Source organism: Roseovarius sp. (genome assembly GCF_965228755.1).
In the GTDB taxonomy this organism is placed as follows: domain Bacteria; phylum Pseudomonadota; class Alphaproteobacteria; order Rhodobacterales; family Rhodobacteraceae; genus Roseovarius.
Window position 1 is genome coordinate 1,894,218 of sequence record NZ_CBDDIG010000005.1, and the last position, 55,519, is coordinate 1,949,736.

The 55,519-nt window shown below is 67.1% G+C and carries 54 protein-coding genes and 1 riboswitch (1 of these 55 running past the window's edge); of the genes, 22 read left to right on the forward strand and 32 right to left on the reverse strand.

Features of this window, described 5'->3' with window-relative positions:
* Nucleotides 1-173 precede the first annotated feature (173 nt).
* The gene (locus ACO07J_RS12975) at nt 174-1,133 is read left to right on the forward strand and encodes an IS5 family transposase (protein ID WP_422029498.1); all 960 of its coding nucleotides are present in this window, start codon (nt 174-176) and stop codon (nt 1,131-1,133) included.
* Between the two features lie 179 nt (nt 1,134-1,312).
* Here the strand turns inward: ACO07J_RS12975 and ACO07J_RS12980 are convergent, their stop codons facing one another.
* On the reverse strand, nt 1,313-2,398 hold the full coding sequence (locus tag ACO07J_RS12980) for a DUF1036 domain-containing protein (RefSeq protein WP_422029500.1): 1,086 nt from the start codon (nt 2,396-2,398) through the stop codon (nt 1,313-1,315).
* 58 nt (nt 2,399-2,456) lie between these two features.
* Nucleotides 2,457-3,383 (reverse strand): DMT family transporter, encoded by a 927-nt coding sequence (locus ACO07J_RS12985; protein ID WP_422029502.1) that lies wholly within the window; start codon nt 3,381-3,383, stop codon nt 2,457-2,459.
* 152 nt (nt 3,384-3,535) lie between these two features.
* Between ACO07J_RS12985 and ACO07J_RS12990 the strand changes: the two genes are divergently transcribed.
* Entirely contained in the window at nt 3,536-4,342 is an 807-nt protein-coding gene (locus ACO07J_RS12990; RefSeq protein ID WP_422029504.1) for a GNAT family N-acetyltransferase, read from the forward strand.
* 28 nt (nt 4,343-4,370) lie between these two features.
* On the opposite strand, the gene ACO07J_RS12995 is transcribed toward ACO07J_RS12990, so the two are convergent.
* The 3 genes from ACO07J_RS12995 to ACO07J_RS13005 form a co-directional block, all read right to left on the reverse strand.
* Entirely contained in the window at nt 4,371-5,306 is a 936-nt protein-coding gene (locus tag ACO07J_RS12995; protein WP_422029506.1) for a pirin family protein, read from the reverse strand.
* Nucleotides 5,303-5,611 (reverse strand): GNAT family N-acetyltransferase, encoded by a 309-nt coding sequence (locus ACO07J_RS13000; RefSeq protein ID WP_422029508.1) that lies wholly within the window; start codon nt 5,609-5,611, stop codon nt 5,303-5,305. Before ACO07J_RS13000 ends, ACO07J_RS12995 begins: the two co-directional genes overlap by 4 nt.
* 109 nt (nt 5,612-5,720) lie before the next feature.
* Complete coding sequence (locus ACO07J_RS13005; protein WP_422029510.1) at nt 5,721-6,314, reverse strand: LysE/ArgO family amino acid transporter; 594 nt, start codon at nt 6,312-6,314, stop codon at nt 5,721-5,723.
* Nucleotides 6,315-6,404: 90 nt separating this feature from the next.
* Here ACO07J_RS13005 and ACO07J_RS13010 point away from each other — a divergent pair, with 90 nt between their 5' ends.
* Nucleotides 6,405-7,292: a LysR family transcriptional regulator ArgP gene (locus tag ACO07J_RS13010; protein ID WP_422029512.1), complete on the forward strand. Its 888-nt coding sequence runs from the start codon at nt 6,405-6,407 to the stop codon at nt 7,290-7,292.
* 432 nt (nt 7,293-7,724) lie between these two features.
* Nucleotides 7,725-8,612, forward strand: a complete 888-nt coding sequence (locus ACO07J_RS13015; RefSeq protein ID WP_422029514.1) for a BRCT domain-containing protein — start codon at nt 7,725-7,727, stop codon at nt 8,610-8,612.
* A 227-nt stretch (nt 8,613-8,839) separates the two neighbouring features.
* Here ACO07J_RS13015 and ACO07J_RS13020 read toward each other — a convergent pair whose 3' ends face one another.
* Nucleotides 8,840-9,589, reverse strand: coding sequence for a YebC/PmpR family DNA-binding transcriptional regulator (locus tag ACO07J_RS13020; protein ID WP_422029516.1), 750 nt, complete (start codon nt 9,587-9,589; stop codon nt 8,840-8,842).
* Nucleotides 9,590-9,723: 134 nt separating this feature from the next.
* On the opposite strand from ACO07J_RS13020, the gene ACO07J_RS13025 reads away from it, so the two are divergent.
* From ACO07J_RS13025 to ACO07J_RS13040, 4 genes are all read left to right on the forward strand, one after another.
* A complete protein-coding gene (locus ACO07J_RS13025; RefSeq protein ID WP_422029518.1) occupies nt 9,724-11,496 on the forward strand; it encodes an SLC13 family permease in 1,773 nt (590 codons plus the stop codon).
* A 194-nt stretch (nt 11,497-11,690) separates the two neighbouring features.
* Nucleotides 11,691-12,503, forward strand: coding sequence for a TIGR00282 family metallophosphoesterase (locus ACO07J_RS13030; protein WP_422029520.1), 813 nt, complete (start codon nt 11,691-11,693; stop codon nt 12,501-12,503).
* Nucleotides 12,500-13,444: a DMT family transporter gene (locus tag ACO07J_RS13035; RefSeq protein WP_422029522.1), complete on the forward strand. Its 945-nt coding sequence runs from the start codon at nt 12,500-12,502 to the stop codon at nt 13,442-13,444. Before ACO07J_RS13030 ends, ACO07J_RS13035 begins: the two co-directional genes overlap by 4 nt.
* Nucleotides 13,445-13,535: 91 nt before the next feature.
* A complete protein-coding gene (locus ACO07J_RS13040; protein WP_422029524.1) occupies nt 13,536-15,311 on the forward strand; it encodes an SLC13 family permease in 1,776 nt (591 codons plus the stop codon).
* A 1-nt stretch (nt 15,312) separates the two neighbouring features.
* Here ACO07J_RS13040 and ACO07J_RS13045 read toward each other — a convergent pair whose 3' ends face one another.
* Nucleotides 15,313-15,780: an OsmC family protein gene (locus ACO07J_RS13045; protein ID WP_422029526.1), complete on the reverse strand. Its 468-nt coding sequence runs from the start codon at nt 15,778-15,780 to the stop codon at nt 15,313-15,315.
* 70 nt (nt 15,781-15,850) lie between these two features.
* Between ACO07J_RS13045 and ACO07J_RS13050 the strand changes: the two genes are divergently transcribed.
* Nucleotides 15,851-16,468, forward strand: a complete 618-nt coding sequence (locus ACO07J_RS13050) for a GntR family transcriptional regulator (RefSeq protein ID WP_422029528.1) — start codon at nt 15,851-15,853, stop codon at nt 16,466-16,468.
* Here ACO07J_RS13050 and ACO07J_RS13055 read toward each other — a convergent pair whose 3' ends face one another.
* Both ACO07J_RS13055 and mgtE read right to left on the reverse strand, forming a co-directional pair.
* Nucleotides 16,469-17,026, reverse strand: coding sequence for a 5-formyltetrahydrofolate cyclo-ligase (locus ACO07J_RS13055; protein ID WP_422029530.1), 558 nt, complete (start codon nt 17,024-17,026; stop codon nt 16,469-16,471).
* Nucleotides 17,023-18,414, reverse strand: a complete 1,392-nt coding sequence (mgtE, locus tag ACO07J_RS13060; RefSeq protein ID WP_422029532.1) for a magnesium transporter — start codon at nt 18,412-18,414, stop codon at nt 17,023-17,025. Before mgtE ends, ACO07J_RS13055 begins: the two co-directional genes overlap by 4 nt.
* Nucleotides 18,415-18,644: 230 nt before the next feature.
* Here mgtE and guaD point away from each other — a divergent pair, with 230 nt between their 5' ends.
* Nucleotides 18,645-19,934 (forward strand): guanine deaminase, encoded by a 1,290-nt coding sequence (gene guaD, locus ACO07J_RS13065; protein WP_422029534.1) that lies wholly within the window; start codon nt 18,645-18,647, stop codon nt 19,932-19,934.
* Between the two features lie 343 nt (nt 19,935-20,277).
* Here guaD and ACO07J_RS13070 read toward each other — a convergent pair whose 3' ends face one another.
* The 3 genes from ACO07J_RS13070 to ACO07J_RS13080 all read right to left on the reverse strand — a co-directional run bounded on the left by ACO07J_RS13070 (nt 20,278) and on the right by ACO07J_RS13080 (nt 23,043).
* The gene (locus ACO07J_RS13070; protein ID WP_422029536.1) at nt 20,278-21,612 is read right to left on the reverse strand and encodes an 8-oxoguanine deaminase; all 1,335 of its coding nucleotides are present in this window, start codon (nt 21,610-21,612) and stop codon (nt 20,278-20,280) included.
* A gap of 205 nt (nt 21,613-21,817) precedes the next feature.
* On the reverse strand, nt 21,818-22,609 hold the full coding sequence (hisN, locus tag ACO07J_RS13075; RefSeq protein WP_422029538.1) for a histidinol-phosphatase: 792 nt from the start codon (nt 22,607-22,609) through the stop codon (nt 21,818-21,820).
* 59 nt (nt 22,610-22,668) lie between these two features.
* On the reverse strand, nt 22,669-23,043 hold the full coding sequence (locus ACO07J_RS13080; RefSeq protein ID WP_422029540.1) for a helix-turn-helix domain-containing protein: 375 nt from the start codon (nt 23,041-23,043) through the stop codon (nt 22,669-22,671).
* 305 nt (nt 23,044-23,348) lie between these two features.
* Between ACO07J_RS13080 and ACO07J_RS13085 the strand changes: the two genes are divergently transcribed.
* A complete protein-coding gene (locus ACO07J_RS13085; RefSeq protein WP_422029542.1) occupies nt 23,349-24,308 on the forward strand; it encodes an NADPH:quinone oxidoreductase family protein in 960 nt (319 codons plus the stop codon).
* Here ACO07J_RS13085 and ACO07J_RS13090 read toward each other — a convergent pair.
* The gene (locus tag ACO07J_RS13090) at nt 24,298-25,182 is read right to left on the reverse strand and encodes a LysR family transcriptional regulator (protein WP_422029544.1); all 885 of its coding nucleotides are present in this window, start codon (nt 25,180-25,182) and stop codon (nt 24,298-24,300) included. The two genes, ACO07J_RS13085 and ACO07J_RS13090, sit on opposite strands and share 11 nt — an antisense overlap.
* A gap of 125 nt (nt 25,183-25,307) precedes the next feature.
* Here ACO07J_RS13090 and ACO07J_RS13095 point away from each other — a divergent pair, with 125 nt between their 5' ends.
* Nucleotides 25,308-25,517: a DUF1127 domain-containing protein gene (locus tag ACO07J_RS13095; protein WP_422029546.1), complete on the forward strand. Its 210-nt coding sequence runs from the start codon at nt 25,308-25,310 to the stop codon at nt 25,515-25,517.
* 113 nt (nt 25,518-25,630) lie between these two features.
* On the forward strand, nt 25,631-26,353 hold the full coding sequence (locus tag ACO07J_RS13100) for a Bax inhibitor-1/YccA family protein (RefSeq protein ID WP_422029548.1): 723 nt from the start codon (nt 25,631-25,633) through the stop codon (nt 26,351-26,353).
* Between the two features lie 482 nt (nt 26,354-26,835).
* Here ACO07J_RS13100 and rpmG read toward each other — a convergent pair whose 3' ends face one another.
* The 8 genes from rpmG to ACO07J_RS13140 all read right to left on the reverse strand — a co-directional run bounded on the left by rpmG (nt 26,836) and on the right by ACO07J_RS13140 (nt 35,988).
* The gene (gene rpmG / locus ACO07J_RS13105; RefSeq protein WP_057816833.1) at nt 26,836-27,003 is read right to left on the reverse strand and encodes a 50S ribosomal protein L33; all 168 of its coding nucleotides are present in this window, start codon (nt 27,001-27,003) and stop codon (nt 26,836-26,838) included.
* Nucleotides 27,004-27,122: 119 nt separating this feature from the next.
* Nucleotides 27,123-27,731 carry a cell wall hydrolase gene (locus ACO07J_RS13110; protein WP_422029551.1) on the reverse strand — a complete coding sequence of 203 codons (609 nt, stop codon included), beginning with the start codon at nt 27,729-27,731 and terminating at the stop codon, nt 27,123-27,125.
* Between the two features lie 169 nt (nt 27,732-27,900).
* Nucleotides 27,901-30,441 (reverse strand): putative PEP-binding protein, encoded by a 2,541-nt coding sequence (locus tag ACO07J_RS13115; protein ID WP_422029553.1) that lies wholly within the window; start codon nt 30,439-30,441, stop codon nt 27,901-27,903.
* A 273-nt stretch (nt 30,442-30,714) separates the two neighbouring features.
* Nucleotides 30,715-32,985, reverse strand: a complete 2,271-nt coding sequence (glyS, locus tag ACO07J_RS13120) for a glycine--tRNA ligase subunit beta (protein ID WP_422029555.1) — start codon at nt 32,983-32,985, stop codon at nt 30,715-30,717.
* A gap of 91 nt (nt 32,986-33,076) precedes the next feature.
* Nucleotides 33,077-33,919, reverse strand: a complete 843-nt coding sequence (locus ACO07J_RS13125) for a DUF1206 domain-containing protein (protein WP_422029557.1) — start codon at nt 33,917-33,919, stop codon at nt 33,077-33,079.
* A 56-nt stretch (nt 33,920-33,975) separates the two neighbouring features.
* Nucleotides 33,976-34,500 (reverse strand): DUF6446 family protein, encoded by a 525-nt coding sequence (locus tag ACO07J_RS13130; RefSeq protein WP_422029559.1) that lies wholly within the window; start codon nt 34,498-34,500, stop codon nt 33,976-33,978.
* A gap of 1 nt (nt 34,501) precedes the next feature.
* A complete protein-coding gene (locus ACO07J_RS13135; RefSeq protein WP_422029561.1) occupies nt 34,502-35,065 on the reverse strand; it encodes a hypothetical protein in 564 nt (187 codons plus the stop codon).
* Entirely contained in the window at nt 35,053-35,988 is a 936-nt protein-coding gene (locus tag ACO07J_RS13140) for a glycine--tRNA ligase subunit alpha (RefSeq protein ID WP_422029563.1), read from the reverse strand. Before ACO07J_RS13140 ends, ACO07J_RS13135 begins: the two co-directional genes overlap by 13 nt.
* 160 nt (nt 35,989-36,148) lie before the next feature.
* Between ACO07J_RS13140 and ACO07J_RS13145 the strand changes: the two genes are divergently transcribed.
* Together ACO07J_RS13145 and ACO07J_RS13150 are read left to right on the forward strand one after the other, a co-directional pair.
* Complete coding sequence (locus tag ACO07J_RS13145) at nt 36,149-38,110, forward strand: serine protease (RefSeq protein ID WP_422029565.1); 1,962 nt, start codon at nt 36,149-36,151, stop codon at nt 38,108-38,110.
* 160 nt (nt 38,111-38,270) lie between these two features.
* The gene (locus tag ACO07J_RS13150) at nt 38,271-38,666 is read left to right on the forward strand and encodes a RidA family protein (protein ID WP_422029567.1); all 396 of its coding nucleotides are present in this window, start codon (nt 38,271-38,273) and stop codon (nt 38,664-38,666) included.
* A 93-nt stretch (nt 38,667-38,759) separates the two neighbouring features.
* On the opposite strand, the gene ACO07J_RS13155 is transcribed toward ACO07J_RS13150, so the two are convergent.
* The 5 genes from ACO07J_RS13155 to folE2 all read right to left on the reverse strand — a co-directional run bounded on the left by ACO07J_RS13155 (nt 38,760) and on the right by folE2 (nt 44,104).
* The gene (locus tag ACO07J_RS13155; protein WP_422029569.1) at nt 38,760-40,340 is read right to left on the reverse strand and encodes a thiamine pyrophosphate-binding protein; all 1,581 of its coding nucleotides are present in this window, start codon (nt 40,338-40,340) and stop codon (nt 38,760-38,762) included.
* Nucleotides 40,340-41,785 carry a TrkH family potassium uptake protein gene (locus tag ACO07J_RS13160; protein WP_422029571.1) on the reverse strand — a complete coding sequence of 482 codons (1,446 nt, stop codon included), beginning with the start codon at nt 41,783-41,785 and terminating at the stop codon, nt 40,340-40,342. The genes ACO07J_RS13155 and ACO07J_RS13160 overlap by 1 nt, the downstream gene beginning before the upstream one ends.
* 124 nt (nt 41,786-41,909) lie before the next feature.
* On the reverse strand, nt 41,910-42,134 hold the full coding sequence (locus ACO07J_RS13165; RefSeq protein ID WP_422029572.1) for a hypothetical protein: 225 nt from the start codon (nt 42,132-42,134) through the stop codon (nt 41,910-41,912).
* Between the two features lie 129 nt (nt 42,135-42,263).
* On the reverse strand, nt 42,264-42,800 hold the full coding sequence (locus tag ACO07J_RS13170) for a hypothetical protein (RefSeq protein WP_422029574.1): 537 nt from the start codon (nt 42,798-42,800) through the stop codon (nt 42,264-42,266).
* 197 nt (nt 42,801-42,997) lie between these two features.
* Nucleotides 42,998-44,104 (reverse strand): GTP cyclohydrolase FolE2, encoded by a 1,107-nt coding sequence (gene folE2, locus ACO07J_RS13175; protein WP_422029575.1) that lies wholly within the window; start codon nt 44,102-44,104, stop codon nt 42,998-43,000.
* Between the two features lie 181 nt (nt 44,105-44,285).
* Between folE2 and ACO07J_RS13180 the strand changes: the two genes are divergently transcribed.
* On the forward strand, nt 44,286-44,624 hold the full coding sequence (locus ACO07J_RS13180; RefSeq protein ID WP_422029577.1) for an ArsR/SmtB family transcription factor: 339 nt from the start codon (nt 44,286-44,288) through the stop codon (nt 44,622-44,624).
* A complete protein-coding gene (locus ACO07J_RS13185; RefSeq protein ID WP_422029579.1) occupies nt 44,617-45,129 on the forward strand; it encodes an SRPBCC family protein in 513 nt (170 codons plus the stop codon). The genes ACO07J_RS13180 and ACO07J_RS13185 overlap by 8 nt, the downstream gene beginning before the upstream one ends.
* Before the next feature lie 127 nt (nt 45,130-45,256).
* Here the strand turns inward: ACO07J_RS13185 and metZ are convergent, their stop codons facing one another.
* Nucleotides 45,257-46,435, reverse strand: coding sequence for an O-succinylhomoserine sulfhydrylase (metZ, locus tag ACO07J_RS13190; protein ID WP_422029581.1), 1,179 nt, complete (start codon nt 46,433-46,435; stop codon nt 45,257-45,259).
* Between the two features lie 62 nt (nt 46,436-46,497).
* Nucleotides 46,498-46,576, reverse strand: a riboswitch (SAM riboswitch).
* Between the two features lie 128 nt (nt 46,577-46,704).
* Here metZ and ACO07J_RS13195 point away from each other — a divergent pair.
* Nucleotides 46,705-47,646: an alpha/beta hydrolase gene (locus ACO07J_RS13195; RefSeq protein WP_422029583.1), complete on the forward strand. Its 942-nt coding sequence runs from the start codon at nt 46,705-46,707 to the stop codon at nt 47,644-47,646.
* 71 nt (nt 47,647-47,717) lie between these two features.
* On the opposite strand, the gene ACO07J_RS13200 is transcribed toward ACO07J_RS13195, so the two are convergent.
* Both ACO07J_RS13200 and ACO07J_RS13205 read right to left on the reverse strand, forming a co-directional pair.
* Nucleotides 47,718-48,329, reverse strand: a complete 612-nt coding sequence (locus tag ACO07J_RS13200) for an inner membrane-spanning protein YciB (protein ID WP_422029585.1) — start codon at nt 48,327-48,329, stop codon at nt 47,718-47,720.
* A gap of 10 nt (nt 48,330-48,339) precedes the next feature.
* Nucleotides 48,340-49,242 (reverse strand): EamA family transporter, encoded by a 903-nt coding sequence (locus ACO07J_RS13205; RefSeq protein WP_422029587.1) that lies wholly within the window; start codon nt 49,240-49,242, stop codon nt 48,340-48,342.
* Between the two features lie 71 nt (nt 49,243-49,313).
* Here ACO07J_RS13205 and ACO07J_RS13210 point away from each other — a divergent pair, with 71 nt between their 5' ends.
* On the forward strand, nt 49,314-49,796 hold the full coding sequence (locus ACO07J_RS13210; RefSeq protein ID WP_422029589.1) for an MgtC/SapB family protein: 483 nt from the start codon (nt 49,314-49,316) through the stop codon (nt 49,794-49,796).
* A 5-nt stretch (nt 49,797-49,801) separates the two neighbouring features.
* Here ACO07J_RS13210 and ftsY read toward each other — a convergent pair whose 3' ends face one another.
* Both ftsY and ACO07J_RS13220 read right to left on the reverse strand, forming a co-directional pair.
* A complete protein-coding gene (gene ftsY / locus ACO07J_RS13215) occupies nt 49,802-51,199 on the reverse strand; it encodes a signal recognition particle-docking protein FtsY (protein ID WP_422029591.1) in 1,398 nt (465 codons plus the stop codon).
* A gap of 58 nt (nt 51,200-51,257) precedes the next feature.
* Nucleotides 51,258-51,878, reverse strand: coding sequence for a lysoplasmalogenase family protein (locus ACO07J_RS13220; RefSeq protein ID WP_422029593.1), 621 nt, complete (start codon nt 51,876-51,878; stop codon nt 51,258-51,260).
* A gap of 96 nt (nt 51,879-51,974) precedes the next feature.
* Between ACO07J_RS13220 and ACO07J_RS13225 the strand changes: the two genes are divergently transcribed.
* On the forward strand, nt 51,975-52,220 hold the full coding sequence (locus ACO07J_RS13225; protein WP_422029595.1) for a hypothetical protein: 246 nt from the start codon (nt 51,975-51,977) through the stop codon (nt 52,218-52,220).
* Between the two features lie 12 nt (nt 52,221-52,232).
* On the opposite strand, the gene ACO07J_RS13230 is transcribed toward ACO07J_RS13225, so the two are convergent.
* Nucleotides 52,233-53,918, reverse strand: coding sequence for an NAD(P)H-dependent oxidoreductase subunit E (locus ACO07J_RS13230; protein ID WP_422029597.1), 1,686 nt, complete (start codon nt 53,916-53,918; stop codon nt 52,233-52,235).
* Nucleotides 53,919-54,103: 185 nt separating this feature from the next.
* On the opposite strand from ACO07J_RS13230, the gene ACO07J_RS13235 reads away from it, so the two are divergent.
* Both ACO07J_RS13235 and ACO07J_RS13240 read left to right on the forward strand, forming a co-directional pair.
* On the forward strand, nt 54,104-55,168 hold the full coding sequence (locus ACO07J_RS13235) for an alkane 1-monooxygenase (protein WP_422029599.1): 1,065 nt from the start codon (nt 54,104-54,106) through the stop codon (nt 55,166-55,168).
* A gap of 33 nt (nt 55,169-55,201) precedes the next feature.
* Nucleotides 55,202-55,519, forward strand: partial view of a hypothetical protein gene (locus ACO07J_RS13240; protein ID WP_422029601.1) — the 5' portion only. 81 nt of this gene lie beyond the right edge of the window; the window shows 318 of its 399 coding nt (coding positions 1-318); its start codon is at nt 55,202-55,204; the stop codon falls past the right edge of the window.

Here is a 55,519-nt window from a genome sequence, read left to right on the forward strand (position 1 = left end):
GGCCGAAAATATCCCCGCCGGAGGCATGAAAACTCTTTACCGACACGCCCGGCAAAGCTCTCCCCGCCCGACGACCTCCCCCACCGCCCGACCGGCCACCGCCGTTTTCTTGAAAGAGACCTCAGCGAAACTTTGAGGATTCTTCTGTTTCCGTCGAAGTGGTATGATTGGCCATGAGACAGAGCTTCACCACCCAGCCCGCCCTTTTCGCCTCCCATGAGCTTTTCGAGCATCCCGCGCTTGGGGCGCTGGACGCGGTGGAGGAGGTGATCGACTGGTCCCGGATCGAGGCGCTGTTGCCGCGGGGCGAGGAGCGGCGGCAGACGGGGCGGCCGGGCTATCCGGCGCAGACGCTCTTTCGGGCGCTGCTGCTGGGGCTGTGGTACGACCTGAGCGACGTGAAGCTTTCCGCGCAGCTGGCGCGGGACCTCCTGTTCCGCAAGTTCTGCCGGCTGGAGCTGGACCAGGGCGTGCCCGAGGCCTCGACGCTGGGGCGGTTCCGGGCGCGTCTGGGCGACCGGCTGGAGGCGGTTCTGGCCGAGGTCGTGGCGATGCTGGAGGAGGCCCGCGTGGTGCTGGCGGAGGGGCGGATCGCGATCATCGACGCGACCGTGGTGGAGGCGGCGCAGAGCGGCTACGACCGCCGCGACCCGGAGGCGGGCTCGGCGGTGAAGCTGACGGTGAAGGGCCGCCGGCGGGCGGTCTGGGGCTGGCAGGCCTTCGTCAATGCCGACGAGGACGGGTTCGTGCGGCGGGTGGCGGTGAGCCCCGGCAACCGGGCGGAGGTGGACAGCCTCGAGGATCTGGTGGTGGGCGACGAGGCGGCGCTCTACGCTGACGGCGCCTATTCCAGCCCGCGCAGCCGGGCGCTGGTGGCGCGGACGGGCATGGCCGACCGGGTGCAGCGGCGCGGCGCGAAGCACAAACGGCTGGGCCCGCAGGACAAGGCCCGCAACGTCGAGATCGGTGTCACCCGTGCCCGGCTCGAGGCGATCTTCGGGCACTGGAAACGGCACTGGGGCCTGCGCCGGACACGGCTCCTGGGGCTTGCGAAGATGCGCATCCTGACCGGGCTGGCCGCCGTCGGCTGGAACCTGTGGAAAGGCGCGCGGTTCCGAACCCTTTACGGCTGAGCGAAGACGAATACCCTCGAAGCCGCACAGGCCGGGTCGACCGAAAACCCCGGCAGAGCTCAGGCCAAAGCGGTAGCCGCTTCAGAACCACCTCGGACATCCACCTGCGAGAGAGACGTGCGTTTCGCTGAGGTCTCTTAAAAGAAAACGGACCGAGATCTTTTCAAGAATTCGCCCCCTCACTCCACCTTCCGGTAGCTGATCATCGCCTCGTGCCCCATCAGGATCAGGTCCATCCACCCGCCTGCCAGATTGTCGATCAGGTAGCAATGACTGTCCCGGTGCTGGGCGCTGGTCTGGATCAGCACCGGCCCCGCCCCGGCGCTGTCGGGGCAGTCCGCCTTCACGTCGAGATACATCGTGTCCAGGTACCCCGCCTTGTAATAGCTGTGCAGTTCCGCCCCCTGGATATAGAGCGTCTCGTTCGGATCGTCCGCCGAGACCCAGTTCCCCTGCATGGCCGCCCGCAGTCCGGAATGGGCATCCGGCGCCAGCACCTCGATCTCGCTCACCGCAAGCTGCGCGGTGCTGTCGCCAAACCCGGTCAGGTCGCCCGTCACCTGCATCGGCGTGTTGATCGGCAGCGCCTCGAGCCGGGCAAGCAAGGCCCGCGGCGTCGGGTCGTCGTAACCTGCGAAATACTTCCACCCGTTGGCGATGAAGCTGCAGGCCTCGAACCCGTCGTGGACATCGCAGCCCTGAAAGATCAGCCGGTCGGTGAAGGGCTCGCCATGCACCCCCCGGCCCAGCCCGCTTTGCAGCACCTGCCCCGGGCCCGCCTGCGCCGCCGTCTGCGCGCTCGCCTGCGCTGTCCCCTGCGCCGACCCTTGCGCTGATTTCCCCTTCGCCACGCTCTCCTTGGCCCGCACCGGCGCCTCCATCCGGAAGGAAAAGCGTTCCGCCGTCTCGCCCGTGTCGATCACCGCGAAATCCGCGCTCTCGTAGCCCCGCGCCGCGCACTCCGTGTCGCCGACGATGGTAAAGGCCTCCCCTTGCGTGCAGAACCTGTACCCGCCGCCCTGGAACTGCTGCCCCGCCGCCGTCGCCCGGTAATAGTAGTAACGGTTGGTGAGCTTTCCTCCCACCGGCTCGGCACAGGCGCCGGGCGCGATATTCCACCACCCCTCGGACACCCAGTCATCGCCCTGCCGGTAGCCCACCAACACCGACTGTTGCACGCCCGTATCGTTGCAGATCTCCAGCCCGGCCGACGCCGGGACCGGGCACAGGGACAGCGCGACCGCGCCGGCCAGGTACCGTTGCATGAATAAATCCCCCCGAAAACTGTCGCCTTGCAGGCCCGCGCAGGGGGCCCGGAATGCCCTACAGTTTCGTCGCCGCACTCGCCGGCGTCAATGCCCGCCGCTTGAGCATCGCCTCGCGCCAGCTGATGAAGCTGACGGCCGAGACGATCACCAGCCCGCCGACGATCACCCAGGGGTCCAGCGGCTCGCCGAAGACGAAGGCGCCCAGGCTCACCGCCCAGACAAGCTGCAGGAAGGTCACCGGCTGCGTCACCGCCAGCGGTGCGGCCTGGAAGGCCCGCGTCATCGCGTAATGCCCCGCCGTCGCCAGCCCCGCCACCACCAGCAGGATGCCCAGCTCGGTCCAGGTCGGCGTGACCCAGTTCAACGCCGCCAGCGGCGCCAGGAAGATCGTCACCGAGATCGACAGCATCGCCACCACCACCGCGGGGCTGCACCGTTCCGACAACAGCTTCACGATGATGTAGGAGGCTCCGAAGATCATGGCGGTGAACACCATCGCCAGGTGCCCCGGCCCGACCTCGCGGAATCCCGGCCGCAGGATGATCAGCGCCCCCACCAGGCCTGCCGCGACCGCAAGGATGCGCCGGGCCGCCAGCCGCTCGCCCAGGAACAGCGCCGCGCCGATCGTGACATAGATGGGCGACATGTAATTCATCGCGGTGACATCGGCGATCGGGATGCGCGCCATGGCATAGAACCACAGCACCACCGCCGTCATATGGGCCAGCCCCCGCAGGCCGAACAGGCCCCAGGTGCCGCGGCTGAACCGGAACTCCCCGGCCCTGAGCAGCATCGGCACCGCGAAGATCAGACCCAGCAGGAACCGCAGGAACGCCGCCTCGACCGCCGGGATGCGCGTGCCGAGGATCTTCACCATCGCGGTCACCCCCACCAGCAGCAGCCCGGTCACGATCATCCAGCAGACGCCCGCGACGGGGTTGTTGGCGCCTTGGGCGGCGGCGGGGGGCGGATCGTCACTCATGCGCCGCATTAACCGTGCCGGGCAGGGAAATGTCGAGCGGGTTTTCCCACCCCGCCGCCGGCGCCATTTTCCGCCCCGCCCCCCGCAACGAGAAAGACCTGCATTCCGCGCCCACCATGCTACACTGTCCCGACACCCAAGGCGGACATGCCATGACCGAACCCGCAAGCGGCCTCTACGGAAGCGCCGCCCAACGCAAGCTTCAGGCGGCCTCCCTGGCGGCCGCCGACAGCGTCCGCGACACGCCGGGCGCCGTCTTCGCCGCCCGCATGGCCGGCACCGACGATCCCGACCGGCTGGGCTGGGACCGGATCGCCGCCACCCTACGCGACGAGGGCGCCATCACCTTCCGCATGATCCCCGTCGACGCCTGCCCGGACATCGAGCAGCGCCTCGCCGACATCGGCTGCGAGATCACCTGGTGGGACGTGTTCGACAGCCCGCGCGACACCATCGGGGCCACCTGCGACGACCTTCTCGCCACCGCCCGCGACGATCTCGTCCCGCTCTTCCCGCCCGCATCCGCGCAGGACGCCTTCCACGAACGGGTCCAGGCCTTCATGGCCGGGCGCGGCGTCGCCCCCTACCCGGCCCAGGTGCTCTCGGGCGAGGCCGGCCCGGCCGCGCTCGCCGTGCTGGCCGATCCCGCCGACGGCTCGATCGCCGCCACCGCCTTCACCTATTTCCCCTACAACTGCCACAGCCCGCACCACGCCACCGCCTGGGCGGGGCTGGTCGCCGTGCGCGAGGACATGCGCGGGCGGGGCGTCGGCATCCGGGTCAACGCGCTCGTCCTCGGGGCGGCGGTTAAGGATCTCGGCGCCGAGCGGGTGCAGGAATACGCCCGCACCACCAACCTCGCCTCCTGCCGGATGATCGAACGCTGCGGCCTCCGCCTGCGCAGCGATGTCCGCTCCGGCATCGCCCAGCCCGCCGGCGCCCGGAGCTTCACGCGCTGACCGGCGCCGGGGCCACCGGGCCCCGGTCCTACCCCGGCAGCGGTATGAATTCCGCGTCATCCCCCGGCGGCAGGCTGAACCGCCCGTGCGCCCAGTCGCCCTGCGCCCAGGCCTCCTTCGCCGCCGCGATCTTCTCCTCGCTCGAGGCCACGAAGTTCCACCAGATGTACCGTGGCCCGTTCAACGTCTCGCCGCCCAGCGCCATCAGCCGTGCGCCCTCCGGCCCGGCGGTCAGCGTGATCGCGTCGCCGGGGCGGAACACCATCATCCGGCCCGCCTCGAATCGCTCGCCCGCCACCTCGACCGCACCTTGCGTGACATACACCCCGCGATCCTCGTGATCCTCCGGCAGGGGCAGCTTCGCGCCCGCCTCCAGCACCACGTCGGCATAGAACATGTCGGAAAACGTCCCCACCGGGGCGCGCTCGCCCCAGCCGCGCCCCATGATCAGCCGCAGCCGCTTGCCCTCGCCCTCCAGCAGCGGCAGCGCGGCCTCGCCGTGATGCTCGAAACTGGCGGCACGCTCCTCGTCCCGCTCGGGCAGCGCCACCCAGGTCTGGATCCCGAAAAGCCGGCTCCGCCCTTCCCGCGTCGCGGCGCTGGTGCGCTCCGAATGGGTCACGCCCTGGCCCGCCACCATCCAGTTCACCTCGCCCGGATAGATCATCTGGTGCGTGCCCAGGCTGTCGCGATGCTCGAACTCGCCCTCGTAGAGATACGTCACCGTGCCCAGCCCGATATGCGGATGCGGGCGCACGTCGATCCCCTGCCCGGTCAGGAACTCGGCCGGGCCCATCTGGTCGAAGAAGATGAACGGGCCCACCATCTGCCGCTTGGGCGCCGGCAGGGCGCGGCGCACCTCGAACCCGCCGATATCCCGCGCGCGCGGCACGATCAGCGTCTCGATATCGTCAAGCTTTCCGGCTTCGGGGCACCCCGGCTCGAGGCCCGGCGCCCAGCTCACCCCGCCTGCCCCCTGGGAACGGCCCGGTTCAGCACGTCGCTCCATTCCGGATGACGGCGGAACTGCGCGGCGGCAAACGGGCACAGCGGCAGGATCTGCTTGTCCTGCTCCCGCGCCAACTCGACCGCCCGCTCGACCAGCGCCAGCCCGACGCCCTGTCCGCGATAGACATCCGGCACTTCCGTGTGGTCGATGATGATCAGCGCCTTGCCGGCGGCGGAATAGGTCATCACCGCCTCCGGCCCGATGCCGATCCTCGCGGTGAACCGGCCCTTGCCGTCGTCCGTGTGATGTTCGATATCCATGATGCCGCGCCCTTTCCAGCCGATCCCCCCATAATCAGGTAGCACAGCAGGGCAAAACCGCAATCGCCCTTGTCTCACACCGGCTGTGCATTGCCGATGAGACGCCGCCTCACAGGTAGATCAGCTTCGCCGCGATCGCCCACATGGTCAGCCCGACGACCAGGTCCAGCACCCGCCAGCTCCCCGGCCGCCGGAACACCGGCGCCAGCACCCGCGCGCCATAGCCCAGGCCGAAGAAGAAGACGAAACTGGCACTCACCGCCCCCGCGCCGAAACCAAGCTTGTCGCCGTACTGCGCACTCACCGACCCCAGCAGCACCACCGTATCGAGATAGACATGCGGGTTCAGCCAGGTGAGCGCGAGACAGGTCAGAAGCGCCGCCCTCAACCCGGCCTTGCCCTCGCCCGCCTCCAGAACCTCGCCCCCTTTCCACGCGGCCCAAAGCGTCCGCGCCCCGTACCACGACAGGAACGCCGCGCCGCCAAAGCGCATCACCTCCTCCAGCCCCGGAACCGCCCGCGCCAGCGCCCCGAACCCGGCCACGCCCGCCGCGATCAGCACCGCATCCGACAGCGCACAGGTCAGGACCACGGCGAAGACATGCGCATTCCGCAAGCCCTGCCTCAGGACAAACGCATTCTGCGCTCCGATCGCCAGGATCAGCGAAAACCCCAGCGCGAACCCCGCGATATATGCCTGCATGTCCTGCCCTCCGGTCAAAAGCTTGACCGGCCTAGCCCGACGGGTCACATTACGCAAACGAATGATCTTTATCCAGCATCAGAATCACTTATGCAATTCGACCCCGCCCAGCTCGCCGCCCTCTCCGCCGTCCTCCGCCATGGCGGGTTCGAAGCGGCGGCCAGCGATCTCGGCCTCACCCAGTCCGCCGTCTCGCAACGCATCAAGGCGCTCGAGACCCGCGCCGGGGCCCAGCTCGTGACCCGCGCCAAGCCCTGCACCGGCACCGAGGCCGGCCGTCGCCTCGCCGCCCATGCCGACCAGGTCGCCCTGCTCGAGGCACAGCTCGCGGGCGACCTCTCGGCCCTCGCACCGCCTCCGCAAACCCGCATCCGCCTTGCGCTCCCCGCCGACAGCCTTGCGACGTGGTTCCTCGACGCGCTCGCCGACCTGCCCGATCACCTCTTCGAGCTTTCCATCGACGACCAGGACCATTCCGCCGACTGGCTCCGCCGCGGCGAAGTCCTCGGCGCCGTCACCGCCCAGCCCGACCCGGCCCCGGGATGCGATGCGCTGGCCCTCGGCGCCCTGCCCTACGTCGCCACCGCCAGCCCCGCCTTCCTCGCCCGCCACTTCGCCGCCGGCGTCACGGCAAAGGCGCTCGCCCGCGCGCCGATGCTGCGCTTCAACCCCAAGGACCGGCTCCAGCATCTCTGGATCGAACGCGTCACCGGCACCCGCCTCTCCCCGCCGACCCACGGCCTGCCCTCGTCGGAAGGCTTCGTGCAGGCCTGCCGCCTCGGCATCGGCTGGGGCATGAACCCGCTGCCGCTCGTGGCAGACGACCTCGCCACGGGCCGCCTCGTGGCGCTGGCCGATGCCACCCGCATCGACACACCGCTCTACTGGCAAACCCCGCGCCTGATGGCCCCCGCCCTGGCCACCCTGACGCGGGCGGTCAGACGCGCGGCCCGGACCCACCTGGCGGCCCCTGTCTAGCTCTCCCGCCCCGGGGCTGGGCCGGGGCATCAGCCCCCTGCGCGACCCATCCCCGCCGCGCGAGCGCCGGCCCGTGGGGAGGCGCTGCGACGGATCTGGATGGCATTTTATGGCGCCAAGCACTTCCCAGACCGAAACGTCACGCAACCCCGCCAAAGCGCCTGCCCGCCGGGACGGCGTCGTCCATTGGGCTCGAACCAATGGCGCCTCATGAACGACCGCTCGCCCGGCGCCTCGGCAAGGCGCGGCTCTGTTCCGGGCGTGTACCAAACCGCACCCCCCCATACCACGTCCCGGCCCCCGAGCCGGGACCTCCACCGCCTTCCGGATACCCCTCTTGCAAACCCCGGCCCTTTTCCCGTCTGTAAACCCGTTAACCCTTTGTTAACTCGCGTCCTCCCACCCTCTCCGCAGGAAAAAGGAGGCACAAGAGTGACAAACAAACTGAGCTACGAATCCGAGGCATTGGACGCCATCCATGCCAGGGCCAACACCGCCAAGAACGAGTGCTTCTTCATCGGGTTCCTCGATGGAATAGTCGCGAATGGCCGGGTCGAGGATACCGAATTCGAACCGCTCCTCGCCGAATGCAGGGCTGTCTGCAAACAGGTGGGCGACGAGGACGCGGCCGAGATCCTGAGCGAGGCCGCCGCAGGCCATCACGACACCCTCGGGGAACTGCTCGATGTGCTCACCCAGATCGCCGAGGTCCGGAGCAGGAAGATAGACCCCGCCTGCCCCCGATCCGCGGCCAATCGCCTGCTGGGCTTCTGCGCCGGTATCAACTGCGACGGCATCGTCACCACGCGCGAGGCGCAGGTTCTGCATGGCCGGATCAACGCCGCCCACGACCTCGACGCCGATCCGCGCATCGCCGCCCTCCGGCACGTGGTGTGCGACGCGCTCTGCGACGAGGTCATCGACCCGCCCGAAGCCGCCGAAATCAGCCACCTGATCACCAGCCTCGTCGGCGACAGCTATGCCGACACCGGCGTCCCCAGCTGCGAGGCGATCCCGGTCATAAGCGACACCGACCAGGTGGATACCATCCTGTTCGAAGGTCGGCGCGTCGTCCCGACCGGCGTGTTCGACTTCGGCACGCGGCGCCAGGTCACTGCCCGGCTGGAGGAGCTTGGCGCCACCGTGCAGAAGTCCCCCACCCGCGAAACCGATTTCCTGATCATCGGCGCCGAGGGCAGTCCGCATTACACGCACAAGTCCCACGGCGGGAAGATCGGCAAGGCTCTCGCCCTCCGCGGCGACGGGCATAGCCCGCGGATCTATCTCGAAGCGCAGCTCCGCGCACACCTGTCGCCGTAGAGGGGGGCCAACCTACCCCCAACCACCTCAAATTCTTGAAAAGAATTCGACCCGATATCTTTCCAAGATATCGCCCCACCACTCGACCGAACAACGCCCCCGTCCATTCGCACCGACGCAATACCGACAAAATACCGACGTTATACCGACGTTGCATTTTGCCCCATCCCCAACAAAAAACGGCGCCCCGCGGGGCGCCGTCCGGATCGGTCCGATCTGTCGCGAATTTACTCCGCCGCAAGCTGGCTCATCACCTCGTTCGAGGCCTCGAAATTCGTGGTCACGCGCTGGACGTCGTCATCGTCCTCCAGCGCGTCGATCAGCTTCATCAGCTTCTCCATCCCCTCGAAATCCATCTCGGTCGTGGTGGTGGGTTTCCACACCAGTTTGGTGGATTCGCTTTCCCCAAGCTCGGCCTCCAAGGCATTCGACACCTCGTTCAGATCGGTATCCGCACACCAGATGATGTGGCCATCCTCACTCGATTCCACATCTTCTGCCCCGGCCTCGATCGCGGCCATCATCACCGTGTCGGCATCACCCACATCCGCCGGATAGGTCACCTCGCCCTTCCGCTCGAACATGAACCCGACCGAGCCGGTCTCGCCCAGGTTGCCGCCGTTCTTGGTGAAGGTCGAGCGCACGTTGGAGGCGGTCCGGTTCCGGTTGTCGGTCATCGCCTCGACGATCACCGCCACGCCATTGGGGCCGTAGCCCTCGTAGCGGACCTCCTCGTAATCCTCGCCCTCACCGCCGATCGCCTTCTTGATCGCCCGGTCGATATTGTCGTTCGGCATCGACTGCGACTTCGCCTGCTTCACCACCAGCCGAAGGCGCGGGTTCTTCTCCGGATCCGGGTCGCCCATCTTGGCGGCCACGGTGATCTCCTTGGAAAGCTTGGAGAAAAGCTTGGCCCGCACGGCGTCCTGCCGCCCCTTGCGGTGCTGGATGTTTGCCCATTTGGAATGGCCGGCCATGTCGTGCGCTCCGTCAGATACCAGTCAGATGTCAGTTGCTCGGACCGTCTATAAATCACGCCCCGCCTGCCCCGCAAGCCGGTTGCGTTCCCGGCCCGAATAGGCTTGGCTGCACCTAATCCCGGAGGGCCGCCGTGACAACCGACCAGATCATCCTTTTCTCGCTCTTCGGCGCGGTCTTCGCCCTGCTGCTCTGGGGGCGCTACCGCTATGATATCGTGGCGTTTTCAGCGCTGCTGATCGGCGTGCTCCTGGGCGTGGTGCCGACAGAGGAAGCCTTCTCGGGCTTCGGCCACCCGGCCACGATCATCGTGGCGCTGGTGCTCGTCGTCTCGGCCGGCCTCGTCCGCTCGGGCGCGGTCCACCTCATCACCCGCACCATGGTCGACAGCTCCCGCAGCCTCGGCTCCCACATCGCGCTGATGGGCGGCATCGGCGGCGTGCTCTCGGCCTTCATGAACAACGTCGCGGCCCTTGCCTTGCTGATGCCCGTTGACATCCAGACCGCCCGCAAGGCCAAGCGCGCGGCGGGGCTCAGCCTGATGCCGCTGTCCTTCGCCACCATCCTCGGTGGCATGGCCACGCTGATCGGCACGCCGCCCAACATCATCATCGCCTCGATCCGCGAGGATGCCCTGGGCGCGCCCTTCGCCATGTTCGATTTCGCCCCGGTCGGCGCCGTCACCGCCGTGGCGGGGCTCCTCTTCGTGGCGCTCGTCGGCTGGCGGCTCATCCCGCAGCGCGAGGATACCGTGCTCGAAGCCTCCGAGATCGCCGACTACATCGCCGAGCTCACCGTGCCCGAAGGCTCCGACCTGATCGGCAAGCGCCTGATCGAGCTGGAGGAAACCGCCAACAAGACCGACGTGGCGCTCATCGGCGTCATCCGCGACGGCCGCCGCCGCTACGGCGCGGCGATCAACACCATCCTCCGGGAAGGCGACGCGCTGGTGATCGAGGCCAAGCCCGACGCGCTCGACGAATTCCGCTCCTCCCTTTCGCTCGCCTTCTCCGACAAGCAGCGCGAGGAGCGCCTGCAGGCCGAGGGCGACGGGCTCGACATTCTCGAGGTCGTGGTGCCGCAAACCTCGCGCCTCGTCGGACGTACGGCCCAGAGCGTGGGCCTGCACTGGCGCCAGCAATCGGTGCTGATGGGCATTTCCCGGCAAGGCCGCAAGATCACCAGCCAGGTGCGCAACACCACCATCCGGGCGGGCGACATCCTGCTGCTGCTGGTGCCCAAGGCCACCGGCCGCGACGTGACCGACTGGCTGGGCGCGCTGCCGCTGGCAGACCGCGGCCTCGCAGTGACCCAGGACAACAAGACCTGGCTCGCCATCGGTCTCTTCGGCGCGGCGGTGGCGGCGGCCTCGGTGGGGCTCGTCTACCTGCCCATCGCGCTGGGGCTGGTGGTGATGGCCTACGTGCTGACCCGCATCGTGCCGCTGAACGAGCTCTATACCCATATCGAATGGCCCGTGGTGGTGCTGCTGGGCTCGATGATTCCGCTGGGGGCCGCGCTCGAGGACGTGGGCGGCACCGAACTGATCGCCGGCAGCCTCGTGGCATTGACCGAGGGGATGCCCGCCTGGGTCATCCTCACCGTGCTGATGATCGTGACCATGAGCCTGTCGGACGTGCTCAACAACACCGCCACCACCATCGTCGCGGCGCCGGTGGGCATCCAGATGGCGCAAGGCCTGGGCGTCTCGCCCGACCCGTTCCTGATGGCGGTGGCGGTCGCCGCCTCCTCGGCCTTCCTCACCCCCATCGGGCACAAGAACAACACGCTCATCCTCGGGCCCGGCGGCTACAAGTTCTCGGATTACTGGCGCATGGGCCTGCCGCTGGAGATCCTCGTCGTGGCGGTGTCGATCCCGGCGATCCTCCTCTTCTGGCCGCTCTGACCCGCACCGGCCGAAGTGGGGGCCAGCCCCCACGCCCCCGGGATATTTTGGCCAAGAAGAAATACGGGGGCCGCCATTTTCCCGGTTTCAACAGCTTCGCCGGAGGCGTCCGAACCGCGCCACGCCTCCTTGCTGCGAAGGGGCGCACAGCATCGCCCCTTGCCCTCGCCCCGCCGCCGCCCTAACACCGCATAATGAGACTTCTGTATCTGGGCGATGTGATGGGCCGCGCCGGGCGGCGGGCCGTGACCGAGAACCTGCCGCGCCTCAAGGCCGAGTGGCGGGTCGATTTCACCGTGGTGAACGGCGAGAACGCCACCGGCGGCATGGGGCTTTCGGGCGAGCATGCCAAGCTCCTGCTCGAGGCCGGGGCCGATTGCGTCACGCTGGGCGACCACGCCTTCGACCAGAAGGACATGCTGCAATTCATCGAGTCCGAGCCGCGCATCGTTCGCCCCATCAACTTCGCCAAGGAGGCACCGGGCCGCGGTCACCGGGTGTTTACCGACGGGCGCGGGCGCAAGGTGCTGGTGGCGCAGGTGCTGGGCCAGGTCTTCATGAAACGCGCCTTCGACGACCCGTTCAGCGCCATCGAGCCGGTGCTGAAGGCGCATGTGCCGGGTGGCGGCGTGCAGGCCACGCTGGTCGACATGCATTGCGAGGCGACGTCGGAGAAGATGGCCATGGGACATTTCTGCGACGGGCGCGCCAGCGTCGTCGTCGGCAGCCACACCCACGTGCCCACGGCCGATGCCCAGATCCTGCCCGGCGGCACGGCGTTCCAGTCCGACGCCGGCATGTGCGGCGATTACCTCAGCATCATCGGCATGGACAAGGCCGAGCCGATGCGCCGCTTCATCACCGGCATGGGAAAAGGCCGCTTCACCCCCGCCATGGGCGAGGCCACGCTCTGCGGGCTGTTCATCGAGACCGACGACCGGACCGGCAAGGCGGTCAACGTGACCATGATCCGCGACGGCGGGCGGCTGCAGCAGGCCGCCCCGTGACGGGAAACCCGCTCTATGTGCTGGTGCTGTTCTTCATGGGGGCGGGCTGGGGCCTGACCGTGCCGCTGGCCAAGGTCGCCACAAGCACGGGCCACCAGCCCTATGGCCTGATCTTCTGGCAGTTGGTCATCGTCGTCGCGGTGCTGGCGCCCATGGCGCGGCTCTCGGGAAAGCCCGTGGCGCTCAAACCCCACCATCTCCGGCTGTTCATCGTCGTGGCCCTGACCGGCGCGGTGCTGCCCGACGTTTTCTTCTACCTCACCGCCTCGAAACTGCCCGCCGGGATCCTGTCGATCCTGATGTCGACGGCGCCGCTCTTTTCCCTGCCCATCGCGCTCGCCATGGGCAATGACCGGTTCTCCTGGGTGCGCCTGACCGGGCTGCTCTTCGGCATGGCGGGGGTGATCGTGATGATCGGCCCGAAGGCCAGCCTGCCCGACCCGGGGATGACCGTCTTCGTCTTCCTCGCGCTCCTCGCGCCGCTGCTCTACGCCACCGAGGGCAATATCGTCGCCCGCTGGGGCACCTACGGGCTCGACCCGTTCCGCACCATCGTCGGCGCCTCGGCGGCGGGCGCGGTCATCACCCTGCCCATCGCCCTCCTGTCGGGCCAGTGGATCAACCCGCTCCACGGCTTCGGCATTCCAGAGGCGGCGCTGGCGCTGGGGGCCGTCACCCACGGGCTGGTCTACGCGGCCTATGTCTGGCTGGTCGGGCGGGCGGGCTCGGTCTTCACCTCGCAATCGGCCTATATCGTCACTGCCTTCGGCGTGGTCTGGTCGATGGTGCTTCTGGGCGAGCGCTACTCGGTCTTCGTCTGGGTCGCGCTGGCGCTGATGCTGGGCGGCATCTTCCTCGTCCGGCCCCGGCCCTCGTTCCGACTGGGTGTGCCGAAAGAGGCCGCGCGCCTGCACGCCTGCGACGAGGCCGGGCCCACATGACAGGCCATCCGCCGCGACCCCGGATCGCACTTGCCCCGCTGCCGCCCATCGGGAAAAATGGCAGCCAACAGGAACGGGACAGTCAGACCTGATGCAGATACTGGAATTTTCGCAGACCGGGCAGGCCCTGGTCACCCTTGGCGTGGTCGCCGTCATGTTCGCGCTGTTCATCCGCGAGGTCTATCCGACCGAGGTGGTCGCCATATCCGGCGCCGCCGTGCTGCTGGCGCTGGGGCTGCTGCCTTACGAAGAGGCGCTGCATGTCCTGTCGAACCCCGCGCCGTGGACGATCGTGGCCATGTTCATCGTCATGGGGGCGCTGGTGCGCACCGGCGCGCTCGACTGGTTCACGCAACTGGCCGAGGCCCAGGCCGATGCCCGGCCGGCGCTGGCCATCGGCGCGCTGATGGCCTTCGTCATGGCCGCGTCGGCCTTCGTCAACAACACGCCCGTCGTGGTGGTGATGATCCCGGTCTTCGTGCAGCTGGCGCGCAAGCTCGACGTCTCGGCCAGCAAGTTCCTGATCCCGCTCAGCTATGCCGCCATCCTCGGCGGCTGCCTGACGCTGATCGGCACCTCGACCAACCTGCTGGTCGACGGCGTCGCCCGTGCCGGCGGCCTCGAGGCATTCACCATCTTCGAGGTCACCCCGCTGGCCGCAATCCTTGCCGTCTGGGGCGCGCTCTACCTGCGGTTCGTCGCGCCCCGCCTGCTGCCCGACCGGGCCAACATGTCAACCCTGCTGAGCGACCGAAAGGCCCGCAAGTTCTTCACCGAGGCGGTGATCCCGCCGGAATCGAACCTCATCGGGCGCGAAGTGAACGGCGTGCAGCTGTTCCGGCGCGAAGGCGTGCGCCTCGTCGACGTGATCCGCGGCGACCAGTCGCTGCGCCGCAACCTCGAGGGGGTGATGCTCGAGGTGGGCGACCGCGTCGTCCTGCGCACCCAGGTGACCGAGCTCCTGAGCCTCCAGCGCAACAAGAGCCTCAAGCGCGTCGACCAAGTTTCGGCGGTGGAGACCACCACGGTCGAGGCGCTGATCACCCCCGACTGCAAGATGGTCGGCCGGCGGCTGGGGGCACTGCGCCTGCGGCGGCGTTTCGGGGTCTACCCGCTGGCGGTGCACCGCAAGGACAAGAATATCGGCCGCCAGCTCGACGATATCGTCGTGCAGGTGGGCGACACCCTGCTGCTCGAGGGCGCGCCCGAGGACATCAATCGCCTCGCCACCGAGATGAACCTGGTCGACGTCTCGAAACCCACCGAACGCGCCTATCGCCGCAGCCACGCCCCCATCGCCATCGGCGCACTTGCCGGCATCGTGGTGCTGGCGGCGCTCGGCGTGGCGCCGATCCTGCTGCTGGCGGTGCTTGCCATGGCGGTGGTGTTCCTGACCCGCTGCATCGACGCTGACGAGGCGTTCTCCTTCGTCGACGGGCGGCTCCTGGCGCTGATCTTCGCCATGCTGGCCGTCGCCACGGCGCTGGAAACCTCCGGCGCCATCGACCTCATCGTCGAGAATTTCGCGCCTTTCATCGCCGGGCTGCCGCCCTTCTTCATCGTCTGGTCGGTCTACCTGCTGACCTCGTTCCTGGCCGAACTGATCAACCACGCGGTCGCCGTGGTGCTGACGCCGGTGGCGATCGGGCTGGCGCTGTCGCTCGGTGTCGATCCGCGGCCGCTGGTCGTGGCGGTGATGATCGCGGCCTCGGCCACCTTCGCCACCCCGATCAGCTACCAGACGCACATGATGGTCTACGGGCCGGGCGGCTACAAGTTCACCGACTTCATCAAGGTGGGCATCCCGCTCAACCTGTCGATCGGGCTGCTGGCCTCGGCGCTGATCCCGTTCTTCTGGCCGCTCTGAGTCATGCCGTCACGTATCGCGCCTCGTAGCTGACAGGGAAGTTCACCGACCGCGCGATGAAACACACCTTGCCGATTTCGTGGTGTACGGCATCGGCCTTGTCGAGGTCGGTGCCCGCCGGCACCACGATCTCGGGCCGTAGCACCGCCCGCAGGAACCGGCTCGCCCCCGATTTCTCTGTCTCGCCCACGGCCAGCGGATCGTCGGAATACCCCTGCACCGCGATCCCCGCATCCGAGGCCAGGTGCAGGTACCACAGCATGTGACAGGCCGAGAGCGCCGCGATCAGCATATCCTCGGGGTTATGCAGCGTCGGGTCGCCCCCCAGCAGCGGGTCGTTCGAGCAATGGATCACCGGCTTGCCCGGCGTCTCGACATTCCATGTCCGGTCATAGCCGCGATAGCTGGCCGTCCCTTCGCCCCGGTTGCCGGTCCAGACCACCCGGGCGGTGTAATCGTGCTGTGCCATTCATTGCTCCATTGAGTTTGATTCTGTATAAATGTATACACTTTTACGAAAACCGGAGACCAGCCCGAAAATGACCCCCGACGCCATATCCGACGCCCTTGAAAGGGACATCCTCGGCGGTGTGCTCGCTCCCGGCAGCGTGCTGCCGCAGGGGGCGCTGGCCGCGCGGTTCGGGGTCAGCCGGATTCCCGTGCGCGATGCGCTGGCACGGCTGGCCCTTGCCGGGTTGGTCGAGCTCACGCCGAACCGCCGCGCCCGGGTTGTCGAGATGACCCTTGAAGAGGTGATCGAGGCCTTTGACCTGCGCCTGATGCTGGAAACCGACCTCTTCGCCCGAGCGCTGGAGCGCATGACGCCACAGGATCTCGACCGGATCGACTATGCCCTCGCCCGCTCGGATCTCGAGGCCCGCAATGCCAACTGGGCCGAAGGTGACGCCCTGTTTCACGCAGCGCTCTACGCCCCCGCGCAACGCCCAAGGCAACAGACCATGATCGACGGGCTGCGCCGGGCCTGCCGCGTGCAAATCGCGTCTTACGAAAGCCTGCCCGAAGACACCGACCGCTGGCTCGCCGATCACGCCGCCCTGCGCGACCTGTGCCGTGCGGGCGAGAAGGCGGCGGCGACAGAACGCCTGCGCACGCACCTCACCAACGCGCGCGACACGCTTCTGTCGCATCTCGCGTGATCAGAAGCTGATGACTTCGCGCTCCGTCACCACCATGTCGAGTGGCTGGTCGGTGGGCTCGAGCGGCAAGCCCTCGGCCTCCTGCGCGGCGTAGGCAAAACCGATCGCCAGCGTCGCGCGCTTGCCGCGCAACATCTCCAGCGTCCGGTCATAGAACCCGCCGCCATAGCCCAGCCGCCCGCCCTGCCGGTCGAACGCCACCAGCGGCACGATCAGGATCTCCGGCTCGAGGAAATCGTCCACCTCCGGGATCATCGCCCCGAACGGCCCTTCCTTCAGCGCGCAGCCCGGCTCCCACCGGGAGAATTTCAGCGGCAGGCCCGCGCCTTGGATCACCGGCACGCCCACCGGGCCGCGCGCCGCCGCCTCGGCCATCACCGGCAGCGGGTCGATCTCGGTCCGGATCGCCATGTAGCCCGACAGCGACACGCCACGATAGCCCGCCAGCACTTCCGCCAGATGCCCCGCCTCTCCCGGAGGTGCCGCCTCGTGTGCCACCTTGCGCCGGGCGAACGCAGCCTTGCGCGCCTCCGCCTTCACCGCCGTCAGATCGATCATAACAGTACCACCACCGCCAGTCCGAGGAAGGCGAAGAACCCGACCACATCCGTCACCGTCGTCACGAAGGCACCGGAGGCCAGCGCCGGGTCGACGCCGATACGGTCAAGGATCACGGGGATCACCGTGCCGGCAAGCCCGGCCACGACAAGATTGATCACCATTGCGGCAGCGATCACGTAGCCAAGCTCCGGCCCGCCGAACCACGCCACCCCGATCACGCCCATTACCACGGCAAAGATCAGCCCGTTGATCAGCCCCACCAGCACCTCGCGCCGGATCACCCGCCAGACGTTGCGGCCGGTAAGGTCTTTCGTGGCAATCGCCCGCACCGCCACGGTCAGGCTCTGCGTCCCCGCGTTGCCCCCCATCGACGCCACGATCGGCATCAGCACCGCCAGCGCCACCACCGTTGCGATGGCTTCCTCGAACTGGGCGATCACCAGCGAGGCGAGGATGGCCGTGACAAGGTTCACCGCCAGCCACGGAAACCGCTGCTTGGTCGTGTCGATCACCCGGTCGGCAATGCTGCCCTCGCCCACACCGGCGAGGCGCATGATGTCTTCCTCGTGCTCCTCGTCCAGCACGATCATCGCGTCGTCGATGGTGATCACCCCCACCAGCCGCTCGTTCTCGTCCACCACCGGCGCGGAAATCAGGTGATACTGGTTGAACGCATAGGCCACGTCCTCCTCGTCCTGGGTGACGGGGATGACATGGAACGTCTCCTCGACCAGCGACGACAGCAGCACCTCACGCCGCGACGCCATCAGCTTGCCCAGCGTCACGTTGCCCACCGGCTTCAGCCGCGGGTCGACCAGGATGATGTGATAGAACTGGTCCGGCAGGTCGTCCTGGTTGCGCAGGAAATCGATGGCCTCGCCCACGTTCCAGTGCTCGGGCGCCATCACCACTTCGCGCTGCATCAGGCGGCCGGCGGAATACTCCGGGTAGGTCAGCGAATGCTGCACCGCCACCCGGTCGCTGTCTTCCAGCACGTCGAGGATGGCGGTCTGCTGGTCTTCTTCCAGGTCCTCGACAAGGTCGACCACGTCGTCCGAATCGAGGTCGCGCACCGCCTCAGCCAGCACCTCGGGGTGCAGCGTGTACAGCACCTCCTCCCGGATCGACTCGTCCAGCTCCGACAGGATGTCGCCGTCGAAATCCCGCCCGTACAGCTCGATCAGCCGGCGCCGGTCGAAAGCGTTGATCTGTTCCAGAAGGTCGGCGATGTCGGCCGCGTGCAGCGGCTCCAGCTCTTCCAGAAGCCGGGTGCGGTCCTCGGTGTCGACCGCATACATGATCCGCGCCACCGCGCGGTCGTCGAGCACGTAGGCATCGTCCTCGCGGTCGGTTTCGGTCTCCGCCACAGCGTCGTCTTCAGCCATGCGTCACCCCTTTCCGCACCGAACCTGCCCGGCCGGCCCTCTGGGGCCAGCCTACCCTGAAACGCGCCCGCGGTCTGCCGGTTGCACCGGCTTGCGCGAAAAAACGCAGGCCGCGTCTTTCGCTCCGCCTTAAAGAAGCACCTTCCGGAAAACAATGACAATAGCCGCATTTACCCGCCCCTTCGCGCTGCTATGGTGCAACCGATACGCGAACAGACAGATATGGGCAGATGACCAGCGAAACTCTCCTGACGGGCCGCGTGCTTGTCTACACAGGCTCGCCGTTCGACGGCGACCCGGCCAAGTCGGCACGGCTCGACGAGGCGGTGCTGATCCGCGACGGCCGGATCGTGCAGACCGGCGCGACCGAGGCGCTGCTCGAGGCCGCGCCGCAGGCGCAGCGCGAGGACATGGGCGACGCGCTCATCACCGCCGGCTTCGTCGATGCCCACGTCCACTATCCCCAGACCGCGATGATCGCCAGCTGGGGCAAGCGGCTGATCGACTGGCTCAACACCTACACCTTCCCCGAGGAGATGCGCTTTGCCGATCCCGCCTACGCCGCCGAGATCGCCGGCCGCTATCTCGACCTGACGCTGTCGAACGGCACCACCACGGTAGCCAGCTACTGCACCATCCACCCCGAAAGCGTCGAGGCCTTCTTCACCGCGGCACAATCCCGCGGCCTGCGGGCGGCGGCAGGCAAGACCTGCATGAACCGCAACGCGCCCGACGGGCTCTGCGATACCGCGCAATCGGCCTATGACGACAGCAAGGCACTGCTGGAGCGCTGGCACGGGACGGGTCGCCTCTCCTATATCGTCACGCCACGCTTCTCGCCCACCTCGACCCCGGATCAGCTTTCCGCCCTGGGCGCGCTATGGTCCGAGCACCCCGACTGCCTCATGCAGACCCATCTCAGCGAACAGCCCGACGAGGTCGACTGGGTCAAATCCCTCTTCCCCGAGGCGCGCGACTATCTCGACACCTACGAGGCGCACGGGCTTCTCGGCGAACGCGGCCTCTACGGCCACGCCATCTACCTCGAACCCCGCGAACGCGACCGCCTGCGCGAGGTGGGCGCGGCGCTCATCCACTGCCCCACCTCCAACACCTTCATCGGCTCGGGCCTCTTCAACATGGCGCTCGCCAAGGCCGAAGGGTTCCGCGTGGGGCTCGCCACCGACACCGGCGGCGGGTCGTCCTTCTCGATGCTGCGCACCATGGCGGCGGCCTACGAGATCGGCCAGCTTTCGGGCACCGCCCTGCACCCGGCCCAGCTCTACTGGCTCGCCACCGCCGGCTCTGCCGACGCGATGCACATGGGCGACCGGATCGGCAACATCGCCCCGGGGATGGAGGCCGACCTGATCGCCCTCGACCTCGCCTCGACCCCGGCCATCGCCCAGCGCTCCGCGTCGGCCGACGACATATGGGAGGCGCTCTTCCCCACCATCATGATGGGCGACGACCGGGCGGTGAAAGCGGTCTGGGTGGAAGGCCGGCGCGCGCTCGGCTGACCCGTAGGGTGGGTGCGCACTCACCATCGCCCGGCCTTAAAAACCTCCCCCGTCCCGGCCCGCGAGCCGGGACCGCGCCCCGTCAGCCGCGACTTCAGCGAAACCATCCTGAGGCTGAAAAAGAGACTGTCAGGGAAGGAAGGTGCCCCCACGCCCGGCCACCACCGCTTGACCCGCCGGGAGAGCGCCGGCCCGTGGGGAGGCGCTGCAACGGATGTAGCTGTCAGTTTTTGGTGCCGCCCACATCGTCGTTGCAGACGTCATGCAACACCCGCCAAAGCGCCTGCCCGCCGGGACGGGCCGGCGCTCGCCCGGCGGCCTTCGGCCTTTGCACCGGGCGCCCCTACCCCATCAACCTCGTCGCCAACGCATTCTGCCTTTCAACCACCTTCGGCAGATCCACCGTCACCACCTGCCCCTCGCGCACCACAGCCCGCCCCTCCACGAACAGATCCCGCACCTTCACCGGCCCCGCCAAGAGCAACGCCGCCGGGTCCCAGCTCCCCGCGCTCTCAACGCCCGACACGTCCCAGACGGCAATATCCGCCCGCTCGCCCACGGTGATCCGCCCGCAATCCGGCCGGCCCAGCACATCCGCCCCGCCCCGCGTGGCAATCTCCAGCGCCTCCCGCGCGCTCATCGCATCGGCCCCTCTCGCCACCCGCTGCAACAGCATCGCCTGCCGCGCCTCCAGCACCAGATTGCCAGCATCGTTGCTGGCCGAGCCATCCACGCCCAGCCCAACCGGCACCCCCGCATCCCGCATCGCCCGGACCGGCGCGATCCCCGAGCCCAGCCGGCAATTCGAACAGGGGCAATGCGCCACCCCTGTCCTCGACCGGGCAAACAGGTCGATCTCGGCCCCATCGAGCTTCACGCAATGCGCGTGCCACACATCCTCGCCGGTCCAGCCCAGCTCCTCGGCATACTGCCCCGGCCGGCACCCGAACTGCGCCTCGGAATAGGCGATATCCTCGTCATTCTCGGCCAGGTGGGTGTGCAACATCACCCCCTTGTCCCGCGCCAGCAGGGCCGCCTCCCGCATCAGGTCGCGGCTCACCGAGAACGGCGAACAGGGCGCAACGCCCACCCGACACATCGCCCCTTCGGACGCATCGTGGAACCCGTCGATCACCCGGATGCAATCATCGAGGATCGCCGCCTCCGCCTCCACCAGCGCATCCGGCGGCAGCCCGCCATCACTCTCGCCGATGCTCATCGCCCCGCGCGTCGGATGAAAGCGCAGCCCCACCTCGGCGGCGGCATGAATGGTATCCTCCAGCCGCGCGCCGTTGGGATAGAGGTACAGGTGATCCGAACTCAGCGAACACCCCGACAGCGCCAGCTCGGCCAGCCCCACCTGCGCCGACACGAACATCTCCTCCGGCCCGAACCGCGCCCAGATCGGGTAGAGCGTCTTCAGCCACCCGAACAGCAGCGCATCCTGCCCGCCCGGCACGGCGCGGGTCAGCGTCTGGTAGAGATGATGATGCGTGTTCACGAGGCCCGGCGTGACGACACAGCCGCGCGCCTCCACCACCTCGCCACGCGTCTCCAGCCCCTCGCCGATCGCGGCAATCACACCGTCCCGCAACAGGATATCGGCCCCGCGCAATTCCTCGCGCGCGTCGTTCATCGTCAGCACGTGGTCCGCACCACGGATCAGGATTTCAGCCATGGAAAGCCCCCTTCATCGCATCCGACCCCCTCAGATCGCATGAAACCGGGCCACGGGGGAAAGGGGTGAAGACCCGTGGTCGGGGACAGCCTATCGCAAACGGCCCCGGAAATGAACCTCCATCACGGCAGGCACCCGGAATTTACGCAAATTCCGGGATAGAGAATGCGCATTCTCTATCCCGTTTTCCGCACGGAAAACGCCCCTACCCCGCGACCTTCGACAATATCTCCAGCGCCGCCGCGTGCTGCTCCGGCCCCGCCGCGGCCACCGCGCGGCCGCCCTGGTGCGCGGGCCGCCCCTGCCAGTCGGTCACGATCCCGCCCGCCGCCTCGATCACGGCGATCGGCGCCTGGATGTCGTAAGCCTGCAGCCCCGCCTCGATCACCAGGTCGATCTGCCCCGCGGCCACCAGCGCATAGGCATAGCAATCCATCCCGTAGCGCGTCAGCCTCACCTCGCGCGCCACTGCCGCGAAGCCGTCACGCTCCGCCTCGCTGCCAAGCTCCGGGAAAGTGGTGAACAGGATGGCCTCCGACAAGGGCCGCGCGCCCAGCGTCGCAAGCGCCCGCCGGCCCTGCGGCCCCTGCATCTCGGCCCGGCCGAACCCGCCCTCGAACCGCTCGCCCGTATAGGGCTGGTCGATCAGGCCATAGACCGGCCCGGTCTCGTCCGACACCGCGATCAGCACGCCCCATGTGGGCGTGCCCGACAGGAACCCGCGCGTCCCGTCGATCGGGTCGAGCACCCAGGTCAGGCCGCTCTCGCCCCGCGTCTCTCCGTATTCCTCTCCGAGAATGCCGTCCTGCGGCCGCCGCTCTGCCAGGATCTCGCGCATCGCCCGTTCGGCGGCGCGGTCGGCCTCCGTCACCGGGTCGAAGCCGGTGCCGGCCTTGTTGTCGGCCAGCATCCCCTCCGACCGGAAAAACGGCAAAATGGCCTCACGCGCCGCATCTGCCAGCGCGTGTGCCGTTTGCACGATAATGTCTGAAGTCATCTGCCAGCCGGTCCTTCTGCCGCGTTCGCGGCCTGCTTAGCCCGGCCGGGCAGTCACGTTCAAGCGACGTCGCTCAGAACCCGGGCCAGGTCGAACAGGCGGCGGCGCTGGTTTTCCGGGATCGCATAGTACGACCGGACCAGTTCCAGGGCTTCCTTGTCGCCCAGGATGTCGGCGGGAACCGAGCTTGCATTCTCCTGCTGCGCCTCTTCCTCGGAGGTCAAACCCTCGAAGAAAAAGCTGACATCCACGTCGAGCGACTCGGCGATGTCCCAGAGCCTCGAGGCGCTGACGCGGTTGGCGCCGGTCTCGTATTTCTGGATCTGCTGGAACTTGATCCCCACGCTTTGCGCCAGCTGCTGTTGGGTCATCCCCACAAGCCAGCGGCGGTGCCGGATACGCTTTCCGACATGTACATCAACGGGGTGCGGCATGTTTTATCCTCTCCTGACAATGCTCACAAAACCTTCGATCCCGCCCCGAAGGGCAGACCCAAAGGAAATGGGTACAATCTTCAGCCGCTGCGCATCCCTGCAGGGCCAATATATGGTATCGCGTGTATAGGAATTTACAAGCACAACCGCTACCTAAATACGTGATTGGTTAAAATCCAACACAATCGTAGCGCGTCCACCCGCCGATCCTTCCCGGCCACCGGGCCGCGGCGATTGACACCGGCGCCCGGATTCGCCAAGCCGGGCCAAGCCCTTATCGCCCGTTCCTAACCACGGAGAGAGCCTTGCGCGCCTTTCAGGTCCTGCCCGACGATCAGCCCCCCGCCCTTCGCACCATCGACATCCCCGCCCCGGCAGAGGGCGAGGTCCGCCTGAGAATCGGCGCCTGCGGGCTGAACTTCGCCGACACGCTGATGATCAGGGGCGAGTACCAGGACACGCCGGAGCCGCCCTTCACCCTCGGCATGGAAGTGGCCGGCACGGTCGATGCCTGCGGCGCGGGCGTCGACGAGGCGATGATCGGCCAGCGCGTCGCCGTGTTCGGCGGCCAGGGCGGGCTGGCGGAATACGGCTGCTTCCCGGCCGAGCGCTGCGTGCCGCTGCCCGATGCCATGACCTTCACCGATGCCGCCGCCTTCCAGGTCGCCTATGGCACCAGCCACGTGGCACTCGACCACAAGGCGCGGCTGCAGCCGGGCGAAACCCTCCTGGTGCTGGGCGCGGCCGGCGGCGTCGGCCTGACGGCGGTCGAGATCGGCAAGCAGATGGGCGCCACCGTGATCGCCTGCGCCCGCGGCGCCGACAAGCTGGCGGTGGCCGAACAGGCCGGCGCAGATCACCTGATCGACGCGCAATCGGAGGATATCCGTGAGCGCTGTAAGGCGCTCGGCGGGCTCGACGTGGTCTACGACCCCGTCGGCGGCGACCAGTTCAAGGCGGCCTTCCGCGCCTGCAACCCCGAGGCCCGCATCCTCGCCATCGGCTTCGCCAGCGGAGACGTGCCCCAGATCCCGGCCAATCACCTGCTGGTCAAGAACATCTCCGTCCTCGGCCTCTACTGGGGCGGCTACCTGAAATTCCGGCCGCAGGTGATCAGCGACAGCCTCGCCACCCTCTTCGGCTGGTATGCCGAGGGAAAGCTGAAACCCCATGTCAGCCACACCCTGCCGCTCGACCGGGCGGAAGAGGGGCTCGACCTCCTGCGCACCCGCAAATCCACCGGCAAGGTGGTGATCACGCCGTAAGCGCCTTCGGCACGGCAACCGGGCCCCGGCTGGCGGCGAACCCCTGCCGCAGCATGTCCGCCAGCTCGCCCAGCACTTCCTTGCGGCTGTCGGCGCCGTACATGTTGATCTTCTGGATGCCCAGGTCGGGCAGCGCCCCGCAGGATTGGATCGCCTCAAGCTGCGGCGGCACGCTGTCCTCCAGCAACGCCCCCACCGCCAGGTCGGCGCTGATCAGCGCCTCGACCGACCGGTCGTCGTCGGAATCCACCGCCATCTCCCATTCGATCCCCGCATCGTCCAGCTTGCGCAGCACGCCCGCACGGAAAATGCAGACATTGCAGAAGGCCAATTTCAGTGGCTTGCGCTTCCACGACAGCCCGCCCTGCGCCCCGACCCAGCGCAGCGGCATCTCGGTCAGCGTCTCGCCGCCCTGCCCCGGCGCCTCCTCGGTCGTCAGGATCAGGTCGACCTCGCCGCGCCTCAGCGATTCCAGCAGCTTCAGCGAGGTCGATGACCGCAGCTGCACCTTAACCCGCGGGCAGAGCGCGTTGAACCGCTTCAGCACTTGCGGCACCACCGGATAGATCACGTCGTAGGGCGCCCCGAGGATCAGCTCGCCTTCATACACGTCGTCGGTCAGCCGCCCGACCGCCTCGTCGTTCAACTCCACCAGCCGGCGCGCATAGGTCAGCAGCAGTTCGCCCGAATTGGTCAGCGCGATCCGCCGGTTGCTCCGGTCCAGCAGGTCCTGGCCCAGCAGCTCTTCCAGCCGCTTGAGCTGCATGGACACCGCCGATTGCGTCAGGTTCAGCGCCGCGGCGGCGCGCGTCACGCCGCCCTGCTCGGCCACCGCCACGAACGAGCGCAGCGTCGTCAGGTCCAGGTTCCTCATCCATCACGCTCCTTGATGCTGAAGGTCACAAACATTCGTTTCACAAATGATACTCTATCGGCCATCTTCATCAACATCAACGATGGAAATGCTGTCAAGCATCACAAAACCTAAAGGAGTTCACCATGGCTTTCCTCTCCGTCTCCCGCTCCCGCGCTTGCCCGCAAATCCGCCGCCGCGCGTCGCTGCTCGACCTGCTCGGCCTCTCCCGCCAGCGCCGCAAGCTCGCCCGCCTCGACGAAGCAGCGCTGCGCGACATGGGCCTCACGCGTCGCCAGGCGCTCGACGAGGCCCGGCGCCCGGCCTGGGACGTCCCCCACCACTGGATCAGATAACTGCGTTTTCCGGGCTGTAACGGCCCGGAAATACTTGAAAAGCACGGGCTCTCATCCGATATTAGTCCAAAGTCCGTGGACGGGACTGGTCTTGACACATATCGGAGGCTTGAATGGCTGAGTTTGACACAATCCGGACGGCATCTGGCGCACGCACTGCCGGCCAGGTTGACCAGGGCCTGCGCGCCCATATGAACAAGGTCTACGGGACCATGTCCGTAGGCATGCTGATCACCTTCCTCGCCGCTTGGGCCGTCGGCACCAACGCCGCGATGATGGAGACGCTCTTCACCGGGTTCACCCGCTACATCGTGATGTTCGCCCCGCTGATCATGGTTTTCGCCTTCAGCGCGGTGATCAACCGTCTGTCGGCCGCTGCCGCACAGCTCTTCTTCTACGCCTTCTCGGCGGTGATGGGCGTCTCGATCGCCTATATCTTCGTGGTCTACACGGCCTTCTCGATCGCCCAGGTCTTCCTGATCACCTCGATCGCCTTCGCCGGGCTCTCGCTCTGGGGCTACACCACCAAGAAGGACATCTCCGGCTGGGGCAGCTTCCTGATCATGGGCCTGATCGGCCTGATCGTGGCGTCGATCGTGAACATTTTCCTCGGCTCGCCGGCGATCATGTTCGCCATCTCGATCATCGGCGTGCTGATCTTTGCAGGGCTCACCGCCTATGACACGCAGGACATCAAGAACGAGTATCTCGCCCACGCCCATCACGGCGACAGCGAGTGGCTCGGCAAGTCGGCCATCATGGGCGCGCTGCGGCTGTACCTGGACTTCATCAACATGTTCATCATGCTGCTGAGCCTGCTCGGAAATCGCGAATAACCGATCCCTCCAGGATCGCACAGAGCGGGGCCGGTCCATGGACCGGCCCTTTTCTTTTGTAGGGTGGGTGCCAACCCACCACCTGCAGCGGCAGAGGCCCCGGGTCAAACCCGGGGCGGAGGGATCACGCATGCACGGTATCGGTTAGTCCCACCGGGCGAGCGCCGGCCCGTGGGGAGGCGCTGCAACGGTACCGGCCCGCACTTTATGGCGCCGAACACATCCTGCCTCTGAAACCTTCCGCAACCCCGCCAAAGCGCCTGCCCGCCGGGACGGGCCGGCGCTCGCTTATCGTGAATTGCCTTGCAATTCACTTGCGGCAGGCGATTGCATGCAATCGCCGATAGCCCGGCGCCGCGCAAGGCGCGGCTCTGTTCCGGGCGTGTGCCCGCCGTAGGGTGGGTGCCAACCCACCACCCCCAACCAACAAAAAAACCGCGCCCGGGGGCGCGGCTTTCGTCATACCGTCAAAGGGCAAGACCTTACTTGATCTTGCCTTCCTTGTACTCGACATGCTTCCGCGCGACCGGGTCGTACTTCCGGATCGACATCTTCTCGGTCATCGTCCGTGCGTTCTTCTTGGTCACATAGAAATGGCCGGTGCCCGCGGTCGAGTTCAGGCGGATCTTGATAGTGGTCGGCTTTGCCATTTGTCTCGCTCCTGCACAGGACGGGCAGCCCGTCCGTGAAAATCCCGTGAAGCCCGCCTTTTATAGGCCCGCGCGTCCGAGTCAACCAGTTTTTGGCGCGCGGCCCGGCGTGGCGGCGCTCAGTTCGACGTCAGGCGCGTCGGCATCCGGTAGAAATGGTGCACCCCGATCGTGGCGGTGCGCGGAAACCGGTGCGCCCAGCGTGGATTGACGGCGCGCGTGTGGTAATGCGTCGCCCCCTGGGTCAGCGCCCGCGGCGCGCCCTGCACCATCAGGTAGGCGACCTTGCCGACATTTTCAAACGCCCGCTTCTCGCGGATCACGTCCTTGTAGCCATCGCAGGTATAGGTGAACTGGCACTGGTACTTGCGCCCCGTCCCCTGGTGCACCACGGCACAGACCTCGTCGGGAAAATCGGCACTGTCGACGCGGTTGAGGATCACCTCGGCCACGGCGAACTGGCCCTTCACGCTTTCCCCGCGCGCCTCGAAATACAGCGCTTCGGCCAGGCAGCGCCACTCGGCGTCCCCCTTGCGCGGCGCCTGGCCGGCCAGCCATTTCGCAGAATACTCGACCTGCAGCTCCGGCCGCGAGAGAAAGCTCGCCAGCCGCGCATCGGGCAGCGCGTTGATCGCGCGGCGCTCGGTCTCCAGCAGTTTGGTCAAAGGTGTCTGGGCTGGCGCGGCACCCGTCGTCGCCAGCAGCAATGCAACAATAATGCGGAACATATCTAATTTCCCTTCCCAAAATGGGTCCTGAAAACCCGGGCATCCGGGCCCGATATGCGAGATGGCACCCAGCGTCTACCCCCCGGGACGCCGGGAAAGTCTAACATACAACAATTGAAAAAAAGTAGCCCCGGGGGCTTGCCAAAAATTACCAAGCACCCGCAGTGACTTAACCGATTCTGTCTTTTACCGCCAACTGTGCGGCAGCAAGTCGCGCAACCGGCACCCGGAACGGCGAGCAGGAGACGTAATCAAACCCCGCCGCCCGGCAGAAGGCGATTGATTCGGGGTTGCCCCCGTGCTCTCCACAAATCGACAGGACAAGGTCGGATTTTGCCTTCCTGCCTCTTTCCGCGCCGATTTCCAGCAATTCGCCCACGCCGTCGGCATCGAGCGTATGGAACGGGTCTTCGGCATAGACCCCCTGCTGGACATATTTCGACATGAACCGTCCGGCATCGTCGCGGCTGAGCCCGTATGTCATTTGCGTCAGGTCGTTCGTCCCGAAGCTCAGGAACGACACCAGTGGCGCGATTTCCCCCGCCCGCAGCGCGGCGCGCGGCGTCTCGACCATCACGCCGAGGCGATAGGTGAAGTCCTTGCCGGTCTCGTTGCGCACGGCCGTCGCCACCGCGTCGACCCGCGCCTTCACCAGCTCCACCTCGCGCCGGGCGCTGACCAGCGGGATCATGATCTCGGGCACCACCGGCTTGCCCTCGTGGCTGGCGGCCACCGTCGCCTCGAAGATCGCCCGCGCCTGCATCTCGTAGATCTCCGGCACCGTGATCCCCAGCCGCACACCCCGCATGCCCAGCATCGGGTTGTACTCGCCCAGCGCCTCCACCCGCCGCGTCACGTCCGACAGCGGCAGGTCCAGCGCCTCGGCCAGCTCCAGCATCCCCGAACGGTCGGTCGGCAGGAACTCGTGCAGCGGCGGGTCGAACAGCCGGATGCACACCGGCTGGCCCTGCATGATCCGGAACAGGTCGATGAAATCCGCCCGCTGCATCGGCAGCAGAAGCTCCAGCGCGGCGGCCCGGTCCTTGCCGGCATCGGCAAAGATCATCTCGCGCATCACCGTCAGCCGGTCGGCCTCGAAGAACATGTGCTCGGTCCGGCACAGGCCGATCCCCTGCGCCTTGAACGTGCGGGCGACCTCGGCATCGGCGGGCGTGTCGGCATTGGCCCGCACGGCGATGTCGCGCGCGGCGTCCGCCCATTCCATCAGCGTCGCCAGCGACTCGTCGCGCGCCGGCTCCAGCAGCGGCGTGTCGCCCGCAAGGATATCGCCGCTGGTGCCGTCCAGCGTCATCATGTCCCCGGCATTCAGCCGCCGCCCGTCGGGGAAGACAAGGAACTTGCGCCGCATGTGAAACTCGATCGACGAGGCGCCGACCACGCAGGGTTTCCCCATCCCCCGCCCGATCACGGCGGCGTGGCTGGTCATCCCGCCCCGCTCGGTCAGCACGCCCACGGCGGCGTTCATGCCGCGGATATCCTCGGAACTGGTCTCGCGCCGGACAAGGATGCACGGCTCCCCGCGCGACTCGCAAGCCTGCGCCTCGGTGGCGGTGAACACGATCCGCCCGCTGGCCGCACCGGGGCTCGCGGCGATGCCGCTGGCCAGCACGTCGCGCGGCGCTTCCGGGTCGACCTGCCGGTGCAGCAGCTCGTTCAGCGCCCGCGGCTCGATCCGCATCAGCGCCTCCTCGCGGGCGATGATCCCGTCCTCGGCCAGCGCCACGGCAATCGCCACGGCGGCCCGGGCGTTCCGCGCCATGCGCACCCCGTCCAGCAGGAACAGCCGCCCGTTCTCGATGGTGAACTCGGCCTGCATCTCCTCGCGCAGCTTCTCGCGCATCAGCGCGGTCTGTGCCTTGAGCTGGGCAAAGGCCTCCGGCGCCAGCTCCTCCAGCGACGGGCCGCGCGGGTCGCGCTCCAGGAACAGCGCATCCGCCCCGCCCCGCAGCGCCTCGCGGCCCTGGCTCTGGCTCAGGTAGCGCCCGGTGATCTGCCGCGCGCCGGTCTGGCTGTTGACCAGCTGCATCACCCCCGAGCCGCATTCGCCCTCGCCCAGCCCCAGCGCCATCTCCTGCACCACGAGGCCCAGCCCGGCATCCGCCGGCGCGCCCTTGGCCTGCCGCAGCAGCCTTGCACTCGTGCCCTCCCACGCCCGCGCCATCGAGCGCAGCACCTCGCCAAGCTGAACGCCGCGATCCTGCGGGAACGCCTCTTCGGTCTCGTCCTCGTAGGCCGCCAGCGCCTGTTTCAGCCCGGCCATCGGCTCGTCGGCCACGTCCTCGAACGCCTCGGGGTCCAGCCGGGCCACGTGGATGGCAAAGCTCTGCACGAACCGCAGGTACAGCCGCGCCGCCGCCTCCTGCCCGATGGTTTCGGACATCTCGGCATAGCAGGCATCGTTCATCCCGATATTCAGCACCGCCCCCGGCCCGCCCCAATCGGGGTCTTCCGACGATGGGCGCACGCAGAGGATGGCATTGCGGGCAAACGGCGCCAGCAGCGCCTCGGCCGGTGGTGTCTCGCCCTGGGCGATCCGGCGCACCGTCTGGAACGACAGGGCCAGCGTGCAGGGCACCGGAAGCTCCAGCCTGACAAGGCGCTGCAGGCATTTCGCCCGGCCCCCGTGGGTGTCGGTTTTCACCGGCGCATCCGGCGTGATAAGGGTGATATGCTCATCGTTTTGCTGCACTGCGGCACCATTGCGCTTCACGCGCTCAAAAGCAAGTGCCGTGTAACAATTGGGCGACAAGGTGGAATAAGAGGCAGACGGTCAGAGAGCCACACTGCCCGGAACAAAGCCGCGCCTTGGCGCGGCGCCGGGCGAGCGCCCGACCGCCCCCGAGGGCGGGCGCTTCTGCAGCGTCAGCCTATACAAAATCGTCAGATGGCATGGCACCATAAATCAACCATCACACCCGTAGCAGCGCCCGCCCGCGGTCGGCCGCCCGCCCGGCGGGAAAATCTACCCCTCGATCCGAGTCAAATCCGCCGCCTGCAGACAGATCACCCGGATCCGGTTCAACAGGTTCAGCCGGTTGCGCCGCAGGATCTCGTTGTCGGTATTGATCTGCACCGCCTCGAAAAACGCATCGATCGGCGCGCGAAGCCCCGCCATCGCCGCCATCGCCCCGGCAAAATCCTCCTGAGCGCTGGCCGCCGCAATCGCCCGCTCCGCCCGGTCCAGCGCCGCAAACAGCGCCTTCTCCTCCGGCCCTTCGGCGAATTTCACATCCGCGCCAAAGGAATACTCGACCCCGTCCTTCTCCTCGGCCTGCCTGAGAATGTTGTTCGCCCGCTTGAACCCCTGCACGAGGTTCTCGCCCTCCTCGGTCGCCAGCACCTCCTGCAACGCCCGCGCCCGCTTGACCAGCAACGCAAGGTCGTCATTCCCCTCCATCGCGATACAGGCATCAATCACGTCATGCCGGATGCCCTGGTCGCGCAGGTAGACCTTGAGCCGGTCATGGAAGAAGGCGAGGAGGTCGGTGGCCTTCTCAGTCGTTCCGTTCTTTTCCATTTCGGGCAGGTTCGAAAGATCAAAAACCGAACTACCGGTGTTTAGCTCTTCGGGTTTCTTTTTCCCTTGCCAAACTTGTCGCAACGCGAGGAATTCGGCGGTTTGCGCTCCGAATTCCTTTGCAGCTGCATCTTCCGCCAGAAGGCGTGGCAAGACTTCATTTGCAAAGAAAAGCGCGGAAGCGTGATCGTAAACCTCGCCTTCCAGAACGCTGAGCAAATTCAAACTCAACCCATTCTCCAAAACCAGCCGAATAACCCCCAGCGCCGCCCGCCGCAACGCGAACGGATCCTTCGACCCCGTCGGCTTCTCGTCGATCGCCCAGAACCCCGTCAGCATGTCCAGCTTGTCCGCCAGCGCCACCGTCACCGACACAAGCCGCGTCGGCACGTCATCCGACGGGCCGAGCGGCGAGTAATGCTCCTGGCACGCCGCCGCCACATCCTCCGGCAGCCCGGCCGCCTCCGCATAATACCGCCCCATCAGCCCCTGCAGCTCGGGAAACTCGTAGACCATCTCCGACGACAGGTCCGCCTTCGCCACCCGCGCCGCCTGCTCCGCCAGGTCCGCATCCGCGCCCACCACCGGCGCCAGCTCCCGCGCCAAGGCCGCGATCCGCTCGATCCGCTCCGCCTGGCTGCCCAGCTTGCTGTGGAAGGTCACCTGCTCGAGGCTCTCCACCCAAGGCTGCATCTTCTCGTCACGCGCCACCCGCAAATCATTCTCCCAGAAGAACTTCGCATCCGACAGCCGTGCCGCCAGAACCTTCTGGTTCCCCGCCAGGATCGTCGCGCCATGATCCTCCGTCTCGACATTCGCGACCGTGATGAACCGCTCGATCCGCCCCGTCTTCGGGTTCCGGACCGAGAAAAACTTCTGATGCTCCTTCATCGAGGTCTGCAACACCTCCGGCGGCAGCCCGAGGAACTCCTCCCCGATCTCCCCCATCAGCGGCACGGGCCATTCCACCAGCCCCGCCACCTCGGCCAGCAGCCCCTTGTCCTCGACCACCTCGAAGCCCCCGGCAAAGGCCAAATTCTCCGCCTCCTGCCAGATATGTGCCTCACGTTCCTCGGGGTTCAGCACCACCTTGTCCCGCTTGAGCTTCGCGGCGTAATCCTCGAACCCCGTGACCGCGAACCGGCCCTGCCCCATGAACCGGTGACCTTGCGTGGTATTCCCGGCCTTGATCCCGTCGATCTCCAGCTCGACAACGCTGGCCTCCCCCGCATCATCCGTCAGCACGCACAGGATCGAATGCAGCGGCCGCACCCAGCGCAGGCTCCCCGCGCCCCAGCGCATCGACTTGGGCCAGGGGAAATTCCGGATCACACCTTCCAGCACCTCCGCCACGATCGCCTCCGCCGGACGGCCCGGCTTGGTGATCTTGGCAAAGTAAACCTGCCCCTTCTTCTCGTCGCGGATTTCCAGCTCGTCCTTCGACACGCCCGCCCCGCGCAAAAACCCTTCCAGCGCCTTCTCCGGCGCATCGACGCGCGGCCCTTTCCGCTCTTCCACCACCGTCGGGCTCTCCGCCGGCAAGCCCTCCAGCGCCAGCGTCAGCCGCCGCGGCGTCGAGAACGCCGCCGCCCCGCCATAGGTCAGCCCCGCCTCGACCAGGCCATCGGTCATCCGCGCCTTCAGGTCGTCGGCCGCGCGGCGCTGCATCCGCGCCGGGATTTCCTCGGAAAACAGTTCGATCAGAAGATCAGGCATGTGGTCTCAACCCGGGGCTTGGTGGAAGTTTCGGGTTGGATAACGGCGCCTCGCCACAACGTCCAGCCGGATTTCCGCACAAGCGACCGGTTCAGACCCGCGGATCGGCCTTCCGCTCGGCCCGCTTCGCCAGCGTCTTCACGTCCGGCCCGGCCCGCGCCGGCACGATCCGGTACACCGCCTCGATGAAACAGAAGAGGGCAAAGGCGATCAGCCCGGCGGTCAGCAGGATCAGCAAGATCCGCCCGAACGCCATCCCCCTTATCGTGTCGAACGCCTTGCCCAACCCCCCGGCCTGCTCGGGCGAGGCCGTCATGGCGGCATAGATCAGGAACCCCCCGATCAGCGCCACGGCCACGCCATGCGCCACCAGCCCCGCCTTCGCCACCGGGTCCAGCCGCTCCATCACCGCCGTCCGCCGGAGGTGCGATTTGTACTTCTCGGAATACGCCTTGTAGAAATAATAGATCCCGGCGCCCACCACGACCGCGCCCGCCAGCCCCACGATCCACTGACCGTATTGCATTCCCAAAAGCTTCGCGGTCCAGCTCTTCGATCCGCCGCCGCCCGTGCCGATCCCCAGCGCCGCGGCAATCGCCCAAAGGCCCAGCGCGCCGTGGATCACCCCGGTCACCGCCTGCCCGGTCCTGGCCACCACGCCCTTCAGCCCGGTGCCATAGGTCTCCAAATCCATTTTCGCATCGATCACCCGCCAGACCATGAAACACAAAAGCCCCAGGCCGATCCCCCACAGGGCAATCACCCCCCAGGCCTGCGACTTGAGCAGTTCCAGAGCGCCCGTCGTGCCCTCCGCCTCGCCGCCGACGATGGCCGCCATCAGGGCCAGGCCGCCCACGACAAGGTAAACCGCCCCGCGCGCCCCGTACCCGGTTCGCATGACGGGCACGACCCAATAGGGGGCTGTCTCGGCCATGGCGCTGTTCTCCCTTTGCTGGGAAGACAAGCGCCGAACGGCCGGTCAGGTTCCGATCAATATCTGTCGGGCGGCTCCGGACAGTCCTCCGGCGCGGGCTGCCCGTCGAACACCACCTCGCCGCAATGGTTGATCTGGTGCCAGACCCAGCCCTGCCCGTCCTCGGCCACGGCGACGATCCGGTCGATCCCGTACTGGATATTCTCCTCGCCCATGAAGGCCAGGGCCGAGCCGTTTTCCAGCTTCGCCCCCAGCGCCCCGGCATCGAAACACTCGAACCAGCCCGGCGCCTCCAGCGGCACGGCGCCCTCGTAGGGCTGATAGGCCTCGCTCAACTCCGCCAGCGGCGTCGGGGTCGTGAAACACGCCCGGTACCGGATGGGCGAGCTGTCCGCGTCGATCCCATCGAACCCGTCATAAGCAATCACCTCCGGCTCCCCCGAGCCTTCGGCCGTCATCCGCACATCCTCGCCCGTGGCCTCCACCTCCTCGTAATAGGCATAGACCTGCAGGTAATAGAGCGCCCCGCCCGCCACGGCCGCACAGACCACGATCATCAGGCTCAGGATTTTTCCGGTCACGTCACAAATCCTTCTCTGTTGTACTCTCGCGAGGCTCTGCCTCTGCGAGCGGCTCGATCTCCGCCTGCTGGCGCGAAAGAGAAACGGAACTGAACGCCCGGTCCGACAAGCGACCCAAGGCATCGGTAGCGACCTTCAGGTTGCCCGAGTCACGGGTTTCCGGCCCATTCAACCAACCGAAAAACCGCAACACGCCACCAAGCGTGCGCACGTCGCCTATGATCCCCTCGAACCACTGCAGAAACGCGACGGGATAGGTCACCGTCAACTCCAGGCTTTTCCCGTCGCCGGCAAGGTCGGCCACACTCGGGCCGAACGCTTCCGCGGCACGCGTGAAGTCCTGCCTGAAACAGACATCCAGAAACGCGGTTCCCGTCGCGGGCTGCGGAGCTGAAGGGGGCTCACCGGCCTCCTCGCGATCATGGCCCGAGGTGTCAAGGACGAACGGCCCAACGCAACTCAACTGGCATACCGCCACCAGACCGCGCGCCTTCAACCGTTCCGATACCCCCATACTCCGAACGAACCTCTCTGGTCCGAACTCCGCCCGGATCAGGCGCTGCATTCCACTCCCCCGGCCTCGGTCTGCACGAACGCATCCGCGCATTGCTTGGCCAGCGCCCGGACCCGCCCGATATAGGCCTGCCGCTCGGTCACGCTGATAACGCCCCGCGCGTCCAGCAGGTTGAAGATGTGGCTCGCCTTGATGCACTGGTCATACGCCGGGTGCGCCATGATGATGCGGCGGCCCGTCTTGGGGTCCTCCGCCTCCTGGCTCAGGATCGCCTCGCATTCCGCCTCGGCCTCCTCGAACTGCTTCAGCAGCACCTCCGTATTGGCCACGTCGAAATTCCAGCGGCTGTATTCCTCTTCCGTCTGCCGGAACACGTCGCCGTATTTCAGCGGAATCGGCGCGTCGGGGTCGTTGAACGGCATCTCCATCACGTGGTCGATCCCCAGCACGTACATCGCCAGCCGCTCCAGACCATAGGTCAGCTCGCCCGACACCGGCGTGCAGTCATGCCCGCCCACCTGCTGGAAATAGGTGAACTGGCTCACCTCCATCCCGTCGCACCAGACCTCCCAGCCCAGCCCCCAGGCGCCCAGCGTCGGGCTTTCCCAGTCATCCTCGACGAAGCGGATATCGTGCAGGTCCATGTCGATCCCGATCGCCTCGAGCGAGCCCAGGTACAATTCCTGCAGATCCGGCGGGCTGGGTTTGATCAGCACCTGGTACTGGTAATAATGCTGCAACCGGTTCGGGTTCTCGCCATAACGCCCGTCGGTGGGCCGCCGCGAGGGCTGCACATAGGCCGCGGCCCAGGGCTTCGAGCCCAGCGAGCGCAGGGTCGTCGCCGGGTGGAACGTGCCCGCCCCGACCTCCATGTCATAGGGCTGCATGATCGCACAGCCCTTGGAACTCCAGTAGGCCTGAAGCCGCAGGATGATCTCCTGGAAACTGCGGGGCTTGTCCGTCTTCTCCGCCATGCTTGCCTCTTTCCCGGCCCGGTTCGCGTCGCCGCCCTACCTACGGCCACGCCCCCGCCGGGTCAATTGCGCCCGCGCGCATATTTTGGATGCACGTCCGGCTCAGTTTGATAAAAAGGCCCGAACGACTACTTCAAGGTTCAATGGCCAGGGTAACTCAATGACGCGCACCGTACTTTCCTTTCTTCTAATCCTTTGTTTCTCGGCATTTACAGCCACCGCCCAACAACAGAATTCCTGGATCCAGCTTGAGTCCCACCCCAACCTCGCGGTGACCGAACAGGCCATCCGCGCCTACGGCGCCCAGATCGACGACGTCAACGGCTTCAACCTCGGCGGCGGCTGGTATGCCGTGGCGCTCGGGCCCTACAGCGCGGACGAGGCCGAGAACGTCATGATTTCCCTTCGCGAACAAGGCCTTATCCCGCGCGACAGCTACGTCGCCGACAGCGCCAATTACCAACAACAGTTCTGGCCCATCGGCGCCAACCTCCTCAACCAGGCGGCCGAGGACACGGCCGATGACGTCGAGGGCGTCACCACCGAAAGCGTCGAGGTGACCGAGCTGGCCGACGCCCTGGCCGAGGCCGCGGGCAGCGACGCGCCCGAGGAGACCGCCACGGCAACTGAAACTGAAACCGAAACCGACACGGCCGCCGATACCAACACCCAGATGGCCCAGGCCGACACCGGGGCCGATACGGGGGCCGATACCGGAGCCGACACCACCGCCCAGGCCGACACCGGCACCACGACCGGCACCACCCGGCCCGAGGTCGTGGCCGAGCCCGAGATCCCCGAGGAAACCCCGAACGAGGCCCGTCAGAACGAGGCCCGCCTCACCGCCGAGGAACGCCGCCAGCTCCAGATCGCGCTGGAATGGGCCGGCCACTACCAGGGCGCCATCGACGCCGCCATCGGCCCGGGCACCCGCAGCGCCATGGCCGACTGGCAGCGCTCCAACGGGCACGAACCCACCGGCGTGATGACCACCCGCCAGCGTGCCGAACTGCTGGGCCAGTACAATGCCGTGCTCGACGGGCTCGACATCCGCACCGTCCGCGACACCGAGGCGGGCGTGCAGATGAAACTGCCCACCGGCGTCGTCGCCTTCGACCGCTACGAGTCGCCCTTCGCCCATTACGGCGCCAGCGGTGACATCCCCGAGGCCCGCGTCCTGCTGATCAGCCAGCCGGGCGACCGCAACACCCTGCTCGGCCTCTACGACATCATGCAGACCCTGCGCATCGTCCCCGAGGACGGCCCGCGCGAGATCTCCGGCAACAGCTTCTCGCTCACCGGGCGCAACGCCTCGATCGTCTCCCATACCGAGGCCTCGCTCCAGGACGGCCACGTCAAGGGCTTCACCCTGATCTGGCCCGCCGGCGACGAAGACCGCCGCACCCGCCTGATGGCCGAGATGCAGGCCAGCTTCCAGCGCCTCGATGGCGTGCTCGACCCGGGCGCCGGCGGCGAGGTGGAACAGAATGTCGACCTGGTCTCCGGCCTCGAGATCCGCCAGCCCAAGCTGTCGCGCTCGGGCTTCTACGTCGATCAGTCGGGCACCGTGGTCACCACGCTCGAAGCGGTACAGGGCTGCGAACGCGTGACCCTGGACGAGGATTACAACGCCCAGGTCGTCGGCATCGACGAGGCGCTCGGCATCGCCGTGCTCAAGCCGGTCGATCCGCTCGCCCCGATCGCCGTCGCCGCCTTCCAGGACGTGCCGCCGCGCCTGCAATCCGACATCGCGGTCGCCGGCTACTCCTATGGCGGCGTGCTGGGCTCCCCCACCCTGACCTTCGGCCAGCTCGCCGATGCCAAGGGCCTCAACGGCGAAGAGAACCTCAAGCGCCTGGCGCTCGCCACGCTCGAAGGCGATGCCGGCGGGCCGGTCGTCGATGCCTACGGCGCGGTCGTCGGAATGCTGCTGCCCGCCAGCCAGGCCGGCCGGCAACTGCCCGAGGGCGTCAGCTTCGCCGCCGACGCGGCCGCCGTACGGCAGGTGCTCGCCGATCTCGGCATCACCCCGGCCTCGACCAGCGGCGGCACCACCATCCCGCCCGAGACCCTCTCGAAACAGGCCTCCGGCATGACCGTCCTGGTCAGCTGCTGGGACTGAGGCACAGCCCCCTCGAACGCCAAGGGCCCGGGCATCGCCGCCCGGGCCTTTTTCGTGCGCGCCCCTCGCTCCCGCCCCGCAGATGCGACCCGGCAGAAAACCGGTACGGCCTCGCCCCCGATCGGCTAGAATGCCCGGGCACCCTCTAGGAGACAGAGCGATGACCCACCCAAGGCAACTGATCTCGAACGGAAACCCGATGGAAGAGATCGTCGGCTTCAGCCGCGCGGTCCGCGTCGGCCCCTACATCGCGGTCGGCGGCACCGCCCCCGTCGACAGCGCGGGCAAGACCGTCGGCCCGGGGGATGTGTTCGCCCAGACCACGCAATGTTTCAAGATCATCGAAGCCGCGCTCGAACAGGCCGGCTCCGGCCTGCACGATATCGTGCGCACACGGGTCATCCTCACCGACATCGACAACTGGAAACCGGCCATCGAGGCCCGCAAGACCTACTGCCGCGACGCCCGTCCGGTCGACACCATCATGGCGGTCACCCGGTTCGTGAACCCCGAATGGCTCGTCGAAATCGAGGTCGACGCCGTGGTGGCCGACTGAAGACACCGCCCCGGCTTCTTCTGGCCGGAAATATCCCGGGGAGCGTTGAAACCCTTTCGGGTTTCAACGTGGGGCAGCGCCCCCTTACCCGGTTCAGGCAGACACAGCCGGCGTCACGTGGATAAGCGTCGGCCCGTCCGCCTCGAACGCCGCCATCACCGCCTGCGCCACGCCCTCGAGGCTGTCCGGCTTTTCCGCGTGCGCCCCGTAGGCCTTGGCCAGCGCCACGAAATCCGGGTTGATCTGGTCCACCGCCTTCGGCGCGATCTGCGCGCGGATCATGCTGTCCTCGATCTCCTTCAGCTTGCCGTTGTCCCACAGCAGGATCGGCAGCGGCAGGCGAAGCTCCACCGCCGTCGCCAGCTCCTGGATGGTGTACTGGAACCCGTAATCCCCGGCGATGCACAGCGTCGGCTTGCCCTTCCGCGCCACCGCGCCCCCGATCGCCGCCGGCAGCGCATAGCCCAGCGTGCCGAAGCCGAACGGGTGGTGCCAGTGGCCGGGCCGGTCCATCGGCCAGACCTCCTTGGCGGTATAGGCGAACTGCGTCATGTCGGAATAGAACATCGTGTCGCCCGGCAGCACGTCGCGCAGCGCGTCGCAGATCGGCACGATCCCCGGCCGCTCGGCATCCGATTCCGCCCGCCACCGCGCCCTGGCAGCGGCCACGTCGGCCTCGCGCCAGCCGGCCCTGGCCTCGAACCCGCCCACCGACAGGATCTCCCGCGCCAGCGCCGCGGCATCCGTCTGCAGCGCCAGCTCGGTGCCCGAAGCCGCGCGCAGCTCCTCGGGGTCGATATCCACCCGGATGAACCGCCCCTTGTAGCCCAGCTCGTCGCGCCACAGGTCCACCTCCGACAGCTCGGTGCCCACGGCAATGACAAGATCGGCCTTCGCGATCACGCTGGCGCTTTCCGGCCGCGCCAGGTAGGCGCCGTAATCCAGCGCATGGCCGGCGGCGATGCCGCGGCCCGCGTAGGTGGTGAAGCTCGCGGCCCCGGCCTGCTCGACCACGGCCTTCCAGTCGCGCGCCCCCTCGACGGCACCCCCGCCGAACACGAAAAGCGGCCGCTCCGATGCCTTCAGCGCGGCCACGATCCGCTCGGCCGCCGCCACAGGCCGTGTCTCGGTCTGCATCGCGGCCATCTCCGCCGGCGGCGCATCGGCCAGCCCCTCCAGCGCCCGGATCGGCACCTGGATATGCCGCGGCCGCTTGCGGCCCGTGGCAAACTCGGTCAGCGCCCGGTCGATCAGGCCATAGGCGCTTTCCGCATCCCGCGCCTCCAGGCTCCACTCGCACACGCAGGCGCCCGCCGCCTCCTGGTCCAGCATCTGGTGCAACTGCCCGCGCCGCCGCGCCGTCTCGTCGAGGCAGGACGAGATCGCCAGCACCGGCACGCTGTCGGAATAGGCCTGCCCCAGCGGCGTCATGATGTTGCACAGCCCCGGCCCGGTGATGATATAGGCCACCCCCGGCTTGCCGCTGGCGCGGGCATAGCCATCGGCCATGAACCCCGCCCCCTGCTCGTGCCGGGCCAGCACATGGGTGATCCCGGCCTCCTCGATGCCGCGATACATCTCCTGGTTATGCACGCCGGGAATTCCGAAAATCGTATCCACGCCGCGCGATTTCAGCATGTGGCTGATTTGGGCTCCGAGGGGTCTTTGGCTCATCAGGCTCTCCAGAAACTTATGGTAAACAGGACATAGACGGCGAAAAGCTCCAGCCGTCCGATCAGCATGCCAATGGTCAGGATCCACTTGGCAAGGTCGTTGAGGGTCGAATAATTGCCCGCCGGGCCGATGATCTCGCCCAGCCCGGGGCCGATATTGGCCACCGCGGCGGCGGCCCCCGAAACCGAGGTGGTGAAATCGAGGCCGGTCATCCCCAGCGCCACCGACAACAGGCCCAGCGTGACCACGAAGAAGACGAAGAACGCCATGACCGAGTTCAGCACCTCCTCGCCCACCGGCCGGCCCTGGAAGCGCGGGGCGAAGATGCCGTGCGGCGCATAGATGCGCCGCATCTGCGTGCTGATCGAGGCGAACAGAAGCTGGTAGCGGAAGATCTTGATCGAGCACGAGGTCGACCCGGCACAGCCCCCGATCAGCCCGATGAAGAAGAACACCGAGACAAGGAACGGGCCCCATTTCATGTAGTCGACGCTGGCATAGCCGGTGCCGGTGATGATCGAGGTGATGTTGAACATCGCCTCCCGTAGCGCCTGCTCGGGATGGTGCGGAAAGATATTGACCAGCACCGCCGCTGTCACCGCCACCAGCACCGCGATGATCGACAGGAACACGTGAACCTGGCTGTCCCGGAACAGCGGCAACACCCCGCCGTTGAGCATCTGCACGTAGCGCACGAAAGGCAGCGCCGCCAGTACCATGAACACCGAGGCCACCCATTCCGCCGGCCCCTGGAACGTCCCGAACGAGGCGTCGTAATTGGAAAACCCGCCGGTCGAGACGGTGGTCAGCGCATGCACGATCGCATCGAACGTGCCCATCCCGGTGAACCGGTAGCACATCGCACAGGCCACCGTGATGCCCACGTAGATGATCGAGATACTCGAGGAAATCTCCGTCGCCCGAGGAAGGATCTTGCCCATCGTCTCGAACGCCTCCGAGCGGAAGATCTGCATCCCCCCCACCCTAAGTTCCGGCAGGAATACCATCGCCACCACGATGATCCCGATCCCGCCCAGCCATTGCATCAGCCCGCGCCACAGCAATATGCCGCGCGGCAGCTCGTCCAGCCCCGTGAAGACCGTGGCCCCGGTGGTGGTCATCCCCGACATCGCCTCGAAGATCGCGTCCACCACCCGCGCCTCGGTCGCGCCAAGCAGGAACGGGATCGCCCCGAAAATCGGCAGCGCCACCCAGACGCCGGTTGTCAGAAGGAAGGTCTGTTGAAGCGTCAGCCCCTCGCGCACCCCGTTGCGGCAGGCGAGCGCCACGAGCCCGCCCGACAGCACCGTCAGGATCGCGCTTTCGGCAAACACGGGCCAGTGACCCCGCCCATCGGCGATGTCCACCAGCATCGGCGCGATCATGGTCAGGCCAAGGGCCATGACCAGAAGGCCGAGCACATATGCGACGGGGCGCAGATCCATAGTCAGGCGCAGCCTTGGCCGGGCCGCCTGACGGTGTCAAGCGCGTCCGCTCCGCGCAATCACCCCCGCCGGGTCATTTCGGCGGCGGCGGCGACGGGCCGGAACACGGCCCGCCGCATCGCGATCAGATATAGAACAGGTCGCGGAAGACGTAGTACGGAATGTCGTCCCGCTTCAGGCCCATCTTGGCCAGTTCCTCGTCGGATTTCGCCTCGAGCTTCTCGATCGCCTGCCGGCGCGAAGCCACCCGGTGATGCGCTTCAAGCCCGCGCATGAAGGATGTGAAAAAGCGGCTCAGGACGCCTTGCTTGGCATCGGTCGCGTGAAAGTTCGTCGTTGCAGTAGCCATTTGGAAACCTCGTCTGGTTCAGGTTCGGTTTCCTCCCTGCCACAAAAGCTAGGTCAGCAGTGCTGACATGAGAAGCCTAAAATCGGTATGGCCGGTTTGCACCTGGTGCATTCCGGCCACGCCGCCGCTTCACACGCCGGTCTTGCCGCTGCCGGTCGGCGGCATCGCCGGCGGGGCCGAGGGCTGGCGCGTGCGCTTGGCAGCGGTATCGGCGGCCTCGGCCTTTGGCGCGTCGGATTTGGGCGCCTCGGCCTTGGCCTCCGGTTTCGCCGCCTCCGCCTTTGCCGTGTCCTTCACCGGCTCGGCCTTGACCGCCGGCTTCGCCGCCTCGGCCTTTGCCGCCGGCGCAGGTTTGGCTTCCGCCGTCTTCGCCGGCGCAGGTTTCGCCGCCGCCTTCTTCGCCGGCGCAGGTTTCGCCTCCGCCTTCGGGGCCGGCGCAGGTTTCGCCGCCGCCTTCAGGGCCGGCGGCGTCGCCTCGGCAACCGGCGCCTCCTCGGGCTTCACCGCGCTCCGTGCGGCGCAGTTATACGGCCGGCCCATGAACGGGTTCGTCGCAAGCGCCGCTTGGCCGAACACCTGCGCCACGCGCAGGTTGCTCTCGATCACGTAACCGGCCATCCGCATGCTGGCGGCCGACAGTTTCAGGGGGGCGGAAACAGGCAACATCGTCTTGTATCCTCTAGCTGTGGTGCTCCGCGCGGGATAGCGCGGAAACGTGACAGCAAGATAAACCCTGGCGCGCATGCACAACACCACCCGTACCGCGACACGGGCGCGCGCTGACACGATCGCGCAAAAATCAGCCGAACCGCGCGCAAACCGCCCGGGAATCGCTCATCGGCGCAACCCGGTCGACCTTCGCCTCAGCCGACGTGGAACAGCGTCTTGAAAATCTTCGGATCGATGCTCTGCGCGGCGAATGTCTCGCCCTCGGTCAGGATGCTCACCGCGTCATGGCTGTGCAGGCTCTCCTGGTGGCTGGCCATGATCCGGAAATCCCCGATCCGCGCATCCTTCTGCAATTGCTCGCAAAACAGCCGCGCCGCATCCTCCACGAAGATCGGGTTCGCGGCGTTCAGCTCGGCAAAGGCCTGCTCGTCCTCGCGCTTGACCATCACCTGCGTCTCGGTCGGCACCGCCTTGCGGGCCATCTCGATCATGTCCTCGAACCACAGGCAGCCCGGCGCGTCACAGTTGATCTCGACCGAGATCCGCGCCACCGACCGCTGCGAATGCGGCGTCGCCAACTGCCCGCGCGACTGCCGCGCATGTTCGCTTAGCTCCAGCGAGCACGGGCAGGTCGACGAATAGACGTAGTCGAGATGCATGAACTTGCGCCGCACCTTGTTGGTCTCGACCAGCTCCAGCGCGATATCGTAGAACTGGAACCCCTCCAGCCCCGACCGCAGTGACTTGATCTTCATCGGGTAGGAAAACCGCATCTGGATGCGCGCGTCGACGCTTTCGAGGTCCGACATGTAGTCATCCAGCGCCGCCTCGATCACCTCGAAGCTGAAGGTCTTCTCGGCGTGTTTGTAGAAGCTCCGCATGATCCGGGACATGTTGATGCCCTTCTTGCCGGGCTCGAGGCTGACCGTCCCGGTCACCGAGGTCTCCAACGTCAGGTCGCCGTTGTCGCGGGTGTGAAAGCTGATCGGCAGGCGGAAATTGGAAATCCCCACATGCTCCAGATGCTGCTTCGCCCCCCGGATAAGCGAGGCCGGACCGTTCTGCAGATCGGGCATCGACTTGCGATAGGCGTCGTCGGGCTGGAACTCCTCCGGGTAGGTGCGGCTCAGCGCCGGGTAGTTGGTCACCTCCCCGCGCGGCAGCAGCCGGGCGATGGCAGGGTCCAGATCGGCCACTTCCTCAGGGCTGGCACTCGCCGCCCACGCACGCAGCACCGACAGCGCCTGTTCGGCGTCGTCGCGGTCCAGCGCATCGTCCAGCTTGGTCCGATGGATATTCATCAGCGGCCATCCCCTCTTGTCCTGCCGTCTATCACATAGTGCGTCCCGGCGGAAAATCCCAATCTCGCATAATTATACGCCGAATGCGACAGGCGGGATCATTTCCCCCGCGCGTCGGCGGATGGCCCCGCCGCAAGCCGCCGCTTGACATGCAACCACTCGGTTGCATATATACCCCCCCATGACCGATGTCTTCCACGCCCTCGCCGACCCCACCCGCCGCGACCTGCTCGACCGGCTGTTCCTGAACGGCGGGCTCACCCTCTCCGAACTGGCCGAGGGCGCGCCCATGTCCCGGCAGGGCGTGGCCAAGCACATCGCCATCCTCGAGGCCGCCAACCTCGTCACCACCGAATGGGAAGGGCGCAACAAGCGCCACTTCCTCAACCCCGTGCCGCTGACCGGCATCGTGCATCGCTGGGTCGGCAAGTTCGAAGACGCCCGCCTCGACGCGCTGGCCGAGTTCAAATCCCGCCTCGAAACACCCCCGGACAAAAAGGAAACCAAACGCCATGGCTGACGACCTCACCCCGGCCCACGAGACCCGCGCCGCGACCGGCCAGCCCACCGCCTCGGATTTCGTCTATGCCGTCTACATCCGCGCCGATATCGACACCGTCTGGAACGGCCTGATCGACGGAGAGCTCACCCGCCGCTACTGGGGGCACGAGAACCGCTCGACATGGGAAAAGGGCGCGCCCTGGGAACATGTCCGCACCGATGCCGACGGCACCGTCGACGTGCGCGGCCGGGTGATCGAGATCGACCCGCCCAACCGCATGGTCTGGAGCTGGGCCTTCGGCACCGACGCCGACAACCCCGAGAAACTCTCCCGCGTCACCTTCGAACTGGTGGCCCTCGGCCCCGACACCAAGCTTACCGTCCGCCATGCCGAGCTCGAACCCGGCTCGCCGATGGACCAGGGCGTGCGCGAGGGCTGGCCGGCGGTCCTGTCGAACCTCAAGTCGATCCTCGAAACCGGCGAGGTCCTGCGCGAGGACCAGTGGCCCGACCCCGGGCAGTAGGACTGCCCCGGGCCGTGACGGCGCTCACCGGCCCCGCACACCCACCGCGGGGCCGGCCGGCGACCCACCCGCACCGACGGAATACCGACAAAATACCGACGTTATACCGACGTCGGTTTTTGCCCCCTCAAACCGCCTCCAGCGCCCGCATCACGTCAGCAATCAGGTCGCCCGTATCCTCGATCCCCACCGACAGCCGCACCAGCCCCGGCGTGATCCCCAGAACGTCCTTCTGCTCGTCCGACAGCCGCTGATGCGTCGTGGTTGCGGGATGCGTCGCGATCGACTTCGCATCGCCCAGGTTATTGGAAATCAATACGATTTCCAACGCGTTAAGGAACCGGAACGCCGCCGCCTGCCCGCCCTTCACGTCGAGCGAGATCACCGTCCCCCCGGCCCCCATGTCACGCTTGACCAGCGCGTGCTGCGGATGGCTCTCGTGCCCCGGATAGATCACCTGCTCGAGCTTGCCATGCCCCTGCAACGCCTCCGCCATCGCCAGCGCCGTCTCCGCCTGCGCCCTGACCCGCAATGCCATGGTTTCCATGCCTTTCAGCATCACCCAGGCCGTGAACGGCGACATCGACCCGCCCGTATGCTTCATGTAGGGCTCGACCGTCTTGCGGATGAACTCCCGCGACCCCAGGATCACGCCGCCCAGCGTCCGCCCCTGCCCGTCGATATGCTTGGTGGCCGAGTACACCACCACGTCCGCCCCGAGCGCGATCGCCTTTGAATAGACCGGCGTCGCGAACACGTTGTCCGCCACCACCTTGGCGCCCTTGGCATGCGCGATCTCCGCCACCGCCTTCACGTCCACCACCTCGAGCGTTGGGTTCGCCATCGTCTCGAAGAACACCAGCTTGGTGTCGTCCCTGACAGCCGCCCGCCACGCCTCGAGATCCGTGCCATCCACGAACGTCACCTCGACCCCGAACCGCGTCAGCACCTCTTCCAGCACGTACAGGCACGACCCGAACAACGCCCGGGCCGAGACCACGTGATCCCCCGCCCGCAGCATGGAAATCAACGCCCCCGACACCGCCGCCATTCCGCTGGCGGTGGCAAACGCATCCTCGGCCCCTTCCAGCGCGGCGATCCGGTCCTCGAACATCTTCACCGTCGGGTTGCCGTAGCGGGCATAGATGAACTCGTCCGGCCCGGCCTCGAGGAACCTCGCCTCGGCGGCCTCGGCGCTGTCATAGACAAAGCCCTGCGTCAGGAAGATCGCCTCGCTGACCTCGTTATACTGGCTCCGGCGGCTGCCTGCGTGAACCAGCTTCGTGCGTGTGTTCCAGTCTGTCATATTTCCGTCCTCCGGGCCCCTTTTGCCCATGAAAAAACCCCCGACGCGGCCAAGCGAAAGGGGGTTCCTTCATCCTGACCTCTTTAGCGGTGTTGTTTTACGTGGCCCGCAATCCGGTAACAAATCGCCACGCCGAACGCTTTAGCCCCGGCACGCCCCGGCGTCAATCCCGCGGGGGCAATGTCACGGTCCCTTAACCGTAGGTTCAAAATAGTTTCGTATGGTGCGCGTAACCCCTCGCCACAAGATGTAGTGGGATTACGAGCAGTATGCCGCTTCTTCAGATCTCCGCCGGCCCCGACGGGCCCGAACTCTACGGTGCGCCACGCCCGCTCGGCCCGGCGCTGGCCGAGGGGCTGCAACACCCCGGCCCGGTGATCGTGATGATCCATGGGTTCAAGTTCGCCCCCGGTGACGCCTTCGACTGCCCGCACCGCCACATCCTCTCGCTCGATCCGGCCCGCGACTGCTGGAAGGCGATGAGCTGGCCGCGCGCCCTCGGCTTCGGCTCGGGATTCGAGGACGAGGGGCTGGGCCTCGCCTTCGGCTGGCCCGCCCGTGGCACCATCTGGCAGGCCTACGACCGCGCCGAAAAGGCTGGCCGCGCGCTCGCCACCCTCATCCGGCAGGTCCGGCGCGCGGCACCCGGCCGCCGGGTCCACCTGCTGACCCATTCGCTGGGCGCCCGCGTGGCGCTTTCCGCCCTGCCGCACCTGGCCGAGGGCGACGTGGGCCGCGCCATCCTGCTCAACCCGGCCGAGTTCGGCGGCCGCGCCCGCGCGGCGCTCGCCACGCCCGCCGGCTGCGCGGCGGAGGTGTTCAACGTCACCAGCCGCGAGAACGACTTTTTCGACTTCCTGCTAGAACGCCTCATCGCCCCGCCCCACCGCGGCGACGGCACGCTGGCCCAGACCATGCCGCGCCAGCCCAACACCCTGACCCTGCAACTCGACCACCCCGGCACGCTCCGCGCGCTCAACGCCCACGGCTTCCCCGTCGCCCCGCCCAGCGGGCGCATCTGCCACTGGTCGTCCTACCTGCGCCCCGGCGTCTTCAGCCTCTACCGCACGCTCCTGCGCCACCCCGAGGCGCTCTCCCAGGCCCGGCTCCGGTCGATTCTCCCCGACCGGCCCGACCCGCGCTGGTCCCGCGTGCTGCAATTGCCCGACTGGCGCGTACCGTTGCCGGTCCGCCGGAATGCCTCACTCTGAGCCGGCGCGGAAAACGCCCCTGCATTAACTGTTTGTTAACCTGCGCCGCACAGTGGCCGAACCGACAAACCTCACGCCTTGTCGTCACTCTCCCCCTGCGTGCCATGTTCCTTGAACAAGCCACCCTGGAAGATGAAAAACAGGAAGATCGCCGCCGTCAGCCCGAAGGTCTTGAAGTAAACCCAGGTCTCCTCGGTCATCGTCCGCCAGATCACCTCGTTCAGGATCGCCAGCCCGAAGAAGAACAGCATCAGCCGCTTCGTAAGCAGCATCCACCCCCGATGGGTCAGCGGCATCACCCCTTCCATCACGTATTCCAGCCACGACTGGCCCCGCAAAAGCCCGATCCCCAGCAGCCCGCCGAACAGCAGGTAAATGATCGTCGGCTTCATCTTGAAGAACCGCGGATCATTGAACCACACGCTCATCCCGCCGAAGACGATGATCAGCACCGCCGTGATCATCTGCATCTTCGACAGATGCCCGGTCAGCTTCCACAGGATCGCCATCGACAAAAGGAACACCGGGATGAACCCGGCGGTGACCACGATGAACCCGTCATACTCGGTCCCGCCCATGACGAACGTCTCGTCCTTGAGCCAGAGATACGCCACGAAGAACCCGATGATCGGGCCCAGTTCCAGCGCCGTCTTGAGCCCCTGGTTGATCTTCCGTCCTGCCATGTCCTGCCTCTCAGCCTCCGAATTCCACAATCACCGCACCAACGGCGATCAGCGCCATCAGCGCGATCCGCCGCGGGCCCACCGTCTCGCGCAGCACCAGCCAGCCGATAAGCGCGGCAAACACCGTCGAGGTCTCGCGCAGCACCGCCGCCTCGCCCACCTTGTCCAGCCGCGTGGCCAGCATGATCGACCCGAACGACATATAAGCCACCAGCGCCCCGATCACACCCCTCGCCAGCAACCCGCCGGTCTCGGGCCGCACCTCCATCCGCCGCCAGCGCCAGAGCGCATAGATCGGAATGCAGATGCCGTCGACGAGGAACAGCCAGACGATGAAGGTGAACGGGTTCGCCGTGGCCCGGATGCCATAGGCGTCAATCGTGGTGTAGAGCGCCACAAAGATCCCCGTCAACACCGCCAGCCCCAGCGCCGCCGGCAAGGTCTCCCGCGCCACCCGGATCGTCCGCAGGTTATAGACCGCCAGCCCGTAGATCCCCGCCAGCAGGACCGCCACGCCCAGCCACTGCACCGGCGTAAACGTCTCGGCAAACAAAAGCCACGCGCCGATCACGGTAAACAGCGGCCCCGTCCCCCGCACCACCGGGTAGACCACCGTGTAGGCGCCCCGCATATAGGCCATGCCCTGGAAGATCTTGTAGACAAGGTGCACCACCGCGCAGAGCGCGAAGATCGGCCACATATGCGGCTCGGGCCACGGCACCACGAACAGCGCCAGCGGCACCGAGATCACGAAATAGCTGGCGTCGATCGCCCCCCGGCTGGTCCACGGGTCGAACCGCCCCTTCTGCAACGCCCCCATGACGGCGTGCAGAAAGGCCGCGAACACCGCCAGGCACAGCGCCAGCGTATGCCCCGCCCCGGTCCCCTCCAGCGAGATCAGCCAGTCGCTCATCCCGCCGCGACGACCCCGGAACCGCAGGCCCCCGAGTTCGTTGAATTGTCAGGTAGGAGACAAGGGACACCATGATCGACCACTTCGCCGACATGTTCACTGGCAATTTTTCCGCGGTTCCGGCCTCGATGGCCTTCGCCCGGCTCACCGCCGCGGTGGTGCTCGGCGCGCTCATCGGCTTCGAGCGGGAATGGCGGCACAAGCCCGCGGGCCTCCGCACCCATATCCTCGTCTCCGTCGCCGCCTGCCTGTTCGTGATCATCGGCCAGGAACTCGCCGCCCTCGAATTCGGCGGTCAGGGCGAACAGCAGAACGACCCGATCCGCATGATCGAGGCGGTCACCGCCGGCGTCGCCTTCCTCGCCGCCGGGCTGATCTTCACCTCCAAGGGCGAGGTCCGGAACGTCACCACCGGCGCCTCGCTCTGGCTGGCGGGGGCCGTGGGCCTCGGCTGCGGCGCGGGCCAGATGCCGCTCGCGGCCATGACCACCGCCATCGTGATCGTCGTCCTCTTCGCGCTCCGTCAGATCGAGATCTGGATGGGCACCCACTGAGCCGCTCACCGCGCCTCGAGCCCGGTCAGCGCCGCGGCGAACTCCTCCGGATCGAACGGGGCGAGGTCGTCGATCTGCTCGCCCACCCCGATCGCATGGATCGGCAACCCGAACTTGTCCGCCAGCGCCACCAGCACGCCGCCCTTGGCGGTGCCGTCCAGCTTGGTCATCACCAGCCCGCTCACATCCGCCAGCTTCTGGAAGGTCTGCACCTGTGACAGCGCGTTCTGCCCCGTCGTCGCATCCAGCACCAGCAGGGTGTTGTGCGGCGCGCTCTCGTCCTTCTTGCGGATGACCCGGACGATCTTGGCCAGCTCCTCCATCAGGTCGGCCCGGTTCTGCAACCGCCCGGCCGTGTCGATCATCAGCAGGTCGGCGCCATCCTTCTGCGCCTTGTCCATCGCATCCCACGCCAGGCTCGCGGGGTCCGAGCCCTCCGGCGCCGTCAGCACCGGCACCCCGGCCCGGTCGCCCCAGATCTGCAACTGCTCCACCGCGGCGGCCCGGAACGTGTCGCCCGCGGCAATCACCACCGATTTGCCCGCCGCCTTGAACTGGCTCGCCAGCTTGCCGATCGTCGTGGTCTTGCCCGACCCGTTCACACCGACCACCAGCACCACCTGCGGGCGGTTGGGGTAAAGCGGCATGGGCTTGGCCACCGGTTCCATGATCCGGGCGATCTCGGTCGCCAGCAACTCCTTGATCTCCTGGCTGGATACGCGCTTGCCCATCCGACCCTCGGCCATGTTCGCGGTCACCCGCAGCGCGGTATCCACGCCCATATCCGCCGTGATCAGCAGCTCCTCAAGCTGCTCCAGCATGTCGTCATCCAGCGCCCGGCGCACCACCGTCTTCGCCTCGCCGCGCCCCAGCAGACGGCCCAGCAGGCCGGGCCTTGGCGCGGCCTCCGGTGCCAGCTCGCCCTGCGGGCCCGGAAAGGGCTCGGGGATCGGTTCGGGAATGGGCTCCGGAATGGGGGCCGGCATCGCCTCGGGCGCCACGTCCCGCGCCTGCGGCACGTCGCGTACCGGCACTTCCTGCGGCGGCTCGACAGGCTCCGGCAGGTCCGGCTCCGGTGTCTCAGGGGGCGATCCGGGCGCGGGCGGCAGGTCGGGCTGCGGGTCTTCCCGCGGCGCATCCGGCACCGGCGGCTGGTCCGGCTGCGGCGCTTCCGGCGGGGCCTCCTGCGGCCTTGGCAAGTCCGGCTCCGGCGCCTCCGCCGGCGCCTCGGACGGCTCTGGCAAATCGGGCTGTGGCACCTCTGGCGGCGCATCGGGCCGCTCGCGCGGCTCGGGCGCGGCGGCCTCCTCCTCGCCGCCGTCCTCGACGATCGCGTCCAGCCCCTCCTCCAGCTTTGAGGAAGATTTGAACAAGCGTTCCTTTAGCTTCGAGAAAAACGCCATGGGCCCTCCGGGTTGCCTGCCCTTTTCACCTAATCCCATTGCCGGGGATTTGGAAGCCTCAGCCCGCCAGCGCCACCGCCATCATCACCTGCGCCCCGAAATAGAGCGCCCAAAGCGTCACCGACAGCGCCCGGTCAAACCGTTCCGCCACGTCCCGCCGGAACATCTGCACCGCCAGCAACGTATCCGACAGCACGAACGCCCCCGCCCCCAGCGCCGCAAGCCACAACGCCCCCGGTAGCGCCAGCGCACAGCCCGCCATCACCGTGATCAGGGCAACATAACCCCGCACCGGCCAGCACATCTCGCCCGTATGCGGCGCCAGCCAAAACTCCGTGGACCCCGCCAGCGCCAGCAAGGCCACCAGCGGCACCACGGGCGGCCCGCCCTCCACCAACCCGAACAACAAGGCGATATAAGCCACATGCGCCAGCGCAAAGGCGCAAAGCCCCGTCAGGAAGGCCGGCTCCCCCTCCCGCGACAGCGCGTAATCTCCCACCGCCGACAGCCCCAGCGCCACCACCAGCCACACCGGCCCGCCGGCCAGCGCCGCCCACAGCGCCAAAACCGCCACCGGCACCGTCTTCACCACGCTGCGCCATACCGAAACCGGCCCGTGACAGAACCACAGGCCATAGACCACGGCCACACCGCACCCGAGGGCAAGGAGCGTTCCCATTACCGGTTATTTACCTTTCGCGGCCCATCATTTTCTTCTTCTGACGCGAATTCCGCGCTAAAGTCACGATATTCCAAGGCTTGCGGAGGGACAAAAATGTCGGAAGCCACAACCACCAAACCAGCTACATGGCGCGTCGTCGTCGCCTTTATTCTCGACCTGTTTTTCAGTTTCTTAATATTCGGCTTCATCATCGCCAAGATCACCGGCGACACCACCGAAGGCGGGTTCGAACTGAACGGCCTGCCCGCGATCATCCTCTTCGCGCTGGTGATCATCTACATGGTCGGGATGCCGCGCGTCGGCGGGCGCCTGTTCCAGCGGCTTTTCAAAGCGATCTGAGGGGCTTACCCCTCAGACCTCATCCGGAAAATGCTTCATCGTCAGGCGAATGGGGTTCGGCGCCGCCTGCCCCAGCCCACAGATCGAGGCATCGCCCATCGCCTGGCAAAGCTCCTCCAGCAGCGGCTGGTCCCAGCGGTCCGCCTCCATCAGCTTGACCGCCTTCTCGCAACCCACCCTGCACGGCGTACACTGGCCACAGCTTTCATCCTCGAAGAACCGCAGCATGTTCAGCGCGGCCTGCTTGGTGCTGTCCTTGTCCGACAGGACCACCACCGCCGCCGAACCGATGAACGTGCCATGCTCCTGCAGCATGTCGAAATCCAGCGGCACATCCGCCATCGACGCGGGCAGCAAGCCCGATGACGGCCCGCCCGGCTGATACGCCTTGAACGTATGCCCGTCGAGCATCCCGCCCGCGGCCTCGATCACGTCGGTAATCGTCGACCCGGCCGGCAACAGATGCACGCCCGGCTTCTTGACCCGGCCCGAAACGGAGTAGGATCGCAGTCCCTTCCGCCCGTTCTTCTCGGTCCCGGCCAGCACGTCCTTGCCCTCGCGCAGCACCTTGGTGACCCAGTAGAGCGTCTCGACATTGTTCACCAGCGTCGGCCGGTCAAAGATCCCCACCTGCGCCACGAAGGGCGGGCGATGCCGTGGCAGGCCCCGCTTGCCCTCGATCGATTCGATCATCGCGCTCTCTTCGCCGCAGATATACGCCCCTGCGCCCCGGCGCAGGTCGATATAACCCTTCTCGACGATCCCCGCTTCCTCCAGCGCCGCGATCTCGCGCCGCAGGATTTCCAGCACGGCGGGGTATTCGTCGCGCATGTAGATGAAGCAGGTCTCGGCCTCCACGGCCCAGCCCGCGATCAGCATTCCTTCAAGAAAAACATGGGGTTCCCGCTCGAGGTAAAAGCGGTCCTTGAATGTCCCCGGCTCGCCCTCGTCACCGTTCACGGCCAGGTAGCGCGGCCCTTTCTCGGCCCGCACGAAGCCCCATTTCCGGCCCGACGGGAACCCGGCGCCGCCAAGGCCGCGAATGCCCGAATCCAGCAGCGTCTGCTGGATATCCTCGAACACCCCGCCCTTGCGCACCTCCGCCAGCGTGGCATACCCTCCACCTTCACGATAGGCCGCAAGCCCTTGATATTCCGGCAAATGCGCATGCGTGTCATCCGCCGCAATCGCCGCCTTCACCTTCTCCGGCGTCGCATGGTCGATATGGTTGTGCCCCAGCTCCAGCACCGGCGCGGTATCGCAGCGCCCCATGCACGGCGCCCGCAGAACCCGCACCTCCGACGCATCCAGCCCGGCCTCAAGCGCCGCCTTCAGCTCCTGCGCCCCGGCCAGCTCGCAACTCAGCGAATCGCACACCCGGATGGTCAGCGCCGGCGGCGGCGTCTCGCCTTCCTTCACCACGTCGAAATGCGCGTAAAACGTCGCAACTTCATAGACTTCGGCCTGCGCAACCCGCAGTTCCTCGGCCAGCGCCCGCAGGTGCCCGGCCGACAGGTGCCCGAATTCGTCCTGAATCAGGTGCAGATACTCGATCAGCAGATCCCTGCGCCGCGGCCCGTCGCCCAGAAGCCCGCGCACGTCCTCCCACGCCTGATCCTCGAGCTGACGGCCCTTCGGTGTGCGCCGGCCCTTGCCGCGCCCCGATTTCCAGACACCCTTGCGCTCATCCAGTGCCATCCGACACCTCCTCTGACGTGATTGCCCGGGTTCTACCGGTGGCACGGCAACAACGCGATGCCAAAAACGACAAACAAGCGCCCGGAAGCGTTGCGGTTTCCTTTACCGCGCGTGTAGTAGAGCTGTTCGGAAACGGGTTTCTCGCGCCGCATCTCCGGCGTTCGGGGGCGAAAGGACGGCAAACGATGCTTCTCTTCGCCGGTGTCACGGTTACGGCCTTCGTGCTTGTCGGTCTCGCCGGCCTTGTCGGCGGCGCCTGGCCCTGGCTTGCCGCCCTGTACCTCACCGGGTTCGTCTTCCTGATGGACAGGCTCATGCCCGACACCATCACCAACACCGAGCCCGACGCCGAATTCCCGGCGGCCACGCCCCTCCTCGTCACCCTCGGTCTTGCCCATTTCGCCCTTCTGGCGCTGGCCACATGGGCCGTCGGCGGGCCGAGCGGCCTCGCCCCGGCCGAGCGGGTGCTCACTGCCCTCGCCGCCGGTCTCGTCTTCGGCCAGATCTCCCACCCCGTGGCGCACGAGCTCATCCACAAACCGAGCCGCTTACTCCGCCACCTCGGTCGCTGGATGTACACCACCCTCCTCGTCGGCCACCACGCCAGCGCCCATCTCCTCGTCCACCATGTCCACGTCGCCAGCGCCGCCGACCCCAACAGTGCACCGCGGGGCGAGGGCTTCTATCGTTTCGCCCTCCGCGTTGGCCGGCAATCCTTCCTCGCCGGCCTCCGCGCCGAGAACCACCGCCGCAAGCGCGCCTCGAAACCCGGCTTGCACCCCTACATCACCTACGTCGGCGGCGCCCTCGCCACCATGGCGGCGGCCCTCCTCCTCGCCGGTCCCACCGGCATCGCCGCGCTCCTCGCCATGGCGATTTACGCGCAATTACAGATCCTTATGTCGGATTACGTCCAGCATTACGGCCTCCGCCGGGCCACGCTGCCCAATGGCAAGCCCGAGCCCGTCGGTCCCCGCCATTCCTGGAACGCCCCGCACGCCTTCTCCTCCGCCCTCACCGTCAACGCGCCGCGCCATTCCGACCATCACGTCACCCCCGCGCGCGCCTACCCGGCCCTGCAGCTCGACCCGGGCACCATGCCCTGCCTGCCCCGCTCGCTGCCGGTGATGGCCGCCATCGCCATGGTCCCGCCCCTTTGGTTCCGCATGATGAACCCGCGCTGCGACCGCTGGCAGCGGGTTGACGCCACATCGCCCGAAACCCGTCCCGACCCTGTCGAAATCGGCTAGCGCCCCGCCATCGCATCTGCCAAACTCGCCCCCATGCGAAAAGCCCTTTTGTCCCTCTGCCTGCTGACCCTGCCCCTGCCCGCCACCGCGGCCGACGTCATGGACGCCGGAGAGTTCGAAGCCTACACCAGCGGCAAGACCTTCTATTACGGCTCGCGCGGCGAGCCCTACGGCGCCGAGGAATACCTCGCCAACCGCCGCGTCCGCTGGACCTTTCTCGACGGCAAGTGCCAGGAAGGCGTCTGGTACGAGGATGACGGGCTGATCTGCTTCGTCTACGACAACCAGCCCGACCCGCAATGCTGGAGCTTCACGCGCCGCTCCGGCGGGCTCATCGCCCAGTTCGAGAAC

What these genes read in the sequence shown, in the direction of transcription:
- ACO07J_RS13080 (WP_422029540.1), bottom strand. Translation starts at nt 23,043, where the DNA reads ATGCCGCACCCCGTTGATGTACATGTCGGAAAGCGTATCCGGCACCGC.
- ACO07J_RS13100 (WP_422029548.1), top strand. Translation starts at nt 25,631, where the DNA reads ATGGCTGAGTTTGACACAATCCGGACGGCATCTGGCGCACGCACTGCC.
- guaD (WP_422029534.1), top strand. Translation starts at nt 18,645, where the DNA reads ATGACCAGCGAAACTCTCCTGACGGGCCGCGTGCTTGTCTACACAGGC.
- ACO07J_RS13135 (WP_422029561.1), bottom strand. Translation starts at nt 35,065, where the DNA reads ATGCAGCGCCTGATCCGGGCGGAGTTCGGACCAGAGAGGTTCGTTCGG.
- ACO07J_RS13145 (WP_422029565.1), top strand. Translation starts at nt 36,149, where the DNA reads ATGACGCGCACCGTACTTTCCTTTCTTCTAATCCTTTGTTTCTCGGCA.
- ACO07J_RS13195 (WP_422029583.1), top strand. Translation starts at nt 46,705, where the DNA reads ATGCCGCTTCTTCAGATCTCCGCCGGCCCCGACGGGCCCGAACTCTAC.
- ACO07J_RS13095 (WP_422029546.1), top strand. Translation starts at nt 25,308, where the DNA reads ATGGCTTTCCTCTCCGTCTCCCGCTCCCGCGCTTGCCCGCAAATCCGC.
- ACO07J_RS13055 (WP_422029530.1), bottom strand. Translation starts at nt 17,026, where the DNA reads ATGATCGATCTGACGGCGGTGAAGGCGGAGGCGCGCAAGGCTGCGTTC.
- ACO07J_RS13040 (WP_422029524.1), top strand. Translation starts at nt 13,536, where the DNA reads ATGCAGATACTGGAATTTTCGCAGACCGGGCAGGCCCTGGTCACCCTT.
- ACO07J_RS13200 (WP_422029585.1), bottom strand. Translation starts at nt 48,329, where the DNA reads ATGGCAGGACGGAAGATCAACCAGGGGCTCAAGACGGCGCTGGAACTG.
- ACO07J_RS13010 (WP_422029512.1), top strand. Translation starts at nt 6,405, where the DNA reads ATGCAATTCGACCCCGCCCAGCTCGCCGCCCTCTCCGCCGTCCTCCGC.
- ACO07J_RS13005 (WP_422029510.1), bottom strand. Translation starts at nt 6,314, where the DNA reads ATGCAGGCATATATCGCGGGGTTCGCGCTGGGGTTTTCGCTGATCCTG.
- ACO07J_RS13170 (WP_422029574.1), bottom strand. Translation starts at nt 42,800, where the DNA reads ATGTTGCCTGTTTCCGCCCCCCTGAAACTGTCGGCCGCCAGCATGCGG.
- mgtE (WP_422029532.1), bottom strand. Translation starts at nt 18,414, where the DNA reads ATGGCTGAAGACGACGCTGTGGCGGAGACCGAAACCGACCGCGAGGAC.
- ACO07J_RS12985 (WP_422029502.1), bottom strand. Translation starts at nt 3,383, where the DNA reads ATGAGTGACGATCCGCCCCCCGCCGCCGCCCAAGGCGCCAACAACCCC.
- ACO07J_RS13230 (WP_422029597.1), bottom strand. Translation starts at nt 53,918, where the DNA reads ATGGCACTGGATGAGCGCAAGGGTGTCTGGAAATCGGGGCGCGGCAAG.
- ACO07J_RS13125 (WP_422029557.1), bottom strand. Translation starts at nt 33,919, where the DNA reads ATGGCCGAGACAGCCCCCTATTGGGTCGTGCCCGTCATGCGAACCGGG.
- ACO07J_RS13205 (WP_422029587.1), bottom strand. Translation starts at nt 49,242, where the DNA reads ATGAGCGACTGGCTGATCTCGCTGGAGGGGACCGGGGCGGGGCATACG.
- ACO07J_RS13000 (WP_422029508.1), bottom strand. Translation starts at nt 5,611, where the DNA reads ATGGATATCGAACATCACACGGACGACGGCAAGGGCCGGTTCACCGCG.
- ACO07J_RS13090 (WP_422029544.1), bottom strand. Translation starts at nt 25,182, where the DNA reads ATGAGGAACCTGGACCTGACGACGCTGCGCTCGTTCGTGGCGGTGGCC.
- ACO07J_RS13045 (WP_422029526.1), bottom strand. Translation starts at nt 15,780, where the DNA reads ATGGCACAGCACGATTACACCGCCCGGGTGGTCTGGACCGGCAACCGG.
- ACO07J_RS13155 (WP_422029569.1), bottom strand. Translation starts at nt 40,340, where the DNA reads ATGAGCCAAAGACCCCTCGGAGCCCAAATCAGCCACATGCTGAAATCG.
- ACO07J_RS13110 (WP_422029551.1), bottom strand. Translation starts at nt 27,731, where the DNA reads ATGTTCCGCATTATTGTTGCATTGCTGCTGGCGACGACGGGTGCCGCG.
- glyS (WP_422029555.1), bottom strand. Translation starts at nt 32,985, where the DNA reads ATGCCTGATCTTCTGATCGAACTGTTTTCCGAGGAAATCCCGGCGCGG.
- ACO07J_RS13220 (WP_422029593.1), bottom strand. Translation starts at nt 51,878, where the DNA reads ATGGGAACGCTCCTTGCCCTCGGGTGCGGTGTGGCCGTGGTCTATGGC.
- ftsY (WP_422029591.1), bottom strand. Translation starts at nt 51,199, where the DNA reads ATGGCGTTTTTCTCGAAGCTAAAGGAACGCTTGTTCAAATCTTCCTCA.
- ACO07J_RS12975 (WP_422029498.1), top strand. Translation starts at nt 174, where the DNA reads ATGAGACAGAGCTTCACCACCCAGCCCGCCCTTTTCGCCTCCCATGAG.
- folE2 (WP_422029575.1), bottom strand. Translation starts at nt 44,104, where the DNA reads ATGAATATCCATCGGACCAAGCTGGACGATGCGCTGGACCGCGACGAC.
- metZ (WP_422029581.1), bottom strand. Translation starts at nt 46,435, where the DNA reads ATGACAGACTGGAACACACGCACGAAGCTGGTTCACGCAGGCAGCCGC.
- ACO07J_RS13020 (WP_422029516.1), bottom strand. Translation starts at nt 9,589, where the DNA reads ATGGCCGGCCATTCCAAATGGGCAAACATCCAGCACCGCAAGGGGCGG.
- ACO07J_RS13165 (WP_422029572.1), bottom strand. Translation starts at nt 42,134, where the DNA reads ATGGCTACTGCAACGACGAACTTTCACGCGACCGATGCCAAGCAAGGC.
- ACO07J_RS13050 (WP_422029528.1), top strand. Translation starts at nt 15,851, where the DNA reads ATGACCCCCGACGCCATATCCGACGCCCTTGAAAGGGACATCCTCGGC.
- ACO07J_RS13210 (WP_422029589.1), top strand. Translation starts at nt 49,314, where the DNA reads ATGATCGACCACTTCGCCGACATGTTCACTGGCAATTTTTCCGCGGTT.
- ACO07J_RS13185 (WP_422029579.1), top strand. Translation starts at nt 44,617, where the DNA reads ATGGCTGACGACCTCACCCCGGCCCACGAGACCCGCGCCGCGACCGGC.
- ACO07J_RS13030 (WP_422029520.1), top strand. Translation starts at nt 11,691, where the DNA reads ATGAGACTTCTGTATCTGGGCGATGTGATGGGCCGCGCCGGGCGGCGG.
- ACO07J_RS13235 (WP_422029599.1), top strand. Translation starts at nt 54,104, where the DNA reads ATGCTTCTCTTCGCCGGTGTCACGGTTACGGCCTTCGTGCTTGTCGGT.
- ACO07J_RS13160 (WP_422029571.1), bottom strand. Translation starts at nt 41,785, where the DNA reads ATGGATCTGCGCCCCGTCGCATATGTGCTCGGCCTTCTGGTCATGGCC.
- ACO07J_RS13225 (WP_422029595.1), top strand. Translation starts at nt 51,975, where the DNA reads ATGTCGGAAGCCACAACCACCAAACCAGCTACATGGCGCGTCGTCGTC.
- rpmG (WP_057816833.1), bottom strand. Translation starts at nt 27,003, where the DNA reads ATGGCAAAGCCGACCACTATCAAGATCCGCCTGAACTCGACCGCGGGC.
- ACO07J_RS12990 (WP_422029504.1), top strand. Translation starts at nt 3,536, where the DNA reads ATGACCGAACCCGCAAGCGGCCTCTACGGAAGCGCCGCCCAACGCAAG.
- ACO07J_RS13140 (WP_422029563.1), bottom strand. Translation starts at nt 35,988, where the DNA reads ATGGCGGAGAAGACGGACAAGCCCCGCAGTTTCCAGGAGATCATCCTG.
- ACO07J_RS13180 (WP_422029577.1), top strand. Translation starts at nt 44,286, where the DNA reads ATGACCGATGTCTTCCACGCCCTCGCCGACCCCACCCGCCGCGACCTG.
- ACO07J_RS13070 (WP_422029536.1), bottom strand. Translation starts at nt 21,612, where the DNA reads ATGGCTGAAATCCTGATCCGTGGTGCGGACCACGTGCTGACGATGAAC.
- ACO07J_RS13150 (WP_422029567.1), top strand. Translation starts at nt 38,271, where the DNA reads ATGACCCACCCAAGGCAACTGATCTCGAACGGAAACCCGATGGAAGAG.
- ACO07J_RS12980 (WP_422029500.1), bottom strand. Translation starts at nt 2,398, where the DNA reads ATGCAACGGTACCTGGCCGGCGCGGTCGCGCTGTCCCTGTGCCCGGTC.
- hisN (WP_422029538.1), bottom strand. Translation starts at nt 22,609, where the DNA reads ATGACTTCAGACATTATCGTGCAAACGGCACACGCGCTGGCAGATGCG.